General features: G+C 42.1%; 31 protein-coding genes and 1 tRNA gene (2 of these 32 running past the window's edge). 5 read left to right on the forward strand and 27 right to left on the reverse strand.

The genetic code is table 11. The annotated features are described in order from the left end of the window. Together B3600_RS10630 and B3600_RS10635 are read left to right on the forward strand one after the other, a co-directional pair. Nucleotides 1-152, forward strand: the 3' portion of a protein-coding gene (locus B3600_RS10630) for a VF530 family DNA-binding protein (protein WP_046674232.1). It extends 70 nt beyond the left edge of the window; the window shows 152 of its 222 coding nt (coding positions 71-222); the start codon falls outside the window, past its left edge; it ends in the stop codon at nt 150-152. A gap of 55 nt (nt 153-207) precedes the next feature. Continuing rightward, entirely contained in the window at nt 208-657 is a 450-nt protein-coding gene (locus B3600_RS10635; protein ID WP_070567345.1) for a KTSC domain-containing protein, read from the forward strand. 128 nt (nt 658-785) lie between these two features. Here B3600_RS10635 and B3600_RS10640 read toward each other — a convergent pair whose 3' ends face one another. Genes B3600_RS10640 through B3600_RS10650 form a run of 3 tightly spaced genes read right to left on the reverse strand, consistent with a single transcriptional unit; the run spans nt 786 to nt 4123 of the window. Then, on the reverse strand, nt 786-2576 hold the full coding sequence (locus tag B3600_RS10640; protein ID WP_286752914.1) for a hypothetical protein: 1791 nt from the start codon (nt 2574-2576) through the stop codon (nt 786-788). Between the two features lie 48 nt (nt 2577-2624). After that, nucleotides 2625-3593 (reverse strand): FecR family protein, encoded by a 969-nt coding sequence (locus B3600_RS10645; protein ID WP_286752915.1) that lies wholly within the window; start codon nt 3591-3593, stop codon nt 2625-2627. Further along, nucleotides 3590-4123, reverse strand: coding sequence for an RNA polymerase sigma-70 factor (locus B3600_RS10650; protein ID WP_115047582.1), 534 nt, complete (start codon nt 4121-4123; stop codon nt 3590-3592). The genes B3600_RS10645 and B3600_RS10650 overlap by 4 nt, the downstream gene beginning before the upstream one ends. Before the next feature lie 349 nt (nt 4124-4472). Here B3600_RS10650 and B3600_RS10655 point away from each other — a divergent pair, with 349 nt between their 5' ends. Beyond that, complete coding sequence (locus B3600_RS10655; RefSeq protein WP_046674238.1) at nt 4473-5036, forward strand: porin family protein; 564 nt, start codon at nt 4473-4475, stop codon at nt 5034-5036. 155 nt (nt 5037-5191) lie between these two features. Beyond that, nucleotides 5192-5265: transfer RNA gene (locus tag B3600_RS10660), tRNA-Pro, on the forward strand. A 47-nt stretch (nt 5266-5312) separates the two neighbouring features. Here the strand turns inward: B3600_RS10660 and B3600_RS10665 are convergent. The 9 genes from B3600_RS10665 to B3600_RS10705 all read right to left on the reverse strand — a co-directional run bounded on the left by B3600_RS10665 (nt 5313) and on the right by B3600_RS10705 (nt 24954). Continuing rightward, on the reverse strand, nt 5313-8369 hold the full coding sequence (locus tag B3600_RS10665; RefSeq protein WP_286752916.1) for a DUF5107 domain-containing protein: 3057 nt from the start codon (nt 8367-8369) through the stop codon (nt 5313-5315). A 193-nt stretch (nt 8370-8562) separates the two neighbouring features. Then, on the reverse strand, nt 8563-11568 hold the full coding sequence (locus B3600_RS10670) for a glycoside hydrolase domain-containing protein (RefSeq protein ID WP_286752917.1): 3006 nt from the start codon (nt 11566-11568) through the stop codon (nt 8563-8565). A gap of 162 nt (nt 11569-11730) precedes the next feature. Further along, nucleotides 11731-13215, reverse strand: coding sequence for an aryl-sulfate sulfotransferase (locus B3600_RS10675; RefSeq protein ID WP_286752918.1), 1485 nt, complete (start codon nt 13213-13215; stop codon nt 11731-11733). A gap of 85 nt (nt 13216-13300) precedes the next feature. Next, complete coding sequence (locus B3600_RS10680) at nt 13301-14869, reverse strand: RagB/SusD family nutrient uptake outer membrane protein (RefSeq protein ID WP_084823177.1); 1569 nt, start codon at nt 14867-14869, stop codon at nt 13301-13303. A 25-nt stretch (nt 14870-14894) separates the two neighbouring features. Then, nucleotides 14895-17993 (reverse strand): SusC/RagA family TonB-linked outer membrane protein, encoded by a 3099-nt coding sequence (locus B3600_RS10685; RefSeq protein WP_053003687.1) that lies wholly within the window; start codon nt 17991-17993, stop codon nt 14895-14897. Nucleotides 17994-17997: 4 nt separating this feature from the next. Continuing rightward, nucleotides 17998-19035 (reverse strand): FecR family protein, encoded by a 1038-nt coding sequence (locus B3600_RS10690; protein ID WP_286752919.1) that lies wholly within the window; start codon nt 19033-19035, stop codon nt 17998-18000. 66 nt (nt 19036-19101) lie between these two features. Beyond that, on the reverse strand, nt 19102-19629 hold the full coding sequence (locus B3600_RS10695) for an RNA polymerase sigma factor (protein ID WP_046674241.1): 528 nt from the start codon (nt 19627-19629) through the stop codon (nt 19102-19104). A gap of 588 nt (nt 19630-20217) precedes the next feature. Continuing rightward, nucleotides 20218-21789: a RagB/SusD family nutrient uptake outer membrane protein gene (locus B3600_RS10700; RefSeq protein WP_070567634.1), complete on the reverse strand. Its 1572-nt coding sequence runs from the start codon at nt 21787-21789 to the stop codon at nt 20218-20220. 180 nt (nt 21790-21969) lie between these two features. Continuing rightward, nucleotides 21970-24954: a SusC/RagA family TonB-linked outer membrane protein gene (locus B3600_RS10705; RefSeq protein ID WP_286752920.1), complete on the reverse strand. Its 2985-nt coding sequence runs from the start codon at nt 24952-24954 to the stop codon at nt 21970-21972. Nucleotides 24955-25387: 433 nt separating this feature from the next. On the opposite strand from B3600_RS10705, the gene B3600_RS10710 reads away from it, so the two are divergent. Further along, nucleotides 25388-29344 carry a hybrid sensor histidine kinase/response regulator transcription factor gene (locus B3600_RS10710; protein WP_286752921.1) on the forward strand — a complete coding sequence of 1319 codons (3957 nt, stop codon included), beginning with the start codon at nt 25388-25390 and terminating at the stop codon, nt 29342-29344. Between the two features lie 220 nt (nt 29345-29564). Here the strand turns inward: B3600_RS10710 and B3600_RS10715 are convergent, their stop codons facing one another. From B3600_RS10715 to B3600_RS10785, 15 genes are all read right to left on the reverse strand, one after another. Continuing rightward, complete coding sequence (locus tag B3600_RS10715; protein ID WP_286752923.1) at nt 29565-30890, reverse strand: MFS transporter; 1326 nt, start codon at nt 30888-30890, stop codon at nt 29565-29567. A gap of 100 nt (nt 30891-30990) precedes the next feature. Beyond that, on the reverse strand, nt 30991-33300 hold the full coding sequence (locus B3600_RS10720) for a family 65 glycosyl hydrolase domain-containing protein (protein WP_286752924.1): 2310 nt from the start codon (nt 33298-33300) through the stop codon (nt 30991-30993). A 107-nt stretch (nt 33301-33407) separates the two neighbouring features. Further along, on the reverse strand, nt 33408-34055 hold the full coding sequence (pgmB, locus tag B3600_RS10725; RefSeq protein ID WP_112374270.1) for a beta-phosphoglucomutase: 648 nt from the start codon (nt 34053-34055) through the stop codon (nt 33408-33410). A gap of 33 nt (nt 34056-34088) precedes the next feature. Next, the gene (locus tag B3600_RS10730) at nt 34089-35951 is read right to left on the reverse strand and encodes a glycoside hydrolase family 13 protein (protein ID WP_286752925.1); all 1863 of its coding nucleotides are present in this window, start codon (nt 35949-35951) and stop codon (nt 34089-34091) included. Between the two features lie 3 nt (nt 35952-35954). After that, nucleotides 35955-36974, reverse strand: a complete 1020-nt coding sequence (locus B3600_RS10735; RefSeq protein ID WP_286752926.1) for a SusE domain-containing protein — start codon at nt 36972-36974, stop codon at nt 35955-35957. A gap of 214 nt (nt 36975-37188) precedes the next feature. Further along, the gene (locus tag B3600_RS10740; RefSeq protein WP_286752927.1) at nt 37189-38784 is read right to left on the reverse strand and encodes a RagB/SusD family nutrient uptake outer membrane protein; all 1596 of its coding nucleotides are present in this window, start codon (nt 38782-38784) and stop codon (nt 37189-37191) included. A gap of 11 nt (nt 38785-38795) precedes the next feature. Continuing rightward, entirely contained in the window at nt 38796-41765 is a 2970-nt protein-coding gene (locus tag B3600_RS10745) for a SusC/RagA family TonB-linked outer membrane protein (RefSeq protein ID WP_286752928.1), read from the reverse strand. An 11-nt stretch (nt 41766-41776) separates the two neighbouring features. Next, on the reverse strand, nt 41777-44362 hold the full coding sequence (locus B3600_RS10750; protein WP_286752929.1) for an alpha-amylase family glycosyl hydrolase: 2586 nt from the start codon (nt 44360-44362) through the stop codon (nt 41777-41779). A 195-nt stretch (nt 44363-44557) separates the two neighbouring features. After that, nucleotides 44558-45568, reverse strand: a complete 1011-nt coding sequence (locus tag B3600_RS10755) for a LacI family DNA-binding transcriptional regulator (protein WP_112374276.1) — start codon at nt 45566-45568, stop codon at nt 44558-44560. A gap of 586 nt (nt 45569-46154) precedes the next feature. Then, nucleotides 46155-47438: a Gfo/Idh/MocA family protein gene (locus B3600_RS10760; RefSeq protein WP_112374277.1), complete on the reverse strand. Its 1284-nt coding sequence runs from the start codon at nt 47436-47438 to the stop codon at nt 46155-46157. Between the two features lie 109 nt (nt 47439-47547). Beyond that, a complete protein-coding gene (locus B3600_RS10765) occupies nt 47548-49386 on the reverse strand; it encodes an alpha-L-fucosidase (RefSeq protein ID WP_286752930.1) in 1839 nt (612 codons plus the stop codon). A 56-nt stretch (nt 49387-49442) separates the two neighbouring features. Continuing rightward, nucleotides 49443-50408, reverse strand: coding sequence for an SGNH/GDSL hydrolase family protein (locus tag B3600_RS10770; protein WP_286752931.1), 966 nt, complete (start codon nt 50406-50408; stop codon nt 49443-49445). 29 nt (nt 50409-50437) lie between these two features. After that, a complete protein-coding gene (locus tag B3600_RS10775) occupies nt 50438-53080 on the reverse strand; it encodes an alpha-L-fucosidase (RefSeq protein WP_286752932.1) in 2643 nt (880 codons plus the stop codon). Between the two features lie 28 nt (nt 53081-53108). After that, nucleotides 53109-54866, reverse strand: a complete 1758-nt coding sequence (locus B3600_RS10780; protein ID WP_286752933.1) for a RagB/SusD family nutrient uptake outer membrane protein — start codon at nt 54864-54866, stop codon at nt 53109-53111. A 23-nt stretch (nt 54867-54889) separates the two neighbouring features. Further along, nucleotides 54890-57671 carry the 3' portion of a SusC/RagA family TonB-linked outer membrane protein gene (locus tag B3600_RS10785; protein WP_286752934.1) on the reverse strand. It continues 755 nt past the right edge of the window, so 2782 of the gene's 3537 nt are visible here — the last part of the coding sequence; its start codon lies beyond the right edge, outside the window; its stop codon occupies nt 54890-54892.

A 57671-nucleotide genomic window follows, 5' to 3' on the forward strand; every position in this document is an offset into this window, starting at 1 on the left:
ATTATGGCTGGGAAGAGTTGGGACAACGCATATCCATCCGTTGCTTCAATGAAAATCCGAGCGTCAAATCATCCCTAACTTTCTTAAGGAAAACACCTTGGGCAAGAGAGAAGGTCGAGCAACTCTATGTAAAAACCTTGTTGAAGAAATAAGAAAATTTCTTATTTCATAGCGAATAATCTGATTATTAAGCATATCTTTGCCGCCATGAAAAAAATTGCCGACTACCGGAAGTTACTTAATGTAGATAAATCTGTGGATCTTAAAACCCTAAAATCTACTTACCGGACAATCATGAAAGAATGTCATCCCGATAAATTTGTCAATGATGAAGAAGGTCGTTTGGCTGCAGAGCAAAAAAGTGTTGAAATGATCGAAGCATACCATTTTCTGGTAAGCATTTGTCCGGAAACATTAGAGCAACAGTTACCAATCTACACGGAGACAATTACCAATTCGGGTATTCAGGATATTGACTGGAAAGGACAAATATTGACAGTCACTTTTCACGATGGTAGTCAATATGAATATTTTGGTGTTCAGCGGAATGACTATATTAAATTTGTCAACGCAGATTCTTTAGGTCGATTTGCCCGCAGACACATCTTCCATTCTTATCCTTACCGTAATGTATTAAAGACTGCGACAGTCGCTTAAACACTGTTCTCCAATCAGCTATACAAAGATAAACGCCCGCTATCAAATTGATATTGGGCGTTTACGTAAAATGTTAAATGTTTAAAAGCTATCTATAGAACAACACTATTAACAAATAGTTTTCAGTTTTATAATTTTAACATCAGACCTGCCATTCCACCGCCATAAAATGTATTTCGTGTACGGTCTCTTCGCCAAGCTTTCCACACCGTACTGCCACCATAAATTGAATTCTCATCTCTTTCTGCATAGTTAAGGCTGGGAGCGACAAATATAGACATGCGCTCACTTAGTTTAAAGGCCGGAATTACCCGCAGCGAGGACTGATGGTTATCCAGCATTTTAAATTTCTCGGTCAGAAGATTACGCGCTGTTATTTCAGTGCGGAGACTGAATTTAGCCCCATTGAGCACTACAGCTCCTAACCCAGCTTCAAAGGCATATTTATCAGGTCGATTACCTTCAGGTGCCACATTGATCGATAATAGGCTATAAAGTACACGACCACCTGAACGAAATTGCAGTCCGAGGTAGCTATCTTCATTAATTGCTACTGAAAGACTTTTCTCGCCATTTTTAATAAAATTGAGCAGACCAATGGGATAATCGCTGCTATCCGCGATATTGACGATACCGGCCAATTGAATTCCTTTTACTTTTTTTGCTTTATTGGCGAGGCCTGCAATTTGATTTCCAACAGTCGATTCGCTATGATTAAGTATACTGGCAAGCTGTGTCGTTCCAGAAGCATCTTTCGTCAAATTTACAACTCCGGCAATCTGAACTCCTCTCACCGTATCTGCTTTGTTGAAAACACCTGCTATTTGCAGACCTTTTACTTGCCCGACAACATGGTTTCCCACACCAGCGATCTGTACCCCACTTACATTTCCACCTACGCCATTGAAAACGCCTGCCATTTGTAGCCCCGTCATTCCTCCGAAATCACGGTTCCCTACACCAGCGAGCTGCACTCCACGCACATTTCCGCCCACCGCATTGAACACCCCAGCCATCTGCATACCCTGCATATCGTATTGATTGATATTAAATACGCCACCGAGTTCCATACCTTTTACGCCCGCCGTAGATCCACCAATGATATTGATGGAAAATTTATTCACAATTTGCGAGCGTATAAAACCATGCGTACTTAATCCCGGTGTCATCGAAATTTGGTATGGACTATACAAAAACATTCCTCCTAAATTCATACTTTGGATCTTCTGGGCAGGCGAGAGAAACACCCGCCCCCAAAACGATCGATAAAGACCATGATCTTCTTCATAACCCTCAAAATAGCCATAATCACGCGTCTTCTTATCTCCAATTTTCGCTTCTATCGGAAAAATCACCATAACACTGGTATCCCGAAAAGCTTCCTTACTCACATTCACGGCAATGAGATTACTCCTTTTCTTTACATCTAGTTCAAAGTAGCCATTTTGATCCGTCAATGTAGACAGTAAAGCATTTCGATCAAAGATACTCGCATTGGAAATCGGGCTGTTGGTTCGAATATTCTTGATATAACCTGTTATAACCACTTTATTCTTAGTGGGTGTTTGTACTTCAAAATCTACCGACATCCGTTGTGGTGTATATTGAATGATAATATGTCTGCCCAGTTCTTTAAAAGAATATTCCTTTCCCAAAATCCCATCTAGATAATCGTACAAATTTCCTTTAAAAGGCTTGGTATGAATAACACTGTCTGTCTGTAAAATATTTCCATTGAAAGAGAACAATACATCTTCCTTCTCTTTCAAAAGCTGAAAGATTTCACCTACTGTGGTCTCCGCAAAAGCAGGCATCTGAATCTCTACAGCAAGCTTTTGCTGTGCTCGTCCCGAATGGAACGAACACAGCATTAAAATGAAGAGGTAAAGCTCTATCCTTTTTATAAAAAATAGTATCATGTTGTTTTTATATACAATTTTGTTCCGAAAATATATCTATTTGTTGGCTCATCTCGTCAGATGAATCTCCCTATCTTTCACATGAACTTTTAATCCAAATGTGCTAGAAATGACTTTCAAAATTTCAGTTAAACTATTTTGTTCGAATTTTGCTGTCAATAACAATTTCTGATCAGGAGAATGATCTATAATAATCGTATAATCATAAGCTTGATTGAGCACCTCGACAACACGTTTCAATGGGGTATTCTGAAAATCAAATACACGATCCACATAGTATTTATAAAACTGATCTTTGACAGGTTCCTTTCCTACTTTTATCGTATCCCTGTCCCGGATCGTAATCATTTGTTGTGGCCGCAAAAAGACTTCCTTATTTGCATACCTCACTTTGACCAATCCTGTAGCAACAATAACTTCCGTCGCATCGGGTATCCGTCGCACATTAAAACTTGTGCCCAATACCGTGATTTTGGTTTTACCTGTTTCAATGACAAAGGGGTGCTTTTTATCCTTGTGAACCTGGAAAAACACTTCCCCTCTTTCCAGAGTCACGTTTCTATTTTTATTGGTCCAACGACTTGAATAAGCCAGCGATGTATTTTTATTTAGTGTAACAACCGAGCCATCAGGAAGGGAATCTTGGCGCACTTGATCCCTGCTCGAAAGAAACATTTCTTCACGATGCGACTGATCAAATACATAGAATCCTACTGCACAGAGTATCAAGATACTCGCGGCGAGCCACCAGCTCCATTGCTTCACAGGAGTCATTTTTTGGGGTAACGACGCAGCTTCTGACGCTCTTTTATCTCGTACCACTTTGAAGTCAGCCCAAGCCTTATCCACATCCACATCAGGAACATCTAGGGGTTTCGGCAAACTATCCCACATTTTTTTCATTTTTATGTATTCCTCCTTATTGTTGGCATCTTCTTCCAACCAATTTTTTATCATGGTATTCTCTACCTCGTTGGTCTCACCAACGATATATTTTTCTAACAGTTCCTTATTCATAGCCTATAGATTAGAAAGCAAATAATCAATGTTAAATAATCCACAAGTTCAATACGCAAATGTCGCAGCGCCTTACTCATATGTCCCTCAACAGTCTTTATCGACAGATCCAAGGTTACTGCGATATCCTTATACTTCATTTCCTGAAAACGGCTTAACTCAAAAACCGTCCGACTTTTTTCGGGTAATTCTGCCAAGGCAATCTGGAGTCTTTCGTCCAAATCCCGTGTACTTTCATCAACTGCAGGCGCAAAATCCTGTCTATGCTGCTCATGTGATTGATATTTTAGCTTTCGTTGCTCCTTTTTTAGCACATTCATACTTTCATTATAAATAGCCCGATATAAATAAGCTTTTAATGAAGTATGTATCTGCTCCTCCCAATCGCGTTCCCAAAGCCGCAAAAACACCTGTTGCACAACCTCTTCCGCCACATCACTATCACCTAGATATCGATAGGCATAACGATGTAACTCCTTGTAATGTGTGCGAAAAAGCTGCTCAAAATTCTTTTCTTTATTTTCCGACATTGATCAATTCTATTGTTTAAATAATCCGCTCTATTAGTAAGACATCCTAATAGATTGTTACCCTTACAAATTTTTCATTTTTTTATCAGCTTCAATGACCTGAATCAGGTGATCGCAAATCCCTAAGTCGAACCTATTCTGAAATCTTTTCATATCAATACGACAACAAGCACAATCCATTTCCCATCTGAAAAATGGGATTCACCCGAGAAGAAGTATAGAAAAGCTATTTTTATCACTAAAGGTAAGTCATCTATTTTATAAAATATTTTTTTTCTAAGGGTATACAGTTTTTCCGTTGTCATAAAGGAAAGAACAATATACAATTGATAACAAAAATAATTTGACAATGAAAACAACATTCAAAGTAGCCCTGCTGGGATTGACATTATTGGGATTAACAGGTACTACACAGGCACAGGACATCACTTATGGGCTGCAAGTCGGAAGCAATTATCATATGAGTTCCTTTGGCAATAAGTCTGTCAAAGATAATAACGGCAAAGTTGGCGTATCAGTTGCAGGATTTGCACGTATTGGAGATCGTGTATTCTTTCAGCCTGGAATCGGTGCCAGTCTTTTACGCAAAGCATATAACTTCGAAAACGGACAGAAAACGCCTAAATTTTATCAGATCAATCTTCCCCTTCAAGTAGGATATAAATTTTTGGAAAATGGCGACTTCAACCTCCGGGGACTATTGGGCCCTCAGTTAAACTATGATGTTAAAACAGTCAAGTCGAGTGCAAATACCGATTATAAGAAATTTTCATTTGATGGTCGTGTGGGTATTGGTGTAGACATCAGTCACCTCACCTTAGATGCTTATTATAGCCACGGTTTTACGAGTGTAGACAAAACCTTAGATGCAAAAAATAAAACAATCGGCATTATGGTCGGTTATAAGTTCTAAGCAGCATCTCGTAGTACACAAAGCGCCATTCTAAAAATCGAATGGCGCTTTTTCGTAATTATATTTTATTTTTTGTCAATAATTATTATTTTAGCGCTACAAAAAATTATTCTTAATCATGGTCCTATTCATAGCGGCCGTTCGATCAGAATAAACGGGATGTAGCGTAGCCCGGTATCGCGCCAGCATGGGGTGCTGGAGGTCGTCGGTTCAAATCCGGCCATCCCGACTTTTTACTTTTATGACAACTCATCCATCTCATTCCCCTTACAGTCATCAGAACAACCGTTGATCTTGTTCAAAATATATTTTTCGGATCAATATAGGCCAATAGCCTGCAAGGTCCCCCGCCTTAATCTGACTTACAAGGTCATGATCCGACAGACTCATTCCTTTTAAATCATCCCGCTTCACAGCTTCCTCCCCTTTCGACAGCTTTAACTGCTCTTCTGCACGTTGACGAAGCATCAGCTCATACCTGTTTTTTGATGGTTTACTGTGGACAATTTTTTTCAGAAGATCACTATTCCCTTGCTTATCTTTTTGCTGCACCTGCTGCTCAAGCCAGTCAGCCAATAGTTCATTTTTTTCCTCGGCATAAGGCTCACCAACGCCCAAATTTATCGGCCATAACCTCGATTCCGCAATCTTCAACTTTGCCTTTTTATAGTTCTTCTCCAAGATAAATTGGTAAGCCAACATTAATTTGGTCTGCACATAATACCGATGGCCTTCCGTCGCTCCTTCAAAGGGAAGTATGGTCACATCCCCTAATTCTTCCTCAGCGCGCACATAAGCTTTAGCTAACAATAAAGTACGTACATGTGCCAGTGTTAGTATATAATTTTTTGGAAATTTGCGATGATATGCCGCACTTACCCGAAGCGCTTCTTCATAAGACTTACTATTATTTAGGAGCTCCACCAAATGTAGTCCATATCGCCATTCTTGTGGATCTACTCGTGTTGCCTGCTCCATCATTTGTACAGCCAGGTCATTACGGCTTGTATCTTGCAAGCTTGATTTCAATGCATAATAGGCCGCGAAATCTGTTGGCTCCTGCTCCACGCTTGACAGGAGTTCTCCTGCTTTTTGGGCTTGATTTCTGAAACGGTACAATAATGCCGACAGGTAATCGATAGTCCAGCTTTTGCTGTTATCCTTTGCCCATTCAAATACACCATTACTTTCTTCTCGAAAAGGAAAGACAAAATTGGGTTTACTTTGTTCTGCCTGCGTCAACCAGCCCTGACTGATCGACTTGTTCGATCGTGTCAGCCAAGCTAGCCAAAGTAAGGCTTCCGTATTCTTCTGCCCCGAACTGAGCAGATCGGCCGCAGACTCAAACTCGCCAAGGTCCGCATACCATATCGCCAGCTCCATCCGTTTTTCGGACGCAAACTCCTGCCTGGACAAAACGGCCTTCTTTTCTTCAAATTGGAGAAAGGCATTAAACGGATCATATTGGAGAATGGTCCGACGGGAAAGAGTATCTATGACGCCCCCTTTTTTGCGTTGTACCAACAAGCTCATCTGCAAAGCGTCGATGTTGAGCGGATTGGCAATCAAAGCTTTTGCGCTATAATTCTCCGTACGATCATATTGCTTGATCCGATAATAGTATTTGGCCATTTGTACATACGAAGCACTTCGCCAAGCCGGGGTTAATGAAGCGACTTCAAAACCATCTAAGGCATCATTCTCTTTTTTTAGTTTGATCGCAGCTAAACCATAGTAATAATTTGCCTGAGCATCATAAGCATCCATAGCCAATGCCTGCCGGGCATAGGTATAGCATTGCTGATAATTCATTTTAAACCAGGCCAGCTTAGCCATTTCAAGATAGGCCTGCGAACTAGGCGCTTGCTGAGCCAATTCTTGTAATTTGACTTCCGCTAGTGTATATTGCCTAAAGCGAATAAGGTCACGTATCTCCAATAATTTGGTCTGACTGGTATCTGAGCTTACTTCCGTTGAGATGACAGTGGGTCTATTCAATTTTGACCAAGATTCATCCGTTCTGAGATTAAAATAATCCTGTCCCAATTTAAGATAACTCGGTTTTGATACAGCAGCTACCTGCAAAGAGAATTTTGTAGGTTCACCCAATTTAGCCACAATAAAACTTCTATTTAATACGACACCTACGCTATCAAGCACATAGATACTATCGTTCAAAGGTCGCTTCGGATCAATATCCAATAGAATCTGATCGTTTTCCTGTTTCATCCGGATCGCTGCCGATAGTTGAATATCGTTCGGTTTGCCTATTCCTGAAAATGGCATCCAGTATTCCGTCCAGCTGTCACTTTGGTAGGGAGCAAAACCAAGTTGCTTGAACGGAGTCGAGCTACTCGAAGGAACATTTTGATTGAACAGGCGCCCACTTTGGATTTCCACATATTGCCCACTCTCATCGGTCAATAAATTCTCCCAAATCTTCCCATCTCCAGCCTGAGACCAAAGAAATATCTTCTTCCCTAATTTATCTTCACGGAGCGCATAACGGGCCATGCCATAGTTATGATCATTATAGTAAACCCCAAAAGCATTACTGTGTGCACCCAATACATGGTACGATTTAGAACTACCGAAAGCATTTTCCTTATAATTAGATAGGTCTCTGCCCTGGTTATCAATAGGCCAGGCATGTGCATCACCGTCATGCCCTATATAGTGGTTTCCAGGATACAAAAACTTCAGATCTTGTCCTGCTGCGACGCCCAGATTCATCCAGGTATAATAAGGTTGTTCGACTGCATTGGCGTTAGACCAGAAAGAACGTGTTGAAAAATAACCTTTGTCCTTTTCCAGTCTAATTTCTAAAGTCCAGTTACTGCGGCTCAACATATCATAAGCGTGGATAAAGCAACTTACGCTTCCATCCCCGTTCTCCCGTGTAAGATAATCGACCGGTGTAGAGGTGTTGGGCGTATGTCCTATAATCCCATAATTAGCTTCGATACCACCGCTTGTCCACGGACCCCGCATCGCAATATCCCGAAATTTTACAACGCCATTGTTGTAAATATAGTCCCGTTTATTCACTTTATCATAAGCTGACCAAATCTTCCCACCGATCTCGGGCATCACCTGTACCCGAATGTAATCGTTTTCCAAAATCACGGTATTCCAATCCTTTTCAACCGCGGTATTCGTAAAACCGTCGAAACGGAAATAAGGGTACAATTTTTGGGCTGAGGCTATTGGATCCGGATCCGTAAATGGATAGGTTGTATAACGCTTCTTAACTTCTGACACCCTTGCCGGATGCTGCGCAAAAACACCAAGCACGCAATTGCCCATGGCCCAGAGCATAATCCACTTTTTCATTCGTGTTTTAATTAAAAATTTCATAATTTCAAAAGTATCCCTGATACAATATCCATCTGCCAACGAATGCAATCCGCAATACAGACATTGCGTCAGGTCCTTTCAAATCAACGTGAATGAATCTACCATAGGCTATTTGTTTGCATTGTCAAAGACCCTATGATAGAATTTTCACTATCGGAGTACATTGCTGCTATTCAATAATTAACAAAATACCCTTATTTTTTTCTACCGCAATTGTATCCCCTGGTTTATACTGTGCTCCATTTTGAAAATTAGGAATGAGTGGTGCAGATAGTTTCGCTTTTCCGGGGTCAATGCCCAATTTTTCCCAATCTATAGCCAATTTTACCGCAACATCACGCTCTGCCCAGCTGGCAATAGCTACCATAGCTTTACCGGCACGGCTATAGACGGTTGTCAGAACCTTATCATTATCGGTTTTAACCGGAATATTTGGCGACCAATACCCGATCATTTTACTTCCTTTGATGCCAAATTGGTCCCAGGCCTTCCATAAGTCAGCGGGCGTCAATTTCTGATAAGGCATCCTATTGGTCATTCCATAAAGCATACCCCGCCACGGATTTCCTCCATCCTGTAACATTTCGCCCATTAAACCAAACGGAATGCCACTCACTTCGGTAAGGAAAAAATCAGGTTTGTTATTCTCGTAGTCAAAGTATTCACCAAACCACAGCCGATTGATATACGGAAAATGCTCCAGATACAAATTTGCACTATTATTGAACCCATCGCTTTTATTATATTGATTTGCCGAATGCAAATCGATCAGCCCTGGTTTTCCATTTTTTGTCAGCACACGCTTTATTCTTTTCATGGTGACTCGATCGAAGGCAACATCATCCAGATAAATCCCGTCAATACCAATATGGTCTACCAACCAATTCATGCCTTCGACGTAATAGTTGTGCCACCTATTCATTCCACTATTGATAATCGCCGCGTCTTTAAATTGGGGAACATACCATGCTGCGATATAATTTTTACCCACATGCTCTTGTAACCAGGAATATCCGCCTCCTTTTCCAGGTGAAAACACTTCAGTGCCCAGACTACGCAATGGATAGAGCTCATAAACCCGATTTGATACCTCACGCACTGTATTATAGATCTTCACTTTTAACCCCTTATCATGCGCCTGGTCGATATATTGCTTCATTTCTTTTGTCGCAATAAATGGATAATTGATGTAAGGATTTATTTCATTTCCATGGTGAATATTGATCACATTGGAACCACTCGCAACAACAGAATCAACGGGCTTGTAGGCATGATAATACCGTTCATTCCACTGTGCTTCCGTATTGATCGGATGAAAAGGCGTAATCAATAAATTAAAATTGTAATAGAGCACATCGCCTTTTTTCAGTTCACGAGCTCCACTATAACTATTGACCAAAACGGATTTTCCTTTCAGACCGATATCGATCCCCCCTTTATTTTCATTACCCCAGGACTGCGGCAGCACAAGAGGTTTTTGAAGATAAAAATTCGTATTGAGCGGCCGCGAATAATGCTCATCGCGCAGTGAAAACTGTAGCCCTGCATCCACAGCACCTATCCAACCTCCATCTTGATTTTTATGTGCTACATCCCATTTCCAGCAAAGCTGATCAGGTCTCTTTCCTCCTTTTTGCCCTAGTCCCATAAAATAATCCGTCCTATCGGGCATCATGGGAATATGCATCGTGGCATCTTTTAAAGACAGATCCTTCAGCGCCGTCAGCTTGACCACATAATGCATGTAACCATCAAATTCCAATGTACCCTCGACTTCCATCGTTAGATCGGAAGATTCGTTTTTGGCCGTCCAGCGATATTCACCTTCGCTTTTCGTCTGAAATTGGATCCCACTTGCTTTAAGTTGAATTTCCTTGCCATCTGAAGCGTTATAGAAATGAAAATGGAGTGGTTCAAATAAGAGCTTATTCGCCTTGGACGATATTTCGGTCAATTCGGGCGTAAAGAACGTGCTGATCTGTTTTGGAAAACCACTCGCATGAAGTTTCACTTCGCGTCCTAAAATGTGTAAGGTGGAATCCGCTTTTAATTCAATCGCTGTATAGGGTGCAACTACCGTATTTTTTTGCGCTAATGTTGAGTTGAGCCAGGGTAGCCGCGTCATTTTCCAAGGTTGATCAACACTGGATACCTCTCCTGAAGCATTTGAAACCTGTATTTCCACATTAACCTGTTTCGCTGCGGCATTTTTAGGTTTCACCGTGACTACACCATGGTAAGTTCCTGCTGCTATGTTCTCCGGTATCTGAATACCACACCACAATGCCTGAACCTTATCCTTCGGTACGTCAACCTGTAATGTCATTGACTTTCCAGTATAGTCAGTACCTTGGGTATTGATACAATTCAGGTTATTCGCCGAAATCATCGCCCCATCATTTGTTTTAAAATCCGAGAAAGAAATTTGGATGTCATGGAGTTCCTGTTTTGGAGACCATAAGCCAAGTTGAAAGGCATAAAATTCGCCTTTCTGACCCTTTCCTTCCAACTTACTCGTGGATTTACCTTTCATAAGCCAGCGTTGTGGAAGGTTGCTTTCCATTTTAATCGGAAATTCTCTTAATTCTGGAAAAAGATAATAAGCCGTATTTCCATTTCTGCGCACAAAGCTATTGACTTCTGCCACTGTACCGATCATTTCCATCGGATCATTGCTATTGTATTTATCGGCGGCATCAAAACGTGCAACAGTAACTCCTTTGGAGTTTCCAGCCACCTGCTGCACAACTTTCGCTGGAGCCGAAACGGCATTTTTAAGATAAATTGCATCCGGATAATTGCGGCTGCGCCCCCCCATCTGATAGGGTAAATAATAGACATAGTAAACGCCCTTTCCTGAAACTGGCTTAAACCGTAATCCACCAGATTCCGTGTTCATCCAAAGATAAGAACTGGGGGCAATCTGCTTATTACTGGCACTGTCGACGATAATAACTTGCTGGTTCGCTTCAACCCAGCGATTTCGCCAGGGAATAGTCACTTGCACCTCTTTTTGATCGGTGTTTACCTGAAGCACTGCACGATGGTTACCCAGCTGGTCTGCATCCCACTTTTGTGTTTCCGGAGGATAGGTCAATTGCGCTCGGGCCGAATTTGCACATAAGGATACGGCAAGGATAATTGCCAGCTTATAAGAGGCTGTTCTTTTTTTCATGTGAATAGTATTTATTCAATATATTTTGTCTTTTACCAGGTTTTCCGATAAGCCTGATACGATTTATAAGCGGTACCGCTTCCCCAAAATGGGTCCGTAGTGCAGCTACTTTTATTGGTCAATAAGAGGTTTAAAATTAAGTTTTATTCCTAACATCTTCACCTAGTTTTGTCTGTATTTGCGCCAGGTTTCCTCGGGTACATAAATAGCGCGATAAGGAATAAAATAAGCGTTTAATTCCCAAAGCACCTTCCCTGTCTTATCCGTCACCAGTACACTGCCTGTTTTCGAGCTTGTCTGCAGCAAATTACCATTATCCAATTCATAGGCACTCCCCATTCTTGCTGTAAACTGCTTTTTCGGAATTGGAGCCGCATACGCAAGCGTTGCCGTTTTATTCTTTTGATCAAGATTAAAAGCAATTGCTCGTGATTGTTTATTGGCTGTCGTACTATCGCGCGGAGAAAAATCGCCGTTGTCAAAAAGTAACAGCTCACCTGTTTTTGTAATATGCGGCGCATGCTGGAAATAAAACAGTTCCTCATCTTTTAATTTGTAATCGCCACCTTTACCCAATTTCCAAAGAATATCACCGGTTTTGGCATCAATCTTCCAAACCTGATTTTCAATGGGCGAAGAAGTTAGATAATTATTGTCACGATCGAAGGAAATGGTATTCAAATGGAATCGGTCATGCTTAAGGCTATCCAATTTTTTATCTTTTTGAATATCCCATTTTTCCCAAGGTGACCATTTCTTTAAGATATTGCCTTGTGTATCCATCGTCAGGATAGCATCCCCCCAAAGCGTATCTTTTGGATGGTTGGGACGGTCGTCAATTCTGAAATCCCGCACAATGCCTACAATATTATTGTTGCCATCCATCTGCACATCATGGTGCATGATAATCCCTTTTTTATCGAGATCTATACGAGCAATTTCCTTTCCTGTTAGATCAATTTCAACAAGTACTGTTCCACCGACAAATCCGATACGGCCGCTTCTCAAATAATAACTTGCATTGGTTGATTTCTTGCTGGGCTGATTGGGCTTGTTGAATTCATCTTTACTCGCCGGAGCCAATAAGGCTAGGATCGTACCCCTTGGAGTCAGTGAAGCAAGGCGTACCCCTAACTTTTCGTCCTGCCAATACCATCGGATGGTTCCTTTACCATCAACCATGGCCATATACCCCGGGAATCCACGATAGCATAATAACACCATGCCGTTACCTAGGGCTTTTTCATCGTGTGGATGATCCGCCTTGATCCAGTCGTGTACCATCCATGGTGATTGTGGTCTTGTTTTAAAGGATTGTTCACTTGATTTTATGGGAATAATCCGATCTATAATAACCCGAAACTTATAACTTGTATTAGGTTCAAGCGTCATTAACTGTATGTTATGCTGAGCAGCCGCACTTGAAACTGTCGTCTTATAAGACTGGCGTTCTCCCTCCTTCCAATACTCTACATACAGGGCTTCTGCTTTATTTAGTTTCACCTGAATAGCAGCATTGAGCGGCAGATTATTAGGCGAACTCACTTCAATATTCTCAATATCAACTTGATGCGCATAAAAATAGTAAGCGGCAAACGCCACTATTGCCACCACAATCAGTGCAATAATTACTTTAATTGGTTTCATGTGTAAATAATTTCAATGCCATTGGTCTTTAAAATGAAGCGCACTACAAGAAATAATGCGCTTCATAGGATTTGCTTTATCACGTTTATTTAGGCAATCGTGCTGGATTGGCCGTTGTCATTTCTTGATGCAAGCGAGCTTCTTCCAATGGATAAGGGAAATAGCGCATTGCTTCAGTCACATTTTCTTTCAGTCCCCGGCCCTTCAAATAAGCATTACTTACTTTTTCATAACGTCCCAAGCGGATCAGGTCCTGACGCCTTTTGTATTCAAATACAAGTTCAAAACCACGTTCATCAACAAGCGCATCGATCATACTTTCCTTACTTGCGGGACTTGGAAAATCTGGATGCTTACCATATTCTGGTGCTCCAGCTCTTTTCCGGACTTCATTGATGAAAGGTAATGCTGCTGCAGGCCCGTTCAATGCATTTTCAATTTCAGCCTTGCACAAGATAACATCCGCCAATCGAAAGACCTGAATCGTCCGGCCATCCAGATAGGAATTATTGACCATATCATACGAATACTTTTTCGTCGCTACATTTTGCAGGAATTTTACCGTATCACTTGGCGGAGTAGTCTGTCCTTTGGCTGGTAACATATAAAAGAACCCATATTTTGTGTTTTTATCCCGTACCGCCTTTCCGGTGTAATTATAATAGAAAAACTTCTTACGCGGATCCAGATCACTATATTTTCGCCAGAAATCAAGGGAAACACCATAATACTGCCATCTATCCGGTACTTCCGGATTGTCCGTCGGTCCAAAGTGATTGGTGATCTCGCCCCCGTTTAATGTTGGTTCATGCAAGATGCCAAAGATTAGTCCCATATCCATTTTATTATTGTCGGACCATTCTTTCTTAAAATCCGGATTCAACGTATACACACCTTTATCACGTAGGGCGAGAACCTGATCAATGTAAGTTTTTGCCTTTTCATAATTGTGCGAACGCATATACATCTTTCCCATTAGGGTCAGCGCGGCACCTTTCGTGGCCCGGCCAATACCCAGTTCGTCCGACCATTTCTCCGGTAAATTATCGATTGCATACTGACAATCTTCAGCAATTTGGGCATCGATCTTGTCGACAGCAGCCAAGGGCTCGTTGTAGCTTTCCGTTGGATTCTTGACCGTTGTTATCAATGGCACCGGTCCCCAGGCATCGGTAAGATCCATATACGATAGTGACCGTAAGAACCTGGCCTGTGCGATAATTTTCTTCTTGCGATCGTCGGGAATAGTGACACGCTCGATACGGTCAATCAGCATATTGGCATTGCTGATGACCTGATACATATTCTGATAATTGAATTTAAAATATCGATTATTATCATCGTATGTAAAGTTGCTCATTCGTGTAGGATCCCCTGCGGCGGTAGAAAAGCCCATATCCGTGGCATAGTCCGTTATCATTACCAGATATCCCGCGTAATACAGATATGCATCTCCGGGATAAGGCGATAAACTTGTATAGACTCCCGTTAAAGCGGCGTTGATGTCGCTTTCTGTTGAATAAGCATTTTTGGTTGTCAGATCGCTGTATAATTTTGGATCCAGCTTGGTACAGCTATTTAAGCTTAAGCTCAACACGGCCGATAAACCCGCTATCCCTAAAATATATTTAATGTTATTTTTAAACGTCTTCATGTCATTTCTGATTTAGTATTAGCGATTAGAATGTTGCACTTACACCAAAGGTAAAGGAGCGCATCGAAGGATATGAATTAAAATCGAGACCTACCCCCGCATTAGCGCTCTGATTATTTCCGGCTCTATTTTTTACCAGCGCATCATTTTCATATCCCTTGGTATCCACCTCAGGATCCCATCCAGAATAATTGCTGATCGTAAATAAGTTTTCCGCCATACCGTATACTCTTATCGACTGAACAGCTTTGGTTTTCAACGGGATGGTATATCCCAGCGTCAAATTACGCAAACGCAAAAAGGAAGCATTCTCAATGAAATGGTCATTGATATAACCACCATAGTTCATGTAATAAAATCCATTTCTCGGAATTTCCGTATTGGTATTGGTCGGTGTCCATCGATTTAAAGCTTCTGTGGTACGTTTCCACTCCAGATTCATACGTGTCATATTGAGTAGATCGTTTCCGACATTGCCATAGATGAATGCAGTCAAATCAAAGTTTTTATAGGCAAATGTATTGGTCATACCAAAGTTAAACTTCGGATAACCACGGCCGATTATCGTACGATCTGCCGAATTTATCGTTCCGTCGCCATTTACATCGGCAAATTTAGGATCGCCGGGTTTAGAATTTGGCTGTGGCGCATAGTTTTCTCCTTGTTGGATAACACCCAGGTATCTATAACCGAATAACGAGCCCAGCGACTCCCCAACCCGAATGACCGAATAAGCTTCTTCAGAAACATTCCCCATTGGTTTAGACGAAGTCAACAATTGCTCGGGCTCTCCACCGAGACTTGAGACCTTATTTCGGTTCATCGTTAAATTCAATTTTGTTTCCCAGGTAAACGCTCCGGTCATATTCTTACTTGTTACAGAAAACTCCAGTCCCTTATTATTCATCGTACCTAGGTTTCGCTGTCCGGAGGTATATCCCGTGTAATAAGGCAGTATACTCTTGATCAGAAGATCATTTGTTTTCTTATAATAGGCATCCAAAGTAAAGGCTAACCGGTTTTTAAAAAATGAAAAATCAAGACCGACGTTATATTGCGTTGTGGATTCCCATTTAAGTTTATCGTTCTCGGGATAAGTTGGGTTTTGTTTAACCCCACCCGAATTGGTCACGCCATCAAACGTATAATGTCCATTGTCCATCAATCCATAAGAGGCATAATCCGCTACACGATCATTACCGGTCTGGCCATAACCCAACCTAAATTTTAGGTCCGAAAATAGCTGCTGCTCTTTCATGAAATCTTCATTGTTGACTTTCCATGCAAAAGCTGCTGAAGGAAAAGTTCCCCAACGATGGTTCGGACTAAAACGCGATGATCCATCACGACGTAAAGTCGCCGTCAACAGATATTTATCAGCGTAGGAATAATTTACCCGTCCGAAAAACGAAATAACCAGATTTTCAGCTTTAGCAGAGTTTACTCCTGTAATGCTTGAGGCCATGCCCAGGTTATTATATTCCAGTAGATCTGTTGAAAAACCTTTCACATTGATTCCCTTATTATTGCGCACATATTTCTCATACGAATAGCCCCCCATCACACTCAAATTGTGTTTCTCATTAAAGACTTTCGCGTAAGTAGCATAAAAATCAATCAGGTTATGTGTTTCATTGTAATCGGCCTGACTTGCGACACCATCATCTATCCCACCCTGATAAGAATCTCTGGTCAGATAACTGCCCAATTGATCATGTGTAATTTCAGTTCCAGCATCCATGCGCAACGTCAGTTCCTTGATCGGATTGACCTCAAGAAAAATATTTCCATTCAACTTGTCCCTTTGCACATCATTGATCCGCGACATCAGGTTGGCCAAAGGGTTATCCCCCTGCCCTCCCGGAGGTCTTCCAAAACTACCATCTGCATTATAGACAGGTACTGTTGGGTCATAGGTCAATATGCTGTATAATACATTTGAATTGAGGATATTTCCATCATACACCTGCATATTCGATTTTTCCCGTTGCGCGGATAGACTCGCTCCAGTGCGGATATAATCATTTACCTTTTGATCCACGTTGATCCGTCCCGAAATTCGATTAAAGTCTGTTGTTTTTAAAACACCTTTTTGATCAAAATAGCCTATGCTCGTCAACACTTTTGTTTTCTCACCACCACCAGAAAATTGTAAATTATGGTTCTGCAAAATACCGTTCCGCATGGTTTCCTTCACCCAATCCGTATTGACATCAGATTCAAGCTGTGACTTGGTGTAAACGGCATACTCCTGATTTTCTTGACCTTGAATTTCTTTATAAAGCGCATTAGCGAGATTCATATACTGTTTACCATCGAGGAAGGTAAATGGTACAATCGGCTTCTGTGTTCCCACATAGCCACTATAGGTAATATTGTTCTTATCCGTAAGCCCACGTTTTGTGGTGATGATGATGACACCATTCGCACCTCTGGAGCCGTAGATCGCAGTTGCCGAAGCATCCTTTAAGATATCCATGGAAGCAATATCATCGGGATTGATGTTAATGCCATTATTTGTTGGAAATCCATCGATCACGTAGAGTGGATCATTACTTCCACTAATGGAATTGGTTCCGCGAATCCGAATCGATGTACTTCCACCCGGCGCCTTTGAATTCTGGGTTACAACGACACCGGAAGCTTTACCTTGTAGGGCCTGACCAACATTGCTCACAGCCCCTCCTTTCGTTAGTTCGTTGCTGGAAAGCGATGCAATGGCGCCTGTCAAATCGCTTTTCTTTTGTTTACCGTATCCAATCACGACAACATCTTCCAGCTGATTTACCTGGTCCTCCAAAATAATGGAAAGAGTGGTGGCTCCATCAGCTGAAACCTGCACATTTCGTTCTACATAGCTTTGATACCCGATGTATGAAAAAGTCAGTTCATAACCTTTGCCATTCGGTACATCAGCAAAACGAAAGCTACCATCACTCGCACTGGAAGCTGCTGTCGAAAAACTGCTGCCGGGATTTTTCAAAATTATACTTACCCCTGCCAGCCGTTGCCCCGACGAGTTTTTGATTACGCCATTTATTGTTCCCGCTAGACATTGAAAAGATAACAGTGTCAAGGCAATAAAAACAAAAAATGGTTTCTTGGTTAAGTTGAAATTTACCATGATTCTATTTTTTAGTTTTGAGTATATATATATTATGTTGTTTTTCAAGAATAAACGGATTCACCTCAACAATCAACTGCAAAATAGACGCCGCAAGATCCGTTTTGTCCTTCAGGTCCATGGTCGGATTCTTGCTAAACCGCCCCTTTATCCGATAGTTTTTAACGATTAATGAATCATAGGATATAGGAACATCAAGCTCACGATTGATATATTGTATAATGTCGGATACAGCGGTTTCTTCCAATTGGAGCCAATTGGCGCTCTGGTGAATTGTTGCCGGATTGCGATACGGTTTTTCCGTGGAAGAAAGCATAAGCTGGGCCGGTAGATTTTCCCCCGCGCTCATTTTTGGTGTACCTTTGAAATTTGAAACAAACATCGTGTTCACCCCGCCAAAATAAATCTGTTGGCCAGGCTTAAGAATCTTTGTCTCGGCTACGGACGGATCTATAGATTCAACGCGAACTTTCCCCTCAAATAATCGGATCAGAACATGTTCAACTGCCGCATTATAATCCACGATGAATTCTGTTCCCAGCGCAGTGGTCATCAACGTACCGCTTTCGACGATGAAAGGTTTTGAAGGATCTTTCGCTACTTTAAAACTGACCCTTCCACTGAATAATTTAACCCGTCTAAAATCAAGATCCGGTTTTATGCCCAGCTGAATCAGTGCACCGGGTTCTAAGGTTAAAATCGAATGGTCCGCTGCAACAATTTCTTTAGGCTGAGCAGAAGGGTTGTAGTAAATTTCATGAATGAAACTTGCTGTTTGTAAAGGTTTATCAGTTGATGTGCCCAAAAGATTGGTTAAGATAAATAGGAAACCAAATAGCACAAATACAGTAATGATTCGCAACAGGCTATCACCACCACGTTTTGACTTATTTTCCTGATTGATATAGGAAACCCAGTCATCTTCTGAAATGAGATCATCCAATAAGGTCGGATCATCATTCAGCCATTTGAAGACAAGTTTCGCTTCCTCAGCAGAACATTCATTCGCCAGGAATTTATTGAATAAGGATTTGCGATTCATAACAGTTTCTATCCTTTTAGCGGGATAGGTATATAACTGTTATACGAATAGTGATGGGCTTGTCCCCTAAGACAACTTAAAAAATTTTTTAATAAATTTCAGACCAATGCTAACGTGGTTTTCTACCGTCTTTGGGGAGATAGACAATTTGACGGCAATTTCTTTATAACTCAATTCTTCAATTTTATGAAGATAAAACACCTGTTGCCGCATAAAAGGCATTTGTGTAATCAGCTCTTTTACATATTCTAACTCTGCCTTGTAGGCAATTTGCCGTTCAAGGTCTTCATATTGGGTCAGTACAAAAGGTTTCTCAAACTCCACATATTTTCTATTCAAAGCACGCCGCCGCAACTCATCAATTAATTTTGTTCGTGCAATCTGAAAGAGCTGAGTACTGAATTGGATTTGCTGATTCGCATGATTCTTGCGTTCCCAAACAATTAGAAAAGTCTGCTGGACGACATCTTCGGCCAGATTCGAACATTGGGTCTTCTGATACAGAAAATAGTACAATTTCCTATACCAATAACGATAAGCTAAAAAAAACTCCTTTTCGTTAGTCGGTGCCCGCTGTAGGATTTTATCCATCATAATCTACATTTAGATAGTCTTGTTTCAATGCTGTTATCCTCTTTCCAAAGAATATCGAAATTGGTATCTGACAGAATTTCAATTTGATCCATCAAAATGACCCATGCTTTTTGGCTAGTTATCCACCTCTAAAGTGATTATTTTTTATCAAAAAAACAAGATAATATTTTCGATAAGGCCATCGCCTCAATCTCCATTTTAAGCGCTTTCTTTCATAAAAGCTACTTTGCCGATAGGCAACTTATGGGTCCTGTTTTCTTCTCTTGTATTTTTTAGGCGCAGCAAGTTCGTTTCAACTCGTGACCAAATTAGCCCTTTTAACAGTGCTTGTTCAGTGCTCGTTCAGTGATTGTTCAGTGATTGCTCAGTGATTGCTCAGTGTAAACTGAATAAACAATGACTGATTACTGTCTAAAAATTGATTAAAAATTGTGAAGAGGTATAAGTTGGTATTAAGATAGATTAGTTTTAATCACTATATAGAAAAAAGAAGGTATTTAGATGATAAGAAAAATCACTTGTCATCTAAATACCTTCGCACTAAAACAAACACCGTGAAACTGCTTGTTTTATGGATATCAATAAAATCTAGTATCCTGGATTTTGTTTTAAATTTGGATTGACTGCAAGCTGTTGACTCGGAATTGGATAAACCAATGTTTTCGGGCTGGAATCCGCAGCTTTTTCCTGCCAGGCTAATAAAAACTTACCAAAACGGATCAAATCCTGTCTTCTCCAACCTTCCCAATACAACTCACGCGCACGCTCGTCTAATATATTATCAAGCGTCAACGCTGTCAAGTTATTCACACCACGGTTTGTCCGAATAGTGTTAACTAATCCAAGTGCCTCTGTTGCAGTTCCGGTTCCGCCTCTTAATATAGCCTCTGCTTGCATCAACAATACATCGGCATAACGGAAGACTACCCAGTCGTTATTTCGTTGACCAGTGACAGCATAATCAAAGGCATACTTCATTGGACGGATACCCGCTGTTTCCAATGTAGCTCCAGAGGTCCGGATGGTCACTTCACGCGTGAAGACCAAAGGTGCATTCGCTGGATTTCGCGCCATCAATGGTTTGTTTGTACTCCAATTGTATTGCTGTCCTGCAAAAAAACCTACATTTTGACGTTTGAATTCTTTTGTTCTGTTAGAAGTCGTATCAGCCGGATAATTATAGTAAATTCCTCTTCTTTCATCGGCATCCGAAAATTTATCGTAATAATCTGATAAAGTACACCAACCGTTCCAGCCCCCAGGTCTCATATTATAATGCGCAATCGTATTCCAGGTACGATCCACATTTCCACCTCTATCGCCATTTTTATTATATAAAGTGAAAATATTTTCGGTAGACTTTTCGTCGTTATCGGGCGCGAAATTATCAAAGTACTTGCCCTTTGCAGAAACAGTATAGGATCCCGAAGCCGTAATTTCCTTGGCTAAGGCCACCACTTTATTCATATCTTCGGCAGCAAAAGAAGGAGCTTGTCTGTTTAAAAATGTTCCCTTATTCAAATAAATCTTCATCAGCAATGCTTTTGCCGCATTTTTATTGGCTACATAGGCTGCTTTCGGACCGTTTGCAGGCAAACTCGCTATAATTTCGTTGAGATCCTTCACGATATAATCAATAGCCGCCTGTGGCTGTAACACCTCTGGTGCGATTCTAAAATCTTCAAAAGAGGCTCCTTCCCGGACGGGTACTACGCCATAGAGATCCAACATATCGAACATGACCAACGCACGAATAAACTTCGCTTCAGCACCTTGCTGTGCACTCGGATTATACCGCAACACATTACCCGCATTATAGATGGCTGTACCAAGACTTACAAATGTATTGTTCATATAACCATTATCAGCATTCCAGGTATGTAAATGGATCGCACGATGCATCCCATTATCATCCCAGTCACCTCCCCGTGTAGGAGCCATAGCAGCATCTGTGGATATTTCCTGCATCACCCAGCGCTGTTCCTGCTGATAAGGGGTATTCAATGAATTATAAGCTGTGATCAACAAGCTTCCAGGATCCACATTGGATGTCCCCTCTTCCAATTCTCCTTTAAATTCCTCCTTTAGTTTAGTACAAGAAAATGTACTTGTTACAATGGAGCCAATTATTCCGATATATAATAAAGTTCTTAATTTCATCTTTTTCATCCGTCTAAATTTGATTATTTATTCATCCATTTTGACTGTAAGGCATTCATACTGCCTTTAGTGTTTCATTCGTAATGAGGCGATCAGATTTATTCATTCACTAATATGAATATGTTTAAATCAATCTTGTTACTCTCCTCTTTTTATTATCTAATGATCTACAGTATACGCTTAAAGTGAGAAGTTAACCCCCAATAGGATATTTCTTGCCGGTGGATATGGTAAATATTCGATACCCAACGAAGGAATACCATTTGTTGCACCATCTGTATTCACCTCAGGATCAAACCCTGTATACTTCGTGATGATGAAAAGATTCTGTCCAGTAAGGGATACGTTTAAATTCTTCAGTGTTCTGCCTACATTTCCAACACGATAGCTTAAAGTAAGATTAGCCATTTTTAGATAATCACCTTTTTCAAGGAATCGCGTCGAAGGCGCAGCCGAGTTGGAAGTAGACTCTTTTACAGCTGTATTAAAGAATGCTGAACCGATATTCCGTGATGACAAATTGCTCAATCCCAAAGTCGTCGCTGCCGTATTATTGAATAGATAATGTCCAAAAGCGCCATTCATATTGGCAGCCAAAGAAAACTGTTTATAATTTACATTGGTGGAGATACCCAATAATGTGGTTGGATTTGGACTGTTCATATAAAACTTATTAATTGCAGGATCGTTGGCCGTACTGATACTACCATCCTGTCCACGGTACATGCTCATTCCGGTTTGCGGGTCGATACCTTGGTAATCGGCCAAATACCATACATTCAATGGCTGGCCATTGACCATTCGTTGTCCCAATACACCAGAAAAACCTTGTCCGCGGAGTGCTCCTGTCTCATAATAACCAACAAGGCCACTTACACTATTCTTAAGAAACGTTGCATTACCTGTCAAATCCCAAGTCCAATTGTCATTTTTAATAATTGTACCTGTCAACGCGACCTCTACCCCTTTATTGACAATCTCACCGTCCAAATTTACCCAAATACGTCCCGCAGGAGCTGGCTGTGCAAGCGTTTGCTCAAATAGCGCATCTGTGGTCTTTTTATTAAAATAATCAATGGATCCATATAGACGGTTGCCCCAGATTCCGAAATCTATACCCGCATTGATCGTCGTCGAAGTTTCCCATTTCAAGTCAGGATTTCCATAGTTAGCCTGGCTTACACTCTGATTACCGAAGACCAATCTATTCAATGAGGCACCAGAAGGGAATTCTTGGTTACCTGTTTTTCCCCAACCCAATCGCACTTTCAATTGGTCAAAGATACCGGAAGACTTTAAAAACTCTTCCTGATTAACATTCCAGGCTACGGCCAACGAAGGGAACATGGCGTATTTGTTGTTTGAACCAAATTTCGTTGAACCATCCCTTCGCACTGTTGCAGTGAATAAATAACGGTCTAAGTAATTGAAGCCGCCCCGTAAAAAAAGCGATTGCAATTGGTTGGTTGGACTTCTATACGACGATATTTCACGCGTGGAAACAGGCGTATATTGTAGATAGTCAAAATAATCTAACCCCAGATAGCGAAATCCACCGCCAAAGGAAATGTTATTATTATAATTATAATCCAAATATTCATAGCCTGCTACCGCATTGACACTCCAATCTGAATTGATTTGTTTATTGTAGGAGAGCATATGCGTCATTTGCAAGTTGGTTTCCCCGTTATTGGAGATAAAAGCCTGCTCATTGTTCACAGCAGAAGGATCAATAAGCCCGGCGCGGTACATACCCTCGCGGTTTCCTGTTTGTCGCATCGCACTATAAATAAAGCGATACTCTAAATCATCTGTGATTTTATAATATGGCGCCAAATTGACCACCATTGTATTGGTTGTCGCCAAGTCCTTAAAGGCTTCAATGCTTGTCAATGGATTTCGTGTGGTTGAACTCACAAAGGTCAAATTACCTTGCTCATCGCGTAATGGTCGCGTTGGATTCCATTGCAGTGCTTGGGAAATCACATTTCCTTCAGAACCTACCATCGCATTGATCGGCGCGTATTTATTATCCATTTGCGTCAAAAAGACTGCAAAATCCAATCCCAATCGTTTGTTTTCCAAAAAACGGAAATTCCCGTTAAAATTGGCTGTATATTTCTTCAGTTGTGAGCCACGAATAATACCATTTTGGTTTAAATACCCACCCGAAAGACGGTATTTACCATGTTCGGTTCCACCCGCCACGTCAGCATAGTAATTTTGCGTGATGGCTTTTCTTGTGATTGCTTTAAAAGCATCCTCATTACCACCAAAATCAGCATTTGCCACTTCAGATGGTGTATAATATTTCAACGCCTCTCTGAATCGCGCTGCATCCAATACATCAGGATATTCCCGCATGGTCGAAACACCTGCAGAGGCTCCCACAGAAACCTCGGGCTGTCCTACTCTACCTCTTTTCGTGGAAATAATGACTACACCATTTGCCCCACGTGATCCATAAATTGCCGTAGCCGAAGCATCTTTAAGGATGTCCATACTAGCAATGTCACCCGGATTTAAGTAAGTTAAAGGATTTCCTCTGTCGGAAGAAAAACCTCCTCTTCCTTCGGGCAGAGGTGAGTTGCCCGACATCGGCACACCATCCAGCACAAATAACGGGTTGTTACTGGCGCGGATCGATGAATTCCCACGAATACGTACGGTCGTTGCCCCTCCAGGTTGCCCCGTATTGTTAATCACCATAACCCCTGGTGTCTTTCCTTGTATGAGTTGGTCGGGACTAGTCATGATCCCCTTATTAAAGTTTTTCGCTCCAATAGTGACCATAGACCCCGTTAGATCTTTTTTACGGGCCGTACCATAACCGATCACAACGACTTCATCTAAGCCCTGACCGGCACTAGGTTCAAGCGCTACCGTGATATCGCTCCCCACAATAGGTACTTCTTTTAAAGTATATCCGATAAAGGATACTTCCAGCGTTTTAGCTTCACTGGGAATAGTCAATGTAAAGGAACCTTCCGTGTCTGTTGTGGTAGCCGCGGTACCCCCTTTTACTTTGATCGTAGCTCCTGCCAATGGACTTTGAGTCTCATCTACAACCTTCCCCTTCAAGACTTTCGTCTGGGCAACTACAATAAAAGATACAAGCAGAAATGTGAGCGTCATTACGCATTGTGCAAGTAGTTTATTTTTCATACGCTTTTTGATTGGTGGTTTAATTGATTTTTTATCGTGTGCAATAGATACACAGCTGATAATAAGTGATTTTTAATGGTTTATTTTTAGTCCTAAAACTCATTTGAAATGAGTATGGTCTTTCCCAATTATTGCAAATACGTAACGATCAGTATCAAAATCGTTAACGCCCAAATGGAATACCAAATCATCGTGAAGATATTGCCGCACCTGTAAAAACAAAAACCTAACAAACTGAAAAACAAGGATACAGGATATACCTGTCATAATTCTAGGGCGAAACATACGTTTATATTTGGTTATTATTGTTTTATAAAAATGCGCAAATCCTTGTATCTCGTCCAATCAGAGCGTCTCAATTTTATATCAAAGCGTATCAGTAAAACTCTTTTTTATCTTTTAATTGCCTATTTTTAGTTCAACGTAATCAGTTTTGAAAAGAATAACCACCATACTCCTTTTGTATATCTTGCTGGCAGTTATCAACCTGCAGGCACAATCGATCTATTTTAAAAACTATCAGACCCACGATGGCCTTTCCAATAGTACGGTCAAATGTATTACACAAGATATTCAGGGTTTTCTGTGGCTAGGAACGAGGAATGGCCTTAATCGTTTTGACGGTAATCAATTTAAAATATTTCGACACAATGCTTCAGATTCGACAAGTATCGGAAGTTCATCTATTTTAAGCCTCCTCACAGATAGCAAAGGTGTCCTATGGGTGGGTACCACACGGGGTGCCTATCGTTACGATCCTATAAAAGAAGATTTCAAACCATTCAAGCTCATACCCATCGGTGAAGTAAATGCCATACACGAATACGCAGGCTTTATATGGTTGCTTTCCAATGGAAAACTGTACCGTTACAATTCTTATACAGGAGAAATATTCCCATTTGATCTCAACAAAAATACCCTAGTAGCGATCACCAGCAGTAAGAAAGGTGGGTTGTGGGTAACAGATAATAACAGTACAATACTACGGTATCAGGTTAATACGGGTAAATTTTTCCCTGTTGATCTTAAAAAAATCGATCGACAAACACTAGCGAATACCAAAACCGTGTATGCGATCAACGATTCATTGCTAATGGTCGGGACAATCAATTCGGCTTATTTGTTTGATTTCAAAAATGGCACATTAAAAAATCTATTTGCAAGTCATTACCCCAACAAAGTCATTCAGGCAAACTGTATTATTCAACAAACAGAGTCGACATACTGGATTGGAACTGAAACCGGAATATACACCTATGATATTCACACAGGCCAGAGCCAACACATCAAAAAAGACCTGCTCAATCCATTTGCCATTTCTGACAATGCTGTCCTGAATTTCTATCGGGACCGTGAAGACAATATCTGGTTTGGAACATTTTTCGGTGGCTTTAACCAATACAGCAACCAATTCGACAATTTCAAGAAGTATTTGTCCGGATTTGGAAAATCAGCCCTATCAGGCAATATTGTACACGATATCAAAAAAGATCGCTATGGAAATTTCTGGATCGGAACAGAAGATGGCGGATTGAACAAAATAGATGCCCAAACACAACAAATCCAGCATTTCCTTGCCAACGGGAAAAAAGGCAGTATTGCGCATAACAATGTCCATGGCTTGGCAACAATCGGCGACGATCTTTGGGTGGGCTCCACCACACATGGACTGGACATTCTCGACGTAAAGACCGGAAAATTAAAAAAGCACTATGACCGCATCGGTCAAGGTCCCTTACAAAGTAGCTTCGCCGTATGCATTTATAAGTCCAAAGACAATACGATGTTTGTTGGCACAGACCGCGCTTTATACGCCTACAACAAAAATAAGGACAGTTTTGATCTCCTTCCTATTCAAGCATGGATACAAGGCATTTATGAAGATGAATATGGTATACTCTGGATCAATACCTATGGCAGTGGGATCTTCCAGTATAACCGCAGCTCGGGAGAAATACAGCATTTGCTGTCCGAACAAGGTAAACAAAATACACTCGTCAATAATTACGTCAACGGCCTATTTGAAGACAGCAAAAAGAATTTATGGTTTTGCACCGAAAGCGGCCTTTCGAAATACCGCCGTGATGGACGTTTCACCAACTACCTCACCGAATCCGGTTTACCTTCTAATCAAGTATTCAAGGTCTTGGAAGACGACAACAACAGCATCTGGATATCGACCGGCGGTGGACTGGTCCGGCTGGACGAGGGTGTCCCTCGAAGGGTCATCTATACCTCCAGAGATGGGCTTCCCGCAGATCAGTTTAATTATAATTCGGCTTTTAAAGATAGCGACGGAACTTTATATTTCGGGACTATCAAAGGAATGGTAAGCTTCAACCCCACAAAATCCATTAAGAACAGTTTTATTCCACCCATATTCATCAGCGGCATTCAGATCAACAATGTCAGTGTGCCGGTTCGTGAAAATGGCATACTCAAAGAATCCATCTCCCTATCAAAAGAGATACACTTAACCTACGACAATTCCAATATCAGCTTCCATATAGCAGCCTTGAGCTTTGTTTCCCCAAAGAGCAATCCCTATCGTTATATCATGGAAGGTTATGATAAAGGCTGGACCGATATTACGGGAAATCAAAAAATATATTACAATAAACTTCCACCAGGTACGTATACGTTTAAGTTCAGGGGTGCAAATAACAACAGCGTCTGGAATCCGACAGAAAAAAAACTGCTCATCATTGTTTCGCCACCCTGGTGGCAATCAAGCTGGGCGTACTTACTTTATTTTGTGAGCCTTGGTACGATTATACTGCTCGTATTACGGTATTATTTTCTACTTATAAAGGCCAATAATGCTCAAAAGATGGATAGCTATGAACGAAAAAAAGAACAGGAAATTTATAATCTCAAACTGGAGTTCTTTACCAATCTGGCCCACGAAATTCGTACGCCACTCACCCTGATCAAAATGCCCCTTGAGAAAATAATAAACCAACAAAAATTTACCGATAGCGACACAGCCAAGGATCTCGCATTAATTGAAAAGAATACAGCGCGTTTAATTCGCCTGACCAACCAACTACTGGATTTTAGAAAAGCAGAAACCAACAATATGAGCCTTATTTTTACTAAAACGGACATCAACACACTCCTATCCGAAGTATTCCACGACCTAAATTATCTTGCAAAAGATAAACAGTTGCATTATGAGCTTAGCCTGCCACGTATCAGTCTCGCTGCTTATGTGGATGAGGAAGCTCTCCGAAAAATCTTTACTAATCTTATTCACAACGCCATCAAATATGCAGATGAAGAAGTCTATGTCAGGCTCCTCCCTTTTAATAGCGATGATATTATGTTCAATATCGAATTTAAGAATGATGGTGAGCTTATTCCTTATGAAAAAAGAGAAAAAATATTTGAACCATTTTATCGATTGAACGAATCCGATAAAGATACGGGGACAGGTATTGGCCTTCCCCTATCCCGCTCCTTGGTCGAATTGCACCAAGGAACCTTGTCACTTGTCTATCTGGAAGAAAACCGCAATATATTCCTGCTGTCTGTACCGATTTTTCAAGAACAATCACTGGACATCAAATCTTTTCAGGAAGATAATGACGATCATGTATTAAATGATAAACCAGACGATCAGGAGGAAGAAAAACCGGTGATTCTACTCGTCGAAGACAATAAAGAAATTCTTGCCTACCTCAATAAAGAATTAAAAACCAGCTATATAATCCTACGAGCCGGCAATGGTGCCGAAGCGCTCGAAATATTAGACCAAGAAAATGTACAACTGGTACTGACAGACATCATGATGCCTATTATGGATGGCCTGGCTTTATGCAGACGTATCAAAACAGATATTCTCTATAGTCATATTCCTGTGATCTTTCTGACCGCAAAAAATGCATTGGATTCCAAAATTCAGGGATTAAAAAATGGTGCCGATGCTTATATCGAAAAACCTTTTTCGCTTGAATTCCTCATGGTACAAATACGCAATATTCTCAAGAACCGAAAAATTATCAAGAATTACTTCACTAACGCACCCAGCTCCAACTTAATAGATATCAACGTTTCGGGTCCTGACAAAGATTTCATCAGTCAGCTCAATACGGTTATTTATGAGAATATTTCAGCGATAGACCTTAATGTGGATGAACTGGCCAAACTGATGCATATGAGTCGTCCGACCCTTTACCGTAAAATCAAAGGACTCTCCGACCTAACACCCAATGAATTGATCAATATTTCACGATTAAAAAAAGCGGCAGAACTGCTTACCCAGAAAGAATACAACATTACCCAAGTATCAACGATGGTAGGTTACACCGTGCAATCCAATTTTTCCAGGGACTTCCATAAGCATTATGGTATGTCGCCGAGCAACTATATTCTTGAAAACAGTAAATAATGCACACTTGTTCAGCAAATGATGGTGCATTTTTCAGCAAATGATACTCACAAGTTTTAGTAAATCGAACGAAATTATCCCGCTGTGTAAAAGCGAGCCGTGCTAACTAAAGCAAATTAGTATACTTAAGGAGATGATGAAAATCCAATTGCAGGAGCTTGGCCAAGTGAGCAGAAAATCGTAGACGTAAGCTCTATTTACTACGTCTACGATAATGATCTTAGCGTTTACTCTTGGGAACAAAGAATGCAGCCAGCAGCATAAATACTCCGGCCAACAACAAGCCATAAATGGATTGGCTATGAAAAAAATATTTGATGATCATTCCTCCAAAAAATCCACATACAATCTGTGGTAAGGTAATGAAGAAATTGAAAAGCCCCATATAAACCCCCATTTTCCCTGCAGGCAGGTGATCGCTCAAAATGGCATAAGGCATCGCTAAAATACTTCCCCAAGCGATACCAATACCGATCATGGGAAGAATCAGCAGATTAGCATCTTTAATCAGAAACAATGAAATCAACGAAAGTCCTCCAATGGAAAGCCCAAGCGCATGCGTTTTTCCACGCCCGAGCTGTTTGGCTATCCGCGGAATAAACAAAGCATATAGAGCCGATACCCCATTGTAAATACCAAAAAGCACGCCCACCCAATTGGCCGCCTCCATATAAAGATCCTGCCGATTTCCTTCCCGCAGGTAAAAAACCGAATCTGCAATCGCAGGAGTTGTATATACCCACATCATAAAAAGGGCAAACCAGGAAAAGAATTGAACCCAACCGAGTTTGCGCATGATCAATGGCATCTTACCAATATCGCTGACAATAGCGCGCAAACCAAATTTTGGCGCTGTCTCCTGTTCAACCACCATGGTATCAGAAAATGACTGTAATTCCTGCGGCGTATATTCCTTCGTTTTAAACACCGACCACAACACCGTTAGAAGTAGTACAAAACCACCAAAGTAAAAAGAATATATCACATTGTTTGGCACCTGACCAACTTCGGAAGTTCCCTGTACATGAAAATATTTTGTCAGTATAAAGGGAAGTAAGGATCCCAATACGGCTCCAATACCGATCAGAAAGGTTTGTACGGAGAATCCAAGACTACGTTGGTTACTCGGTAGATTATCGCCAATTAAGGCTCTAAAGGGCTCCATTGTCACATTGATAGAAGCATCCATAAACATTAATAGTCCTGCTCCTATCCAAAGTGGTGCTAGCAATGTGGTAAATACCGCTGCATTCGGCATCAAAAACAGGGTTATGGTGGTCAACAGTGCACCCACCAAAATATAAGGCCGACGACGCCCCAATTTATTCCAGGTTCGATCGCTATAATGCCCGATAATTGGCTGCACAATCATCCCCGTAATCGGAGCCGCAAGCCAAAACAGCGACAGGTGTTCTACATCAGCACCAAATGTCTGTAGAATACGGGAAGCATTGCCGTTTTGTAAGGCAAACCCCATTTGTATGCCCAAAAACCCAAAACTCATATTGATGACCTGGCTAATACTTAATTCAGGTTTATTTCCCATAATAGGCTATCAAAATTTAAGACAAAATACAATTTAATTATCACTTAATCCCTATTTTCAGCAGCATAAGATCGGTTCTTACGCTGCTGAAAACAGGGGCTTACCGAACCTGAAACACCTGCTTTTTGCTTTGTGCAGCCAGAACGAAAGCTTCTGCCTCCGTCTGGATATGGGCCGCAGTGTCACTGTCATTTTCGATCGTAAATCCATCCGACCGTACCGCAATCAACAAGGTCGCACCGCGAAATAAGATACGGAATTTATACCCTTCCCACTCTTTTGGTAACATCGGATTTAAATACAGTTTTCCTCCCTTAATCCGCATTCCTGCAAAGCCCTCTACGATTGTCATCCAGGTACCCGCCATGGAAGTGATATGTAAACCGTCTTCGGTATCGTTATTATAATCATCCAGATCCAAACGCGAGGTCCGCAGATAGAATTCATAGGCTTTTTCTGGTTTATTCAATTTAGCTGCCAATATCGCATGGACGCAAGGAGAAAGCGAGCTTTCATGCACCGTAAACGGTTCATAAAATTCATAATGCCGCCTTAAGGCCTCAAGATCAAACTGGTCTTCAAGAAAGTAAAAGCCCTGCAGCACATCGGCCTGCTTGATGTAACAGGAACGTAGAATCCTGTCCCAGCTCCAACGCTGGTTGATCGGTCGTTGAGCCGGATCAAGTTCGGCCACAGGAATTAACTCTTTGTCGAGGAAACCATCCTGTTGGAGAAATACCCCGCGCTGCGCATCAAAAGGATAATACATGTTATCGATAATATGCTGCCATTTTTCCTGTTCCTCCGTTCCTATGGCTAGCTTCGTTTTCAATGCCTCAGCATTGTCGGAGCTCAGCTGCGCCAGCTTGTTTAAACAGTCCAGTGTATATTCCAGGCACCAGGAAGCAATCCGATTGGTATACCAGTTGTTGTTCACGTTGTTTTCATACTCGTTTGGTCCCGTCACCCCCAACATGACATATTGCTGGCGCTCAGCGCTCCAATTAACGCGCTGTGCCCAGAATCGGCTTATTGCAACCAAGACTTCCAAGCCGTGCGACCAGATGTAATCCTGATCACCGGTGTAACGGACATAGTTATAGATCGCAAATGCAATGGCTCCATTGCGATGAATTTCCTCAAACGTAATTTCCCATTCATTATGGCATTCCTCACCATTAATCGTCACCATGGGATAAAGTGCAGCTCCATTGGTAAAGCCAAGTTTAGCGGCATTTTCAATGGCTTTATCCAATTGCTGATGACGATAAATCAACAAGTTACGCGCAATATTTGGAGATTGTGTTGCGAGGTAAAAAGGAATACAATAAGCTTCAGTATCCCAATAGGTGACACCGCCATATTTTTCTCCGGTAAAACCTTTCGGACCAATATTGAGTCGCTCATCTTCGCCGGTATAGGTTTGGTTGAGCTGAAATATATTATAGCGTATAGCCTGCTGCGCAGCAACATCACCACTGATTTCAATGTCACTTTCTGCCCAGATCGCTTGCCAAGCTGCTGCTTGTTTCTCCTTTAGTTGCTCATAGTTCAGTGCATCTAGCTTATGTAAATTGACCGAAGCAGCCACTTCTAGCTCTGCCGACACATGGTTCTGTGATGTAACAATGGAAACTCGCTTTTCAACATAACAAATTTGAGATTCGGTTAGCTCGGTCTTATAAATTTCTGCTATACAGCCTCGACTTGTCACCGTATCTTGCACTTCGACAACGGCTGTAGGTCCTGTCACGGTAGTTGTAAGCAGGGCGTACACCTCAAAGCCAGTTTTCTTGGTACGCGCCGCCACAAAGGTATTTTCACCATCTCTTCCCTGCGCTGTGCTTTCCCAAAATTGCTCGTCGTAGTTACTGTCTCGATTGACAACTTCAGCATTTAAATGCGAGCGGACCTCCAAAGCAATCGGACCGGAAAGTGCCTGTATGTTGTACTGTAATGAAGCTGTTTCCGAAGCAAACAGATGATACATCCGGCTTGCTTCAACCTTCAACTGTGCCCCATCGGGCATTTCCACAATAAAACTGCGGTATAAAACCCCATTTTGCATATCCAGGCGACGTTCAAAAGATTTGACCGCAACTTTGTTTAGGTCGAGAACCTGCCCATTCACTAGAATATGTAGGCCTATCCAATCGATGGAATTGATGACCTTTGCAAAATATTCGGGATACCCATTTTTCCACCAGCCCACGCGTGTTTTGTCAGGATAATAAATACCCGCTAGGTACGATCCCTGTAACGACTTCCCGCTGAATTCTTCTTCAAAATTAGCCCTCTGCCCCATCCGACCATTACCAATAGCGAAGATACTTTCCGAAAATTCATTATGTTCGGGACGAAAGGTGTCTTCGATAATTTGCCAAGGGTTATGTTTGATATATGTTTTCATCTTTATATTTTTTTCAATGCGCGACGGATACTCTGCCTCAATCATTCTGGTCTTCTTTGCCAATATGATCTACGCCTTGCTTCCATCACTTGAATTGCTCCTAAAATTTAAAATTTATCGACTAAGGCTCCTAAATCGGCTACCACTAAATCTGCTCCGTTAAGATGTTCAGCCCGCCCAATCCCTATCACCTGCATGCCGGCTGCCCTTGCCGCATCTATTCCGGCTTGGGCATCTTCCAGCACGAGACAGCATGCAGGTTCAATTCCCAAAGCCTCAGCTCCCTTCAGGAAAACTGCTGGATTAGGTTTAGACAGTTGAACCACATTTCCATCAATCAATGCGTCGAAATAGCTGATAATCCCCGTTTTTTCAAGGATACCCATCGCGTTCTTGCTGGCTGACCCCAATGCAATCTTAATCCCTTTTTTCCGGAGTTTTTCTAATAGATCTAAACTACCTGAAAGCAAGTGGTCAGGGCTGAGTTGTTCAATCAGCTCCAAGTACCATTTGTTTTTAAGTGACAGCAAATCCGCTTTTTCAGCATCGGATATTTTCGCCCCCGCCCATTTTAAAATAAGCTCGAGGGATTCAATGCGACTGACCCCTTTCAGCTGTTCGTTATCAACAAGAGAAAACGAATAACCCAAGCCTTCTGCCAATCTATGCCAGGCTTGAAAATGGTAGACCGCCGTATCCACTAACACACCGTCCAAATCAAATATTACGGCTTTTACAGTTTTATAATTAATCATCGAAAAATGAATTCTATAGAATTTTAAATTGTGTTAAAACTTAAGCTCAAACACTTTAGTCTCGTAAGCGTCCAACTTCAAGCTATGGTCAACTGGATTGGTCTCTTGCTTTTGAATAATATCGAAATAGGACTTCACCTGGTTATTTCGTTCCCTAAAGCGATCGAGTTTAAGTTCCTTCGCGACATCATTGCAATTCATCACGACCATAACAGTTTGCTTTTCGTTGTAACGGAAATAAACATATACGCCATCTTCGGGCACATATTGCATCGTTTTACCGGTTTGCAGAACGGTATGTTGTTTTCGGTAATTGGCTAAGGTCTGCACATAGTTCCACATATCCTGCTCGGCTTTCGTTCTTCCGTCAGCTGTAAATTTATTCGATTTGTCACCTATAAAACCACCCTGAAAGTCTTCCCTTAGCAAGCCGTCGGGATTAGAGAAATTCTTCATCAGAATTTCAGCTCCATAGTACAACTGTGGGATACCCCTTGTTGTCATAAGCCAAGCCATTGCCGATTTATATTTCTGCACGTTTTCGCCTACAACGGAGAAAAAACGATCCTTATCGTGGTTATCCAAAAAAAGCACATTTTGCTCTGGATGTGGATATAGAAAATCTGAGGCCAGGGTCGAATATAATTTATTGGCTCCGGCAGTCCATTCTGTCTTTTGGTTGAGCGCATCACCTATGGCATAATTAAGCTGAAAATCGGTTACGCCCATCAACTTGGAATCCACGTCCTGACCAACTCGTTTTCCGCCCAGAAAATAAGCCTGATTGGCAACCCCGTGTACCCATGTCTCCCCAAAAAATGTAAACTTTGGATACTCCTGCAGAATGCGATCGGTCCATTTAGCCATAAAATCCAGATCATTGTACGGATAGGTATCTATTCGGAATCCGTCTATTGCTGCGGTCTCTATCCACCAGATATGGCTTTGGGTCAGGTAATTTTGAACGTATGGATTCTGTTCGTTCATATCGGGCATGGTGGGAACAAACCAACCTTTGACCATTTTCTTTTTGTCATCTGCCGAGGCATAAGGATCAAAAACAGCCTGATCTTTATAGGATGTCTGCGTATAGGAAGGCCATTCATTGAGCCAGTCTGCCATCGGTTTGTCTTTCACCGTCCAATGATAACTTCCAATATGGTTGGGCACCACATCAAAAATCAATTTCATCTGACGCCGGTGGAGCTGTTCGCCTAATTGCACATAAGTGTCATTGCTACCAAAGCGAGGGTCTATATGATATGTTTCGGTATTGGCATAACCATGGTACGAGGCCTGTGGCATGTCATTGGTCAACACGGGAGTCAGCCACAAGGATGTAACACCAAGATCTTGCAGGTAATCCAGTTTCCCGATAATACCTTCCAAATCACCGCCATGGCGCAGATACATTGAATCCCGGTTCAAGCTCATATCCAACATACCTTTCACTTGATCATTTGCCTTATTTCCATTGGCAAAACGATCAGGCATAATCAGATAGATCAAATCGGCACTGTTTACTCCTTGCGCTTTTACTTTTTGATCTCTTTGCTTCAACTCATAACGATAAGTCAGTTTTTTCTTTCCTTGACGAAAGGTAAAAGTTGACCATCCCGGTTGGGCCGAAGCAGCCACCTTGACATCCAAAAACAGGTAATTGGGATTTTCCACCCGATTGATTTTTACCAATTCTATTCCTTTATCCTCCACTTGCACCTCACTTTTCCCGATCTGGGGTCCATAGACAACGAGCTGCAAGGTTGGATTTTCCATTCCTACCCACCAGTTTAAAGGTTCTACACGTTGAATGGATTGCCCCAATAAGGGGCTCCATCCAAGCACTGTTAGCGCCACGATTACTGTGGTAATATTTTTATTTATTTTAAACATCATTTGCTATTTCTTTGTCAGCGTATAGGTATTTGCATTGAAATCCACGACAATAGCGTAGGTACCGGCACTGGCGACCGCGATATTGGCACCGCCAGCCGCTAAAGTTCCATTTGCCCCGCCAAAATTGGTTCCCCAATCGTGATTTTTACGGAATTTGATCTCTCCTGCCGTCAAGCTCACTGTGAGCTTCCATACCTGGTTGGCATTGTCAAACTTCATATCTGTATCGGCATCCCAACCTTTCGGTGTCGCGCTGCCAATAATGCCCCAGTTGTGATCTTTAAATGAAATGGTATTGGCAGTTGTGTTGACCTCGATTTCCAGATTACCTGCACGCGGCGCTTTTATATTTCCACCGCCATTAAATGCGATTTTACCATCTGCAGTTTGTCCATAAGAATTCGCCCAATTGCGTTCAGTTGTAATCTTAAATTCTGAATTCACTTCCGGAAATAAGATAATGCCTGTATAGATACCGTTACTTTTTGGGGAAACTAACGACTCAGCTGTGGCTGGATCCCATCCCTGATAAGCGCCTGGAACATACAGATAGCTGGTTGAAGCAAAGGGAACTGCTTTCAGGCTTGCCAAAGCTGAAAACACGACCGTAATTTTAGCATTGATACTTGACTTCAGCCGTACATCAAAGTCAGAAGCCGTTCCTGTCGGAACACCAAGAGAAAGTAAGTAGCTATTCAATTCATAACCCGTAAAACCAACTGTTGTCCGACCACTCGGAATAACAACTTCTTTTACTGTTTTAAAATTGTCTCCTTTGAGCCCAAACTGGAGTACGTTGGTTACTGCCGCCTGAAAACCAAAGTCAGGCTGAATCATAGTTAAGTGCAGTACGGTGTCCTTTGCATTATCTTTAGACAGGGTTACATTATTTTTATCAAGGCTTAAAGTCGCTGGCTTTATACCTTCATCACTAGCCAATATGGCCCGCGTTTCGTCTTTTTTACAACTTTGGAACAGCGCTATAAACAGCAGCATGATTCCGATATAGTGTCTAGTTTTCATCTGTTTTATTTTGTTTTCAATAGCTGATGAACGCTCAGGGCAAATATTTACCGTCCTGTGCGCCGATCAATATGCATTGCTCGGTTTCATCTGTCAACAATTTTCTTAGTACAGGTATGGCCACATCGATCAGAAGAAGCTTACCGCATCCAAACTCAATCAGGAGTTGTAGATTCGTCTTTCATTGGAATAAATTCTCCTTTTCCGATGCTGATTAATTATAGCCGGGATTCTGTACAAGATTGGAGTTCGCGATTATATCTGAAGCCGGAAGCGGGAACAGTGTTCTATAGGCTGGCACAGCTTGACCGGCTAGCACACCTCCTTTAAAAGGCCAGAGGTAATTATCGCCCGTAAATTTGCCGTAACGAATTAAATCTGAACGTCTAAACCCTTCCCAATACAGCTCTTTCACACGCTCGTTGAGTACATCGTCCAGCGAGAGGTTTGCCAAATTCCCACTGTTGTTGCCATAGGCACGCACACGCAACTTGTTGACGTAATCCAATGCTTTAGCCACGTTACCACCGGAGCCACCTCGTAAAGTTGCTTCGGCGTAAATCAGGTTCATCTCTGCCAATCGAATTAATGGAAAGTCCACCGATGCTACAAAACCTTCAGCTGCTGGAGGAGCAGTTTTTCCGTCTTTGTTCACATTCCGGAATTTAGTGACTGCCAACCCCTGCTTATAGACAGCGATATCTTCTATTTTTACGCTTGTATTTAAGTGAAACATTGCCCTTTTGTCCGTTGCTCCGGAGTAGTCACCGAAAATGGTTGCGATATTGTCACGCGTCCGATTTCCCGCCCAACCGCCGCCAGGCACACCAAAAGAAGTGGGATTCATGGTCGCGTCGATAGCTGCATTGATCAGATAAGTCGTTCCCCCCTTGCTCTGTGTTTTGGTTCCATCGTAAGGCAGATAAAAAATAAATTCGGGGTTGTTCACATCATTATCTGCATAGAAGAGCTCCCGGTAATTTGTCCCCAAGCTATAGCCCGAGTTCAATACCTTTTCTGAATACGTGATGGCTTCGGTATATTTCTTATTACCGGCCCCCAGGTAGACTTCAGCGTTGAGGTATAAACGAGCCAATAGCCCCCATGTCGCTACTTGGTCCACACGACCATAAACATTCTGTTTGGCACCTTTGAGCTGACCAGCAACCTCCAGCAGTTCTTTCTCCACATACGCGAAAAGCTCAGGTCGTTTGATCTGTGGCGGTGATACTTTGCCTACTGAAGTTTCTTCGGTTACAAAAGGTGGATTTCCGAATAGATCAAGTAGAACCCAATAGTTGTAAGCACGTAAGAATCTTGCTTCGGCACGATAATAAGCGATCTCTTTTTTGTCGGCATCTGAAATACCGCGTTCGGCCAATTTAGCATCCGTGCTCTCTCTTAAAAATTCATTGACAAGGGTAGCACTGTAGACACAACGCGTGTAAAGACCGCGGAGCATGGGATTACTATCGTCAAAATTGAGGTAATCCAAACCACTAATTCCCGGGTCATTAAGCCAGGCGCAAGCAGCTTCATCGGTAGTAAGTTCTTGCGCATTCCAAAAAAGACGTAAAAAATCCGATGTTCCGGCATCTAAACCACCTAAGTCTGTATTATTCGGCCCCGATGTGCTCGTTAAAGTCAATGATCCATACAACCTTGCAAATGATGAGGTATAACCTTTAAAATCTTTATAAGCAATATCTGCGGTGACATCATTAGTCGGCTTTAAATCCAAATCCTTGTGGCAGCTGCTCAATGCGATGGCGAGCAGGCAAGCGCCTATATATTTATTTAATTTTTTCATTGTTATATCATTTAAAAACTCACATTTACACCCAATACATAAGTTCTTGGTCTTGGATAGAAACGGTCGTCTATACCATTGGATATTTCTGGATCAACTCCTTTGTACTTGGTGATGGTAAATACATTTTGTACAGTGGCAGAAATAGACATCGAAGCTTTGCTGTTCCGAATAAATTTTCCGAGGTTATAACTCAGATTAACATTATCCATTTTCAAGAATGACGCATTTTTGATGTAATAATCACTTCGTAACTGCTTGAGTAGAAAATTGGTATTCAAAAAATCCACCGGGGCATTGTTGATCACCAAAACCGCCTGATCGTTGATGTTCGCGCCACTGCCTAGGTTGGATGAAACATTGTCGTACACATAATTATCCAAACTTGCGCGCAATACGGTGCTTGCCGACCATTTTTTGTAACTGTATGCCGCCGTAAAACCCAAAAGGTATTTCGGTAAAGGTGATTTGTATAGGTAACGGTCGTTATCGCTGATCACGCCGTCGCCATTGCGGTCAACATAGACCCCTTCTACAGGATGCCCCTGTTCATCATATACCTGCTGGAACACATTGAAACTATTGGGCATGAAATTCACCTTATGTGCCTGGATATTCCCCCCTGTTCCACCACGAATACTACCGGTCTCCACGATAAAGTTTGGATCATCGCTCTGCGTCAGGTTGGTCACTTTGCTTCTATTATAAGTCATATTGAAACCAAGATCCAACGACGAATTTTCTGTTTTTACCGGAACGTAATGCAGGTTAAACTCCAGACCCTGATTCTCCATATTACCAACATTCGTCAACAAAAAGTTGCTAAAGTTTGATCCTACAGGAACTGGAATGGTACTGAGCAGGTCCTTGGTCTTTTTCGAATAGTAGTCTATGCTACCATAGAATAGATTGTTAGCGAAACCAAAATCAACTCCAGCATTATAGGTCGTTGTACTCTCCCAGCGGATATCTTGATCGTAGGCGACCGGCGAATTCAGGTAATAATACTCATTACCAAATCGATACATGGATTCATTACCACTGATGGTGTAATTAGGCAAATAAGAATAGTTGGCAATACCGTCTTGCTGACCGGTCTTTCCATAACTTAAACGAAGTTTCAACTCCGAAACCGCAGCTATTTCTTTTAAAAAGCCTTCATTTTTCGCGCGCCAGGTAAAACCGACAGAAGGGAAATATCCCCAGCGGTTATCCGGGCTAAAACGGGAAGAACCATCTGTCCGCAAGGTTCCAGAAAGGACATAACGGTTGTCGTAGGTATAGATCAAACGTCCGTAATAGGAAATCAACAGGTTTTCGGGTTTATCAAAAGGTCGCGTTGGTTCATTTAAGATCTTATCACCTTCGGCATTTGTACGGTTAAAATTATATACTTTACTACTATTTTTATAGTAACCATAGCCTAGTGTCGCGTCTATCGTACTTTTGATTGTAGGTAATTCTTTATCATACTTTAGATAAAACTCGAGTGTTTTATTGTTGATATCGGTTTTATATTGCGTTCTTTCACCACCTTCATTGAAATTACGTGCAGCAATAGCCGGCGTAAATGTATTCCCTTTTGAACGCGCCAGATCGTAGCCGACGTTTAAGTTGGCGTGTAACTCGGGAAGGAAATGGAAACTATAATCCACTTTTGCATTTCCAATGCTTCTGAAAACATCGCCATTATCTTTGCGCAGATCCAATAAGGCCAAAGGATTTCGAGGTGCATTTGGATTGGGTTTCCCGCCCTGAACCCACTCAAAATATCCGCCAAAACTATCCTTATCATCGACATAAACAGGTTGGCTGGGATCGAACTGAATCGCTGACCCGATCGCATCTTGCGTAGCAAATTTCGATTTCGACCAGGTACCACGTACATTCACATCCAGCGAAAGGTGATTGTCCAGAAATTTCGGTGTCAAGGCCAATGCCGCGGTGGTCCGTTTTAAGTTATCATTTTTCAGCACACCGTCCTGATTCATATAACCAGCAGAAATACGGTAAGGCATATTGCCAGCTCTGGAAGCAATGTTAACATTATTGTCCGTAGTAAAGGCATTGCCATAAATCACATCCTGCCAATCGGTATTTGCTGTTCCCAACAATTTTTTCATGGCATCACTGCCATTGGCATTGACATAATCGCGGATTTGATCCGCGTTAAGCAGTTTTACTTTATTGGCCACAGTCGCCAAGGAGTTCTGTGTAGAGAAGTTAATCTGTGTTCCTGAGCGGCTGCCTTTTTTGGTGGTGATTAAGATGACACCATTCGATGCACGCGATCCATAAATTGCCGTTGCATTGGCATCTTTCAAGATGGTAAATGTCTCGATATCATTTGGGTTAATCAAACTTAATGGATTCGCTACGCCGGATACCGAGCCACCAGCCAAAGGAATCCCATCCACGACGATCAATGGATCGTTACTGGCATTCAGTGAAGCGCCGGAACGGATCCGGATTGTACTTCCTGCGCCTGGCTGCCCCCCACTTGTTGTAATCTGTACGCCCGGAACTTTCCCCATAATGAGTTGCTCGGGAGAGGAGATCTGTCCTTTTTGAAAATCCTTAGAACTCACCGTGCTGATTGACCCCGTCAGGTCACTTTTCTTTTGTGTACCATAACCAATCACAACAACCTCATCCAGCGCGCTCGTATTGGATTTAAGGTAGAGGTTTAACGGATTCTGCCCATCACTGATTTGGATTAAGGTGTCCAGGCTCGCGTATCCGACCATGCTGACTCGCAGGCGTAATTTCCCCGTTTGTAGTCTATCCAAGCTAAAATCCCCATTCGCATTGGTAGACAGTGATTTTTGAATATCCTCGAAGCGCAGTGTAGCACCGACCAAGGAACTCCCCTTCTGGTCCATTACTCGCCCCTTTAGCGTTGCCTGTTGGGCAAATGCCGAAGCACTTACGCCGAGTAGCATGCTCAGAGCCCAAAATGGACGTGATAGCTGTTTGTTCATAAAATAACTGTTTATTTATTTAGTTTTGTTTTGCTTATCAATTGGTATTGTCCAGGCAAAAGGCTCAATTTTGACTGACTGAGCCAGTTGAGCTCTTTTCCCGTAAAATTGTCCACCCACTGTCCCTGCAGTGCTTGTGGCAATGTAAATTCCACACTTTCTACTCCAAAATTGCCAAGTACCCCTACTTGTTGTCCATCCTTTTCCAGCACGAAATATTTAACGGCATCTTTCATAGCCGATGTAACAATCGTCCCGTTTTGGAAAATGCTATTTTTGGTTTTGAAACGGGTGAGTTTCGCATAGGTCTCAAAAAGTTTTTTGCGATCATCTTGCTGCAGATAACTCCATAATAATGGTTTTTCACCTGTCCGTCCATTTTCATCGATAGACACATCATAGCCATATTCACCAAACTGCCAGATCATCTTAGGTCCAGGCGAAGCCAATAAAAATACCGCCGCTTGTTCCAAGCGTTTTAATGCTGTACCGAGATTCTTGATATTATAGTTACCGGATGAATTTCCATAATTGAGGCATTTGAACAAGAGTCTCTGTTCGTCGTGACTTTCCATATAGGACACAAAAGAAGGTTGCACCATCCCATGATTTGAGGCAAACAAACGACCGAGATCCGAGCCATTATTGGCATTCCATCCCATCGCCGCTTCGTTGAAGACATGATTCATATTATTCCAGAGCAACATACCCGATTGCGCCAGCTCCATTTCTTCCTGATCACCGCCAAGATGCTCGAGAATGATATAACAAGAAGGATCTATACTCCGAATATGCTGCTGGTATTGCTTTAAGATCGCCACACGGGAAGCATCATAGGCATTCCAAGCGCTTAAATCACTTTCTGAAGTGCCTGAATTTTTCTGGGTAAAACCTTTAGACAAGTCAAAGCGGAAGCCATCGATCTTGTATTCTTGCATCCAATAGGTCAAGACATCTTTAACGAAAGTCTGCGTATAACTACTTTCGTGGTTAAAGTCGAATCCAACATTAAACGGATGCTTGGCAACCGTATTGAACCAAGGACTATTGCCAGCGACGTTGCCCTGCTCCATATAAAGCTGTACAAGCGGCGACTGACCAAATGCGTGATTAAAAACAACGTCCAAAATCACGGCAATACCATTTTCGTGACAGGCATCGACATAGGCTTTCAGGTCATTTTTCAAGCCGTAATATTTATCCAATGCCCGGTGGAATGAAGGATTGTATCCCCAAGTCGAATTCCCTTCCGATTCCTGTACAGGCATTAGCTCAACAGCATTTACACCCAGCCTTTTTAAATAAGACAAAGAATCCTTGAGTGTAGTATATTGATGCTGTCTGACAAAATCGCGAACCAACAGTTCATAGATCACCAAATCACCTTGAGCAGGTCTATTAAAAGCAGTTGTTTTCCAGGTATAAGCCTTTGTGGAAAGATCCAATACGCCGACAATACCATGCGCAGCTGCGGGATAAGCGGGTACAGCCGCTGCTGTAAGCCCAAGTGCAGCATCATTCTGCGGATCAAGAATCAGCTCAGCATAGGGATCAGCGATAGCCAATTGGCCATCCACCAAAAACTGATAAGTCTGTTTTTTGGAGAAATCCAGATTCGATACCGTTACCCACCAGGTTTTGCCATCTGGAGTCTGGCTCATCGCATAGGCTGGTAATGCTTTATAGTTGTTAAACCCACCTAACAGATATACACTTTTTTTCAGTGGTGCTGTGAGCGCAAAACTGACCTCCCCTTTTTCCCTGTTTATGGTTGTTCCGTTTGGATTGATACCTATCGGGAGGGCAGCAATGGTAGGTTTTGATTCTACAAATAGCTCCACTTTACTGGAATATACCTTGCCATCAGCTTCCAAGCGGGCTTCGAGCTCATGCAGGCCGTTGCTTTGTAGACTAACAGATTTTTCTAAAGACAGTGCAGCAGAAGATTCAGCCAGCAATATACAATTGTCCCAGACACTGATTTTTCCGGACTGCGTTGCCTGTAATTTTAGCTTCAGGTTATCGCCAACGGTGTACATCTGCTCAGTGGTCATTGGATCTGTGGGTTGCAGCGTAGGCGACACAAAACGAATTGCTTGCATGTTACTCGCCACGAAAGGCAGAAATAAATCTGAATTATTTTTATTTCGTTGGACGAGCGATCCATCACCATTACGCACTAAAAGTGCCAACTGACCAAATTCCAAAGCATTTGACAGATTAAAGAATGTGGAAGGCGTAAATGTAAATGTATATAAACCAGCAGAAACAAATTTAAGTTTATAAGCGTTGTCATTCTTTGACCAGTCTGTCGCTACATGCTGCCAGCTCCCCCCATGGACAGGAATCAACCCCGCGTGTAGATACAGGTCGGCGGTGCTACCTTTTAACGCTGCATTTCCTTTCGAAAGATCAAATTGCAAGGTGATTTCCTTATCCCAAAAGATAAATGGAGCAGAAAGATTCACCAAACCAGTCCCCTGCTGTTCAATAACAGGTGGTTGCTCGATATCCACGATATCTTTCTTATTTGCACATGATGATAATAGGACAATCACCCAGAGATACCCTATTAAACGAGAGATATGCTTCCCCATCGATAATTAGCTTTACTTGGAATTTGATATTGGGAACGTTCCCGAAATCAAGGTAAAAAGAAATCGCCTGTTGCGATTTGCTGGATTTCCCTATCCAATATTTTATACAAATTGATTATTTAAATATTTTCGGGAATGTTCCCGAAAGTAATCAAAGCTAAATAATGGGATTACAAAAAACAAATATTTTTTTTCTTATTTGAGGCTAGATTTTTGAAAAATAAGCTGGGAATCAAGGTAAACCGAATTAGCAAACTTATCATTTGTTGGATCATCCATTTTATCCAATAGGTATTTTGTTACCAATTGGCCCATTTCGTAGGCAGGTTGTTTCACTACGCTCAGTGCTGGGTCGATCAGATCGGCGATATCCAAACAAGAAAAACAAATGATTTTGAGGTCTTCAGGAATACGAATTGCGAGCTGCTTGGCGACCCGTATACTCGAAATAGCGAGACGTTCTACTGAAGCAAAAATGGCATCGGGTTTTTCCTTTTCGATCAAGCTGGCGATATCTTTCATATTCTGATCGGCATCATTGACGGTATCCAAAATAAGCTCGGGCCTAATCGGTATTCCCGCCTCCCGCAAAGCTTTTTCATACCCGTCTTTACGCACCTTACCAATCGAAACATGAGGATTGATGGCGAGGTAAGCAATCCGTTTACAGGCATTATCAATCAAGTGCTTCGTAGCCTGGTAAGCCGAATCAAAGTCATTCCCCGTAATATATCCCCCCTTCCAATCGTCGTATGCACGGTCAAAGAACATGACCGGTATTCCCCTTTCCGCCAACAGCTGCAAATGCGAATGGTCTTTTCCCTCACCCGAAGCCGAAATGATCACGCCATCCACTCGTCCATTAGCCAGCGAGCGCACGATGGAAGCTTCATTTTGTACCTGATGATCCGTCACGTAAATCAAGGTATGATAGCCCTTAGAGCGTGCCACTGCCTCGATTCCTTTGATGGCCTGCGAGAAAAATTTATTACCAAATTCGGGAATAATAATCGCAATCGTCAGACTTTTATTCGCTTTCAGACTACTCGCATAGACATTCGGCGAAAAACCGATTTCTTCGGCCATGGCCAAAATACGGGCTTTTGTCGCCGGATTAATATCCTCGTTATCCCGAAATGCACGGGAAACGGTCGATTTTGACAAGCCGAGTTTTTTGGCCAGATCTACTATTGTTAATTGCGACATATCAAGATTCCCTTTGCTGTTCGAATGTAATAATTGTTGGATACAAATAAAGCAATTATCTATCCAGAATAGCAAATTTTCTTTTTGTCCTCTTTGTTTTAAATCAGCGGGCCATGTTTTTTTTATCTCCAGATAAGAAAAGCGATTTAGTGATCAAATCGTGTAAATGATCATTCCAATATGCCTGCTTTCATCAGCTTTCCGTTAGCATAAAAAGTTGTTTTACATGGCCTTTTGTGTCTATAGCGCTAATACTGTCTTCGTATTGTGTTCGTATCACCTTCGGCTGTGGAGAATCTTGCTACGACTATTGATCGAAAGTTGACCAGATAATTCCTGTTCAGAGTCTGGACAATATCTGTTCAGCACCTGTACAATATCTGTATCCCATCCGAATAAGGTAAGAAGCAGGTACGAATCTTTCCTCCCTATTTATTAAAAAATTGTGAAAAGGTGCTTAGCAGATGTTACCGCCTAAGACAGGGTAATACAAGTCTACATTGTTGTAGAAATATTGATCTATAAACAAAACAGGCTTAGCAAATATGCTAAGCCTGTTTTTATCATTAGTCGACCATTTTCTTGATTAGAACTTTCTAAAATCCCATTCTCCGCGATAAGGGCGGCTACGCATGAGGTTAGCATAATCATTGTCGAACTGTTCCTTTTGTGGATTCCATTTTAAATCCTTTTGAAGTTCATACGCTATGTTAATGGCATTGCAAACAGAGCTCGTTCGATGGCCTATTTCAACATCACAGATCGGCTTACTTCTTTTTTTGATCGCGTCTACCCAGTCCTGATAGTGGTTATCACTGTAATACAGGCGACGATCTGTGGAGCTCAATTTAAGATTGGCCAAATTCTCGGGATTCGAACGGATAAATTCGCGGCTTACTTCAATCTTACCTTTTTCACCAATAAATTGAATCGCGTTATGTACGCCCCATTGCACATGGTTTACCCGAACTCCATTGGCATAGTTAAAGGAAAGCCCGCTATTGCTATTTGCTGCTTTAGGTGGATTGAATTGCACCGGGCCAGATTCGTCCATGCCCAATGCCCATTGCACAATATCAAACATATGTGCTCCCCAATCGGTAATATAACCACCGCCGAAATCACGGTAACCACGCCACCAAGCCCATTTATCATCCTCAAGCGGTGGGCTTAAAATCGGGTTATAACCGCGGTAAGGTGAAGGTCCTACCCACATATCCCAATCCAAATAATCCGGTGCTGGCATAGCTGGTAGGTCGCATTGTTTGACCGGTTCGCCCACAGACACATTAATTTCTTTTATTTTGCCGATATAGCCATTGAGCACCAGTTCTGCGGCTTGTCTAAAATTATAGGAAGAACGCTGCATGCTACCTGTCTGAAAGACACGTTTATACTTGCGGGTTGCATCAACCATTGCTCTCCCCTCGGCAATGGTAAGCGCCAGGGGTTTCTCACAATAAATATCTTTGCCGGCTTTAGCTGCATCAACAGCAACCTGCGCATGCCAGTGATCTGGTGTTGCAATAACAACAGCATCAATATCTTTCCGATCCAATAGTTCGCGATAATGGTGGTAGGCCTTGATCTCAGTCTGTGCTTTTGACAATTCCGTTTGCTTTTTCCCTGTCGCAGCAATAAATGCGGCCAACTTCTTACGGTCCACATCGCAGGCCGCCAGACTTGCGATTTCCTTGCAGCGATTGAGACCGTTCATCAAAGTATAGGATTGTTTTCCGACACCGATAAATCCAAGATTGATACGATCACTTGGTGCAAGAAATCCATTTCCGCCTAACACAACGCGCGGGACAATTGTGAAAGCCAAAGAGGATACAATCCCCTTGGCTATAAATTCTCTTCTTTTCATTTTTTACTGATAGTTTATTTTTCTGCTCGTCTTTATAGACACTTATTCGGTCCTCGGCGGCAAAATGGTTTATGTATGGATGATTTGTCTAGGCTTTCTCAAAAATAGTTTATTCTTGAACCGGAACCAGTGTAATTGACGCAATCTCAGGTAATGCATCGCCATCAATTGCCGTAGCCTGCAGCAGCACTTTTGTACTTGGCTCTCCGATCACTTGCTGTGATACTTCTATTGTTCCCATGACCGCTTCCTTAAATGCAGTTCCATTTTCATTTATAAAGGCGAAAGGAATCTTTTGTCCAAGAGCGGTTAGCAAAATTTTGCCCTGATGTTTAGGATTAGGTAGATAATTGATGAGTACTCGGTATTTACCCGGTTTTTGAATTTTAATATCCCAAATTACTTGATCGGCAAGATCCTTCCATTGACCTATGGCATTCGGGCGATTTGGATCATGGGTATGTGCGCCAATAATTTTCAGTCCCTTTCCTTCCTGCAGTTTTGCATTATTTGCGTTCATCACGATGCGACCATCCGCCTGTGTTTGTGTTAGGCTTTCCTCAACAATTGGTTTTCCCTGGATCTCCACCACGATAACCTTAGGCCCTTTATTGCTGTCGAAGACATCAACAGGAATTGCTGGTCTACCATTTTCCAGCGTAGATTTTAACTTCATTTTCGGTGAAGCCAGGGCATAGACAGCCGTCACTTTATTTTTGATTGGCAGATTTATTTTCCCATCGGCTGGACGGTCAAAAACATGCAGATAGAGTTTCCCATTTTTTTGCGTACAATAACCCCAATCCAACGCTTGGAAAGGGCTCGCCGTAGTCCCGTAAATAGCTTCGCTATTTATCTTCATCCAGTCCCCGATCTGCTCCATAATACGCACCGCAGGTTCGGGAATGCCGCCATCACCATCGGGTCCGACATTTAACAGGAAATTGCCGCCCTTACTTACTGTTTCCACAAATAATTGCATGATCTTGGGGAAGCTTTTCCAATTTTGATCATGGGCGCTATAACCATAACTTTCATTCATGGTATGGCTTACCTCCCAATACATACCAGGCAAGCCTGTTGGTGGAATATATTTTTCAGGCGTTCCAATATCACCGTTTTTATTTTCGAGTCCATTCCAAAATCGATTATTGATAATAATGTTGGGTTGCCATTTGATCAGGTCTGTTAAAATATGTTTGGTTCCCCAGGCTTCACCTTCGTGCTGTTTGCTACTGAAATCGGGCCACAGCATATCCAATCGCCCGTAATTTTGGGCAAGTTCCTTAATTTGGCCGTAGAGATAGGCCTTATACCGTTCATGATCAGGTTGATGATTATCAATATTCGGATTTAACTGAAAAGCCTCATAGGAATCGGGATGCTGCCAATCCAGCAGCGAATAATAGGCGCCTACTTTCATTCCCTCCTGGCGGAAAGCTTCCATAATTTCGCGGTAAAGATCTCTCCCTTTTGGCGATAAATTTGCCGTACCTGTTACATCGTTTTTAACCGCGTAAGGCTGTTGGCTATTGAATAAGCTAAAGCCTTCGTGGTGTCGGGAGGTCAGCACCATATACTTCATTCCCGTTTTTTTTGCAAGGTGAGCCCAGGATTTTGGATCGAAAGAACGCAATGTAAATTTTGGTTTCAGCACTTCAGCATACTGCTTACTGGGAATTTTCCCCCAAGTTTGTATCCATTCAGCATAATGCTGTGGGTATTTTTTTCCTTCAAAAGAACCTCCCGCTGCACTATACAATCCCCAATGGATAAATAACCCAAAACGAGCTTCTTTAAACCATTCCATGCGTTTATCTTGTGTCTCCTGCCAGCCAGCTACGCCTTCATAGGGTAATGATTTGGTCTGTGAATTAGCAACATCGGTCATGCATAGCAACATTCCCACTGCTGCTGCACACTTCCACTTTAAAAAATTGATTTTCATCGTAATATAGTTTTATACATAAAAGTTCATGGATTATAATCATTAAACAGTGGGCATCAGAAACCCAAGTTGTTTATTTCCTCCTGCATGGTATCATAAGTCTTTCGCGCATCCTCCAATGGAATTCCTTTTGATAGTCCGGGTCGTTTATGGCCTGTAAAAGTCAACCATGTGTCTTTCATGATCGTCTGTCTTTTCAAAACAAGGGTATATAACTGGCGAAGTTTTGGTTTATCGCGCAAATTATCATCCCATGTGCTTTCGATCGGGAAATTAGGCATCAGGTGTTTAACAATTTCCCTTGCTATGAGCCAGTGGCCCAACTCGCCAGGATGAACACCATCTGCCGCTAGCCTAAACTGAGGATCTTTCTTGATGCCGGTCTCCAAATATCGCCGCATGGGGAAATGGAGGTCAATGATTTCCCAGGATTGCTTTTTGGCATAGCTGAAAAGCCATTGGGCATAGCGATCCAATACGGTATTATACCCATTGAGCCGAAGCTGTGGATCATCATGCACCGGTGGAGTCATCCATATGATACGTTTGACACCTTGATCTGCAAGTCGTTTTTGCAGGTGTATAATTCCGTTTTTATAGGCTTCAAAACGAGCCGAATCAAATGGTAGGTAAATACCGTCATTCATGCCATAACAGACGAAGACAACCTCAGGATTGATTTTATCGAGTACATTATCCAAACGGTCAAATAGACAAGGTCGCGGAAACTTTCCATCGGCGTGATTCGGCTCACTAAGTCCAGATACGGTCTCACTTGGTAGCCCCGAGTTTATAAACTGGGGTTTCTTTTTCGGATGACTGCTCAGGAACAAACTTTCGGTCATGGCGACATATTGCCCGGCATAGGTAATGCTATTTCCCAGAAAAAGAATTTTCTGTCCTTCGTTCCAGGCAAACTGATTTACCTGTTTTTGCCCAACAGCTTGTATATACCATAAACTTAAGCAGAAGAGCAGCGACAAAGCACGCATTTTTTTTGTAGTTAATAATTGATTCAACATCGTTATAATTGATACAGTCAATATTCGAATTAGCCTAGTTTTATTTTTAGCGCATAGCCCAAGCTGTTGTTTTCTATCTTCTTGGGTAATTTCAATTGCAATCCATGGTCATCCTGCTGGAAATCGACCTGACCAAACCCTAAGATTTCCACTGATTTCACTTTAGCCTTACTTTGGTTCAGGGACTTTACATTGACGATTCCACCCTTAGGTACTACAAGAGCCATCGCATATACAAAATCATTCTTTTGGGTAAACCAAAAATCCGAAGCGGTAAAAGATGCCTTAAATCCTTCTCTCTCCCGTTGTTCGGTATCCGTTATCCGAATTGCTGTAGGCCCCTCATGTGCAGTGGTCCATGGGGATGTCCCATAAATCGCTTCACCATTGAGTCGCAACCATTTCCCTAATATAGCAAGATTTTTCTTTACCGGCACAGGGACATTCCCCTGCGCATCGGGCCCAATATTGAGCATATAGTTACCACCTTTACTGACAATTTCCAAAAGCCAATAGCGCAATTCGTCTACATTTTTCCAATCATGATCGTAGGATTTATAGCCCCAGGAATGATTGAATGTCCCGATGGCTTCCCAAGGTTGGTTAAAATGTTCCGAAGGATCTGGAATCCGATTATCTCCTGGAATGGCATAATCGCCCATGCCATTGCCAATCCGTTCGGAGACAATAACATGTGGATTGCAATCATAAACGGTTTTATAGAACCGAAAGCTTTGTTCTGCAGTCATCAGTCCCGGCATATCAAACCAGATATATTTCAGCTGTTTGAACCGCGTCAAAATTTCCTTTACCTGAGGAATTGCTTTTTCGTTGAGATACGAAGCAAAGGAATTTTTACTGGGATCCCAAAGATTGGCACCAAAAGCATCGGTTTTGGTATGGGCAAGATCATGCTGTGCCTTCGTTACCTTATATTGCGCGTCGCTACCATCCCTCCAATCGATATTCTGTGAATAATAGACACCAAAATCGAGTTTATGCCGAAGACAGGCATCATACAGTTCCTGAATGATATCGCGTTTAAAGGGTGTAGCCTGTATGCTATTGAATGAACTGACCTTTGAACCATATAGCGCAAATCCATCGTGATGTTTACTTGTCACAACAAGATATTTCATCCCGGCATCCTTGGCCATTTTAACAATGTTATCGGCATCAAAAGATTGAGGCGAAAATTGGTTTGCTAATTTGGCATAGGTTGACCGTGGAATTTTTGCGACCAATTGAATCCATTCGGCGACACTAGGACTCCCTAAATCTTCTATTCTCTGACCGTTCCATATACCTGCTGGGATCGCATACAGTCCCCAATGGATAAATAGACCAAACTTTTGTTGCTGAAAGTCTTGGAGTGCCCGTGCTTTCTGTTTATTCATCTCCTGCCATTCCTTCATTAGCTGTGCAAGTCGATGTCTTCGCTTGTTCCATCGCGTCAAGGCTTCTAAATAATAATAGTCTGCATACACCAAAGGCACATCAATTTCTCCTTTATGTGGAATACTGCCCACACTATGTTTTAAAATAAACAGACCATTCCCTCCAACTTCACTAACGTACTTTGGCGAGCCCAATGATCGCAAAATCTTTTCAGCCAGATCCAAATAATCCTGCTGTTGTCCCGGCTCCATATATTCAACCAATTCCAAAAGTGCCGATGCAGTGACAGCAGCAGCGGATGCATCCCGCGGGGTAGTGCCAAAATCTTCTTTTCGATAGTCCCAGTTTGGAATAAACCCCGCTTGATCGACATCAAAGTCCCACAAGGGAACTCCATCATCAGGCAAGCGCGGGTGCCGTGCATAAAAGTCTGCCATTTTTAGAGCAGCCTGTAAAAACTTAGGATCCTTCGTTTCACGGTACATCACAACAAATCCATACAATCCCCAAGCTTGCCCTCTCGCCCAGGCGGAATTGTCCGAAAAGCCCTGAGCAGTCTCCCTGCTCAATACAGCACCCGTATTGGGATCATAGGTAACCACATGGTAAGAACTGTAATCCGGTCGGTATTGATTTTTCAACGTCGTTTCTGCATGTCGAATAGCGGCATTCCGATAAACAGAATTGCCAGATAATTTGGAAGCCAAAAAAAGAAGTTCCAAATTCATCATATTGTCGATAATGACAGGGAATTCATATTTATGCTTACTGTCCCAAGAAGAAAATGTATTCCAAGACTTGATCGCTCCAACCTTTGGATTGAAACGTGTCAATAAAGATTTGGCACTCTGGATCAAGATCGATTTGAAGGTGGTGTCACCCGTCAACCGATAGGCATTGCCATAACTGCAGTTCATTACGAAACCAATATCGTGGTGATGCGTATTAAATTGATTTTGACGTAATGAATTCGTCCATTTTAATGCAGCGTCCCGCCATTGATCATCGCCTGTATACTCAAAAACATACCAAAGACAGCCCGGCCAAAAGCCACCAGTCCAATCCCGGATATCAGTAAACGTTGTTTTTCCATTATGATCTGCCGATCGTGGATACTTACTCAGATCTTTATGATCTTGATACAGCAATGCATACTGTCGTTCGGCCAAATCAAATCCCTTTTTTACGATATCGCTTGTATCCGCACGTAGGAGAAAAGGATAAAAAAAGGTCAAAAAATAAATAAAGTATAAGCTATATCTAAAAAAAATCATGTTTAGGTTCATTTTATACCCACAAAAACTAATCGATCCAACCCGGGTTTTGCACCAGGTTCACGTTCATCTGTATTTCTGAGGTCGGAATAGGCCATACGGTCAAGAAATCGCCTTTGTAGCTATAATTCCCAACATTTGTCCCCCAGACCTGCTTACGTCCATTGCCTGCTTGAAACACCGTCTCTTTCCAGGTCCCCCAACGCAATTCGTCAAAGTAATTGATCCCTTCATTCGGGAACTCCACACGGCGTTCGTTGCGAATACGTGTACGTAAATCATCTTTTCCGCCAACAGCCGTTACAGCATTGGAATTTAAAAGTGCCAGCCCCGCACGCTGGCGAACTTCGTTAACTTTTGCTATAGCTTCATTCAGTTTACCATCTTCATTCAAGGCCTCGGCCCACATCAATAAAACATCAGCATAGCGAAAAATCGGAAAATCGATAGGTCCATAATTACGATCCACAAGCTCATTGACTCCTTCAGCAACAAATTTTCGATAGAAATAGAAGAAATTGATCTGCGTATCACTCTGAATATCGCCGTCTACCTGTGCCTGCCCACGAAATGGCCAGCGCATAAATTGAAGACTTTCAACATTCGTAAAATTATAGGCACCCCTAAAAGTCGAATAAGGCGTCACGACATTGGCCTGCAAACGGGGATCACGATTTTCATAGGCCTTTTTGATGCGCTCCTCATTGCCTTGGGGCAGATAAAGGCTCATTTTTGCACCTCTTAATACCGCAGCTGCCTTCTCCGCATCTGTCAAGTTGTTACGTAGAAAAAAGACCTCCCTTTCATTTTCGGTTAAACTGCTGTATCCTGGAATAATTTTATCCCATTCAAACTTAGAGCCATCGTTATTTTCGTATAGATCAACCAAGTGTGGTGAAGGCATATAGTAATTCCAGCCTCGCGAATAGACCGAGGGCCAACCGCAAAATAGCTGCATATTATTCCCATATCCCTGTTCACTGCGATGCTGAATGGAAAAAATCATCTCAGGACACTGCTCATTGGCCTCCTTAAACAAAGCTTTATAATCGCCGAACAGGGTGTGGCCAGCATCTTTTACTTTTTGAAAATCAGCCACTGCTTTTGTCCAATCCTTTCGATAAAGATAAACTTTACCCCGTAAGGCATAGGCTGCCGCTTTAGTTGCATGTCCATAATTTGCATTACCCGCGGGATAACGATCGGGGAAATTGCTTTCAGCAATACAATCGTTCAGGTCAGCCAATATTTGATTCCAAACCTCCTCTTCCGAACTACGTCCTTTAATGGCCTCCGCCGCTGTAAAGGGCTCGAGATAAATGGGTACTCCTTTGTAGAGTTGGTTAAGTCGAAAGTAAAAATAAGCGCGCAGAAATTTAGCTTCCGCAATATATTTTGCTTTCTTTTCTGCTGTCGACGGTGATTTTATGGGAATATTCTTTAAGGCGTCGTTTGCACGCTGAATACCTTCATATTGAATTTTCCAAACGTTCAAAAATAAGGGGTCTCCCGCGGTAATGGTTCCCGTCAATAAGGGTTCATCAAAACGTGCCTGCCCCGTATAGGAAAAACGATCAAACTGATACAGTTCATAGGGTGAGATCAGTCCACTATGCCCCATCAGGAGCCTAAACGAACTATAGATTCCCGCAACGCCCAAATCTGTTAAATTGTCGGTTGTCCACATCGTTGCCGTGGAAACCGATGAATATGGAGAGGTATCCAAAAGATCTTTTTTGCACCCTACTATACCTGTTAGCAATACAATCGCTAGAAATTTTTTCATCTTTTTCATGGTGTTCATTTAGATTAAAAGGTTAGATTCAAACCCAATGAATATTGACGCATCGTTGGGTAGTTGACGACAGACGAGTTGATCAGCGAAGGATCATTGCTCGCAGGTCCAATTTCCGGATCCAGTCCAGGGAACTTGGTCCATGTCAACAGGTTTTCACCAGCTAAATAAATCCGAAGTTTAGCGATTGAGAAACGTTTTGCTATGCTTTCAGGAAGGGTGTAGCCTAACTGAAGATTTCTCAGCTTCACAAAAGACGCATTATATAAGTAATAATCGCTGGTACGTCCATTCTGTGCATCGGTCACCCCTTTTAAGCGTGGATAATAGCCATCTATCCGATTGTTGGGATCCGAAGGATTCGCGGCATTATAATAATAATGGTTGTTAGCGACCAATGCCGGGACTGATTTCCCCTGTGCGACGATAGAGGAATTGAGATAAAGTTCATTCCAATAATACGACATACCTGAAGAAGCGGACCAGATCATGGACGCATCAAATCCTTTATAGGCCATGTTGATACTAAGACCATAATTGAATGCTGGTGTTGCCCTTTTGCGCATAAACTTTTGGTCATAGACATTTCCATAAACACCGTCACCGTTCATATCCGAATAAATCAAGTCGCCATACCAGATCTTGGTAGGATCTATCCCGTCGGCGGGCTGAAATGAATAGCCTGCAGCGACCATAGCCTTCAACCATTCCATATCCTGTTCTGTCCGGATCATTCCGTCGCGAGGTCCACCATTTTTATCAACGGAGCCATCCGCTAAGAAGTGGCTTCCTGAGCCACGGTATACGTTGTATAAATAGAATTCATTGATTTCGTGGCCTTCCAGAATCCGTTGGTTTACTCCATTAGAAACCATACCGATATTGGACTGGTAAACCCGATTACTGGCGGCATCAGTGACATACCCCTCCGACAATGCTCCTTTATATTTTTCGACACGATTGGTATTATAGGCGAAGTTGGCTGATACGCCATATTTAAAATCGTTGATTTTATCTTGGTATCCCAGCGTCAATTCAAGCCCTCGTTTGCTCACTTCGGCAATGTTCATCGTCGCTGCTGTAGCGGTACCTGTGGTCGCCGGAATAGTCGGGACGTATAGTATTCCATCCGTGTAAGCGCGATAGGCATCAAATTCGACGGTCAATTTATTTCTCCATGCTGTCGCTGTAAAGCCTACATTTGTCGTAGTGGTGGTTTCCCAATGCAACAGGTCATTTCCTAGTTTAGTCTGCGCCAAACCACGAACAGCCTGGTTATTGAATGAATAGTTTACAGTACCGTACGAGGGCAGATGATCATAATTACCCGGGGATGCATTATTTCCGGTTTTCCCCCAGGAGGCCCTTATCCGCAAATCATTCAGAAAAGACTTAAGTGGACGCATAAACGATTCCTCCGAAATACGCCATCCTGCGGAGAAGGCCGGAAAGAAGCCCCAGCGCTTGGCGGTTCCAAAGCGTGATGATCCATCGTACCGTAACACCGCTTCGGCCAGGTATTTATTATCGTAAGCATAATTGGCGCGACCAAAAAAGGAACGTAAACCGTAGTCGAGCTCATCACCTGTGATAGAACTCATTGTTGTTGCCGAATTAAATGTTGTCAAGTCGGGGTGTACAAGTCCCAGTTTAGCCGCCCCTATATTATATTGGTTAAAATACTGTTCGTTATAGCCCAAGATACCGCCAACGTCGTGTTTACCAAAAGATCCTGAATAACGTAATACATTATCAATAATCACATTGTAGCTCTTGGTAAGGCCATATTGGGTTGTAATTTGTCCCGACGAAAGCGCAGCTGTACTCAATTTGTTGGTTGCAAAATTCCATTTTTCATAAGGCACCTGATGGGAGTTGGTTTCGGTATACGCATAATTGTAATTTACCTTAGATTCAAACTCCAACCCCTTCATTAAATTTAACTTTGCAAATATTGTGGTGTTGAATCGGTTGACCTGGTTCTTCCCTCCCATTCCATTTAGAAAAGCTAGGGCATTGTTTGCGGTTGCCGATTCTTCGGCGGCAGCCGGAAAACCATAAGCGCCATTGTAATAAGGATAAACTCCGGGCACAGTCTGTGTCAGGTAAGAATATGCAGTTACTACATCGGCCACACTCAAATTCTGCATATCGCCAAAGGTCTGGGTACCCACCGTTAAAAACTTGGCAACTTTCGATTGTAGATTAATACGCATGCGTATCTTGTCGGCTCCAGTTTCGGGCATGGTCCCCGGGTTGTTGAAATAACCTACTGAAAAGAGGTATTGCGTGTTCTCACTCCCACCATTTAAGGATAGATTGTGATTTTGTAAGAGTTTGCGTTGTCCAAAAAGCACATCTCCCCAATTGGTATTGGGATACGCAACTTCATTGGGAATCCCAAATTCGGTCAATCCATTCGGATTTTTCTTCGCTTCTTCCCAGAGATTGATTGTTGCATCCGTATATACGGCCGCCTGCCCCAGATTCTTGAACCCTTCATTCACAAGGCGCATATGCTGCGCGTAGTCGGTAATAAATTCGGGTACATTATTGGGCCGTAGCATCGAAACCATTCCCGAATAGGATACATTATTTTTTCCCTTTGATCCTTTTTTTGTCGTAATTAAAATAACTCCATTTGAACCCAATGATCCATAAATTGCCGCTGTTGCCGCATCTTTCAAAATGGAAATCGATTCTACATCATTGGGATTGACAGCATCCATGGATCCGACAATACCATCGATCACCACCAAGGGTGAGGTATTGTTTAAAGTTCCCTTTCCTCGGATC

Source organism: Sphingobacterium sp. UBA2480 (assembly GCF_002341965.1).
Lineage (GTDB): Bacteria > Bacteroidota > Bacteroidia > Sphingobacteriales > Sphingobacteriaceae > Sphingobacterium > Sphingobacterium multivorum.

Excerpts from the sequence above, each read along its gene's own strand:
- B3600_RS10635 (WP_070567345.1), top strand. The coding sequence starts at position 208 with ATGAAAAAAATTGCCGACTACCGGAAGTTACTTAATGTAGATAAATCT.
- B3600_RS10640 (WP_286752914.1), bottom strand. The coding sequence starts at position 2,576 with ATGATACTATTTTTTATAAAAAGGATAGAGCTTTACCTCTTCATTTTA.
- B3600_RS10645 (WP_286752915.1), bottom strand. The coding sequence starts at position 3,593 with ATGAATAAGGAACTGTTAGAAAAATATATCGTTGGTGAGACCAACGAG.
- B3600_RS10650 (WP_115047582.1), bottom strand. The coding sequence starts at position 4,123 with ATGTCGGAAAATAAAGAAAAGAATTTTGAGCAGCTTTTTCGCACACAT.
- B3600_RS10655 (WP_046674238.1), top strand. The coding sequence starts at position 4,473 with ATGAAAACAACATTCAAAGTAGCCCTGCTGGGATTGACATTATTGGGA.
- B3600_RS10665 (WP_286752916.1), bottom strand. The coding sequence starts at position 8,369 with ATGAAAAAGTGGATTATGCTCTGGGCCATGGGCAATTGCGTGCTTGGT.
- B3600_RS10670 (WP_286752917.1), bottom strand. The coding sequence starts at position 11,568 with ATGAAAAAAAGAACAGCCTCTTATAAGCTGGCAATTATCCTTGCCGTA.
- B3600_RS10675 (WP_286752918.1), bottom strand. The coding sequence starts at position 13,215 with ATGAAACCAATTAAAGTAATTATTGCACTGATTGTGGTGGCAATAGTG.
- B3600_RS10680 (WP_084823177.1), bottom strand. The coding sequence starts at position 14,869 with ATGAAGACGTTTAAAAATAACATTAAATATATTTTAGGGATAGCGGGT.
- B3600_RS10685 (WP_053003687.1), bottom strand. The coding sequence starts at position 17,993 with ATGGTAAATTTCAACTTAACCAAGAAACCATTTTTTGTTTTTATTGCC.
- B3600_RS10690 (WP_286752919.1), bottom strand. The coding sequence starts at position 19,035 with ATGAATCGCAAATCCTTATTCAATAAATTCCTGGCGAATGAATGTTCT.
- B3600_RS10695 (WP_046674241.1), bottom strand. The coding sequence starts at position 19,629 with ATGATGGATAAAATCCTACAGCGGGCACCGACTAACGAAAAGGAGTTT.
- B3600_RS10700 (WP_070567634.1), bottom strand. The coding sequence starts at position 21,789 with ATGAAATTAAGAACTTTATTATATATCGGAATAATTGGCTCCATTGTA.
- B3600_RS10705 (WP_286752920.1), bottom strand. The coding sequence starts at position 24,954 with ATGAAAAATAAACTACTTGCACAATGCGTAATGACGCTCACATTTCTG.
- B3600_RS10715 (WP_286752923.1), bottom strand. The coding sequence starts at position 30,890 with ATGGGAAATAAACCTGAATTAAGTATTAGCCAGGTCATCAATATGAGT.
- B3600_RS10720 (WP_286752924.1), bottom strand. The coding sequence starts at position 33,300 with ATGAAAACATATATCAAACATAACCCTTGGCAAATTATCGAAGACACC.
- pgmB (WP_112374270.1), bottom strand. The coding sequence starts at position 34,055 with ATGATTAATTATAAAACTGTAAAAGCCGTAATATTTGATTTGGACGGT.
- B3600_RS10730 (WP_286752925.1), bottom strand. The coding sequence starts at position 35,951 with ATGATGTTTAAAATAAATAAAAATATTACCACAGTAATCGTGGCGCTA.
- B3600_RS10735 (WP_286752926.1), bottom strand. The coding sequence starts at position 36,974 with ATGAAAACTAGACACTATATCGGAATCATGCTGCTGTTTATAGCGCTG.
- B3600_RS10740 (WP_286752927.1), bottom strand. The coding sequence starts at position 38,784 with ATGAAAAAATTAAATAAATATATAGGCGCTTGCCTGCTCGCCATCGCA.
- B3600_RS10745 (WP_286752928.1), bottom strand. The coding sequence starts at position 41,765 with ATGAACAAACAGCTATCACGTCCATTTTGGGCTCTGAGCATGCTACTC.
- B3600_RS10750 (WP_286752929.1), bottom strand. The coding sequence starts at position 44,362 with ATGGGGAAGCATATCTCTCGTTTAATAGGGTATCTCTGGGTGATTGTC.
- B3600_RS10755 (WP_112374276.1), bottom strand. The coding sequence starts at position 45,568 with ATGTCGCAATTAACAATAGTAGATCTGGCCAAAAAACTCGGCTTGTCA.
- B3600_RS10760 (WP_112374277.1), bottom strand. The coding sequence starts at position 47,438 with ATGAAAAGAAGAGAATTTATAGCCAAGGGGATTGTATCCTCTTTGGCT.
- B3600_RS10765 (WP_286752930.1), bottom strand. The coding sequence starts at position 49,386 with ATGAAAATCAATTTTTTAAAGTGGAAGTGTGCAGCAGCAGTGGGAATG.
- B3600_RS10770 (WP_286752931.1), bottom strand. The coding sequence starts at position 50,408 with ATGTTGAATCAATTATTAACTACAAAAAAAATGCGTGCTTTGTCGCTG.
- B3600_RS10775 (WP_286752932.1), bottom strand. The coding sequence starts at position 53,080 with ATGATTTTTTTTAGATATAGCTTATACTTTATTTATTTTTTGACCTTT.
- B3600_RS10780 (WP_286752933.1), bottom strand. The coding sequence starts at position 54,866 with ATGAAAAAATTTCTAGCGATTGTATTGCTAACAGGTATAGTAGGGTGC.